The organism is Conyzicola sp. (genome assembly GCF_046714715.1).
Classification (GTDB): domain Bacteria; phylum Actinomycetota; class Actinomycetes; order Actinomycetales; family Microbacteriaceae; genus Conyzicola.
In genome coordinates, this window is the sequence record NZ_JBKKAD010000178.1 from 1 (window position 1) to 55,483 (window position 55,483).

Genomic DNA, 55,483 nt, shown 5'->3' on the forward strand with positions numbered 1-55,483 from the left:
GATCGGATGATTCGGCTGCTGCACTCCGCTAAGGTCGAGGTGCACGTCTGGACCGTCAATGACGCTCCGGCTATGCACCGCCTCCTCGATCTCGGGGTAGACGGCATCGTCACGGATCGCGCCGACATCGCACTCGGCGTCCTGACCACTCGCGCGCAGTAGGGCGAAAAGCGGTGCTTCACGCCCGCTGTCGACCGCTCTGTAAAGCTGTGACGTTCCTGTGAAAGGCCCCCGCTCGGGGTGCTCTTGGAAGGTTACGTACAGCTTGCGGGTTTATTAATTCGTATGTATCGCGAGAGTGCAATTTCGTCTCGTGTGAAGTTTTTTCTAAAGGAGGCCACACAATGGCAGACCGTAGTTTGCGCGGCATGAGGCTCGGAACCCAGAGCCTGCAGAGCGAAGTAGGCGTTGAGTTCTCGCCGCGAAAGAAGAGCGTGTACCGCACCTCCGACGGGGAGACCTTCGAGATGGTGTTCGCCGCCGATGCCGAGGTTCCCGGTGTGTGGGAGTCCGCGAAAAGCGGCATGGAGGGCGTATTGCTCGACGACGACGGTGTAGCTGTTATCTCGGAGGCCGTGGAGACCAAGATTCCGCGTAGTCACTGGGACATGCTGCTCGAGCGTCGCACCCGACCCGAACTCGAGGAGCTGCTCCAGGAGCGCCTCGACTTCCTCCGCGCTCGTCGCGGACAGCAGAAGATCGGCGCCTAAGCGTCGGATCCGCACCACGAACGGCCAGCCCTCGGGCTGGCCGTTCGTTCGTTAAGCGCGCTTGCGGGCTCCGCGGGCGAGCAGACCCCCGAGAACCACGCCGAGCACACCGATGCCGCTCACGAGCCACTCGAACTGGCGGCCGAGAAGCACCGCCGGCGTGGTGACGCTGGAGAGCGGAACGTCGTCGACCATTGCGGCGGCGGTGAAGGTGGGCAGCTGGTCGATGGTCGAGCCGTCGGGAGCGATGATCGCGCTCGTGCCGACGGTCGAGATGTTCACGACGGTGCGCCCCAGCTCGATGGCGCGAACCCGGGCGATTGCGAGCTGCTGCACGCTCTCGTCGCTGCGGCCGAAGTCGGCGGTGTTCGACTGGGCGAAGATGATGCGGGCGCCCTCTTCGACCGAGTCGGTGAGGATCTGGTCGTCGACGATGTCGAAGCAGATGTTGACGGCCGCTATCACCCCGTCGATGTCGAACACCGTGTCGGTGGTGCCCGGCGTGTACTCACGACCGACGAGATCGATCAGGTCGGGGGCGAACGGGCGCCAGAACGCGCGGTCGGGAACGTATTCGCCGAACGGCACGGGATGCTTCTTGTCGTAGTAGTCGAGCTGGCCCCTGCCCGCCTGCCACAGCATAGAGGTGTTGTAGTAGGTGTCGGGAGCACCGTCGTCTCCCGCGCGCGTGGTGACGGCCCAGGAAACGAAGGGCGCATCCATTTCGCGGCTCACGTAATCGAAGACCTTCGCCGTGTAGGCGTCGTCGAGCGGGCTCGAGTCGGAGCCGCCCTCGGGCCAGACCACCACGTCGACCTTCTCGTCGCTCTCGTCGTTCGCCTCGATGACGGGCAGGGTGGCGTCGACCTGGGCGTCGAGCAGGTCGCCCGACTGCCGCTCGTCGAAGTAGCCGGCCTTGCCGTTGCCCTGCACGGCCGCGACGCGCATCGTGCCGTCGGTGGTCACGGGGAAGGCCGGGACGGCGAGGATGGCGGCGGCGAGCCCCACCGCGACGGTGGCTCGCACGAGCCGGTCGGCCGTGCGTAGGCGCAGGCACTCCACCACCACGGCGACGAGGTACACCATGATGAAACTCACGCCGGAGACGCCGACCCAGCCGAAGAGCGCGGCGAACGGGCTCTCGGACTGCGACAGGGCGACGCGGCCCCAGGCGAAACCGCCGTAGGGCCAGACGCTGGCGATCGCCTCCCGCGCGGTCCACAGGCCGGCGACGACGAGCGGGAGGAAGAGCAGGCGCGCCCAGGTGCCGCGCCAGAATCGTGGGATCCAGCGGTAGGCCAGCGTTATGCCGACCGTGCCCACCGCGAAGAAGAGCGACTCGAGGGTCGAGAGCGCGACCATGGGCACGAGGCCGAGGAAGAGCGAGGCCCACTCGATGTGCATGAGATAGAACGACATGCTGGCGACGAAGCCGACGAGGAAGCTGCCCCAGCCGCTGCGGCCGATGGCGGCGGCGAGCACGAGCCCGATGCCGACGAAGGTGGCGGGCCACCAGCCGCGGTCGGGGAAGCCCGCGTCGAGGATCGGACCGGCCGCGAGGGCTACGAGCAGCGCCGCCCACAGGGGTAGCGCTCGTCGGGCTGGTGGATGCACGGATAGAGCCTAGGCGACGGAGCTGTAGGCGACGATTCCGCGCCGGATGGCATCCAGAGCCTTCCGCGCCGTCGAGCCGACGGGCGAATCGGCGACGACCGAGAGCTGGTCGAGGAGGTCGATGGTCTGCTTGGTCCAGCGCACGAAGTCGCCCGCCGCGAGGTCGGTCTCCTTGAGCACGTTGTCGAGACGGCCGCCCTTCGCCCACTGGTACATGCCGAGGCACAGCCCGGTGGCGAGAGGGTTGCTGCCCGGGAGGCGCTTGTCGCGCTCGAGGTCGTCGAGGTTGCTCCACAGGTCGCCGGTGGCGTCGAACGCGGCGCGGAACGGGCCGTGCGGCAGATTGCGTTCGTCGGCCTGGCCCTCGTCGCGACGCGGTTCGTAGATGAGGGCCGCGGCCATGGCGGCGAGCGAGGGCGCGTCGAGGTTGTTCCACAGTCCGAGGCGCAGCGACTCAGCCACCAGCAGGTCGCGTTCACCGTAGATGCGACGCAGCATCCGACCCGCCGGCGCGAGCACGACCCGGCCGTTCGCGTCCGACTCGAGGTAGCCGAGGATCGTCAGCACGTCGGTGACGCGGTCGAACACTTTGGCGACGGCACCCGTGCGGGTGCGGATCTCGGCCGTGATCTGGTCGGTCTGCTTCTTGAGCTTCCAGTAGCGTTCGGCCCAGCGCGCGTGGTTCTCACGGTCGGGGCAGAGGTGGCACGGGTGCAGCTTGAGCCGCTTGCGTAGCGAGTTCAGCTGGTTCTGACGCTTCTCGCGCTCGCCCCGGCTCGAGTATTCGCTGCGCCCCGCGCCCTTCTTCTCGAGGTCGCTCAGCTCGCGGCGGATCGTCGAGTACTCGGCGAAGTCGCCGAGGTGGCACGTCATCGACTTCTGGTAGCCGGCGAGCGACTCCTGCTGGCTGCGCACCTTCTGGGCGAGGTCGACGACGGCACGGTCGGCCTGGAACTGCGCGAAACTCGACTCGAGGATCTCGCGGGTGCGCTGCCGGCCGAACTGGTCGATGAGGTTGACGGCCATGTTGTAGGTCGGCTTGAAACTCGAGTTCAGAGGATAGGTGCGTCTGGATGCGAGAGAGGCCACGGCCTGGGGATCGAGACCGTCGGCCCACTGGATGACCGAGTGGCCCTCGACGTCGATGCCGCGGCGACCGGCGCGCCCGGTGAGCTGCGTGAACTCGCCCGACGTGATCGGCACGCGCGCCTCGCCGTTGAACTTCTCGAGCTTCTCGAGCACCACCGTGCGGGCGGGCATGTTGATGCCGAGCGCGAGCGTCTCGGTGGCGAACACCACCTTCACGAGCTTCTTGCGGAACAGCTCCTCGACCACCTCCTTGAAGGCGGGGAGCATACCGGCGTGGTGGGCGGCGACGCCGCGCTCCAGCCCGTCGAGCCACTCGAAGTAGCCGAGCACGCCGAGGTCTTCGTCGAGCAGGGTGCGGCAGCGTTCCTCCACGATGGCGCGGATCTCGTCGCGCTCGTGCTTCTGGGTGAGGCGCACACCCGAGCGCAGCACCTGCTGCACGGCGGCGTCGCAGCCGACCCGGCTGAAGACGAAGAAGATGGCGGGCAGCAGGTTGCGCGAGTCGAGCAGCTCGACGAGCGCCGCGCGGTCGGTGCGCGCTCCCCCGCCGCTTCCGCCGAAGCCGTTGCCGTTGCCACCGTTTCCGCGGTTCTGCTTGCCGCCGCGACCCTCGTGCCGCTTGCCGCCGCCGTCGAAACCGCCGCGGCCCGCGGGCGTGCGCGGGCCGTGCGAGAGCCGCACGAGCTCGGGGTTCACGCGGGTCGTGGTGAGGCCCGGTAGCGCGGCCGGGGGCTGCTTGGTGCCGCGGTTGCGCGCGGGGCGGTCGCCGTAGGACTCGGTGGGAGCGATCGCGACCGGCTCTGCGACGGTCGTGGTGAGGGCGGCCGGCATCCGCGACCTGGCCTCGTTGGGGCCGCCCGCGGCGTCGAAGAGGTCGAGGAGTTTGCCGCGCACGAGCACGTGCTGCTCGAGCGGCACGGGTCGCTCTTCGGAGACGATCACCTCGGTGTCGCCGCGCACGGCCTGCAGCCAGTCGCCGAACTCCTCCGCGTTGGAGACCGTGGCGCTGAGCGAGACCATGCGCACCGAGCGGGGAAGGTGGATGATCACTTCCTCCCACACGGCGCCACGGAATTTGTCGGCGAGGAAGTGCACCTCGTCCATCACCACGTACGAGAGGTTGGTGAGCAGGTCGGAGCTCGCGTACAGCATGTTGCGCAGCACCTCGGTCGTCATGACGACGATGCGGGCCTGCGAGTTGACGTTGGTATCGCCGGTGAGGAGGCCGACCGACTCCGCGCCGTACTCGGCCACGAGTTCCTGGAACTTCTGGTTGCTCAGCGCCTTCATCGGCGCCGTGTAGAAGACCTTGGCGTGGCTCTCCTGCATGGCCTTGAAGATCGCGAACTCGGCGATGATCGTCTTACCCGCCCCGGTGGGGGCGGCGACGAGCACGCTCTTGCCCTGCTCGACGAGGGCGCACGCCTCGCGCTGGAACGGGTCGAGTGCGATGGGCAGCTTGTCGGTGAACGCGTCGAGGATAGGCAGGCTCTTCTTCGCCTTGGCCTGGGCGAAACGTTCGGAGGGGCTCAGTTCAGTCGTCATGCGAGAAGGCCACCGGTATCCGTTTCGAGTCTGGCGAGACGCTTGGCGACGCCCCGGTCGTGCAACCAGGCCACGCCGGCCGCCAGGTAGTAGAGGCCCACCATGGGGATGGCGAGCATGAACATGGCCAGGATGTCGGCGCTCGGCGTCGCCAACGCCGTGAAGATCACGATGCAGAGCACCGCGATGCGCCAGCCCTTGAGGATCGCCGTCGCCGAGAGGATGCCGACGAAGTTGAACAGCACCAGGAACACCGGCAGCACGAAGGCGATGCCGATGGCGAGCACCAGCTTGATGAAGAAGTCGAGGAAGTAGCGCGCGGTGAGGAAGGTGGAGAAGTCTTCGGGGGCGAAGCTCAGCAGCAGGGTCACCGTTCGCGGGAAGATGATCGCGCCCAGGGCTGCCCCGGCGAGGAAGAGCGGGATGGCACTGCCGACGAACGCGAGCGCGTATCGGCGTTCCTTGCGCAGCAGGGCGGGAACGATGAACGCCCAGATCTGGTAGAGCCAGATCGGGCTGGTGCCGACGATCCCGACGAGGAACGCGATCTGCACGTTCGTGTCGAACGCTTCGGTGATGCCGGTGTAGTTGATCGTGGCTTCGGTCGAATCGGCCAGCGACTTGATCGGCTCGCTCAGCAGCTTCCAGAGCTGAGGCGCGATGATGAAGCCGCCGATGGCACCGAGGAAGATCGCGATGCCGCTGATCGTCAGTCGTTTGCGCAGCTCGATGAGGTGCGCGCCGAGCGACATGCGCCGCTCGTCGACGCGGGGCTTACGTTGAGGCATCAGCCCGTTCCGAAAGGGGGAGATTAGGGCTTCGGTGTGTTGTCGCCGGGAGCGGTCGGCGCGCCGTCGGCGGTCGTCTTCTCCGCGTCTTCGTCTTTGTTGGTCTTGATCTCGCTCTTGAAGATGCGCATCGACTGGCCCATGCTCTTCGCGAGCGCGGGAAGCTTCGGTGCACCGAACAGCAGCACGACGATGATCAGGATGACCCACCAGTGGCTGCCGAGATTAGCGAGGCTCATGTGGCCACTCCTTCAGGTCGATTGTTGCGGTTGTAAGCATTTTACCCCTTCGGATGCGGGCTTGCCTGCGAGCGTGCTTCCGTTCGGCCCGTCGAGCCATACGCGCACCGGTCGTGGCCCGCACCTCGGCGCTCTCGCGGAGAATCGCGTTGACCGGACGGGTCTCGGCCTCCGCCGCCACACCGTCGAGGATCGAGAGCTTCTCGGTCACCGTGAAGACGTCGTCGAGCAGGGTGAAGAAGCGTTTCACGAGGCGCCAGCCGAGCAGCGCGACCATGGCAAGGAGCGCGATGACGAGCCCCGACCAGATGAGCAGCCAGCCCCACCAGGCGATCACGATGCGTCCCCGTCGTAGCGTGCGGCACCCGCGGCGGCCCACTCGGCCACCACTCGCCTGGCCTCGGCGGGTTCGACGACGGTGGCGACGCCCGACATGCCCGCCATGAGCCGCTTGAGCCCGTGATAGTGCGACACGCGCACCGTGGTGCGCACGCGTCCCTCGAGCTGTTCGCGCGCGGCGCCGTCGGGAATGTAGTCGGCGAGCAACGCGGCCGCGGAGTTGAGAACGTCTACCGTCACCACGAGGTCGTCGGCCGAGCTCTCGAACAGGCTGTCGGGCAGGGTCACGTCGCCGGCGCTGTGGCTGATCGGCTGTTCGCTGACCCGAGGGCCCGAGATGCGGTCGAGCCGGAAGGTGCGCACGGCCCCGCGCAGGTGGTCCCAGCCGCGCAGATACCAGTCGGCGTCCATCGACTCGACGCGCAGCGGGTCGACCCGGCGTCGCTCGCGCGTGCCGCGCGCGCCGAGGTAGTCGAACTCGAGCTGCGTGCCGGCGGTGACCGACTCACGGATGAGCGCGAGCGTGGCGTCGCTGCCGGTGTCTTCCACGGCGAGCGGGCTCGGCTGGGCCGAGGCACCGCGCGACAGCTTGGTCATGAGAGAGGCGACGGCCGTGCGGTCGGCATTCTCGGGCAGCGCCGAGAGGTATTGCAGGCCGGCGATGAGGGCCGCGGCCTCGCGCGCCGAGAAGCGCGGCGAGTCGTCGAGGGCCACCTGATTGGTGAGCACGATCTGGTCGTTGTCTTCGAAGTCGTCCCACGCGATGTCGAAGAGGTCTTCGTACTGATAGGTGCTGGTCTCTCCGGGAACCCCGGAGACGGCGATGAGCCGCACCGCCTCGCGGATCTGCTCCGCATCCACCCCGAAATGGTCCGCGACCTCGGCGACACTCACGCGCTCCCGCTCGATCAGGAACGGCACGAGCGAGAGCAGAAACGTCAGCTTCTCCTGCGCGTGCATCGGCTTGGGCTTCTTGACTCTAGCCATGGTCGGCCGCCGTTCGGATCAGTCGCTCGCGCACGGCGCCGCGCAGCTCGGGCGGCGAGATCACAAGCACCTCGGGGCCGAAACCGGCAAGCTCGTCGGCGAGGATGTTGATGTCGGAGAAGTGCAGGTGCAGTTCGGATGCCACGGCCACCGTTCCCCGACGCTTCTGCAGTCGCGTGCTCGCGTCGGATCCCGGCTCGACCTCGACGACGGCGGTGTGCGCGTTCCACACCTCTTCGAGCTCGCGGAGGGCTCGGGCGCTCTGGTCGTCTGCCGGGGCGCGAAAGGTCTTGCCCGTGATCGTGACCCGGCCGACGATGCGGCGCAGCAGGAACGTCTTGCGGGTGCCCGTGCCGTCCTCTTCCGCGGAGAGGTGCCAGCGGCCCTGATGCTGCACGAGGGCGAGCGGGGCGACCGTGCGCACCCGCGCCTCCCCCTCCCCCGGCTTGAGGTAGGCGAACCGCACGTAGGCGTTGCGGCCGAGCGCGGAGTTGAGCGTTTCGAACGCGGCGTCGCGCACGCGAACGCGCGGCGCGTAGCCGAGCACCGGCTCGTCGGCGGTGACGCCCAGCGAACGCAGCTTGAGCAGGGCGCGCCGGGATTCCGCCGAGAGGGACCCCTCGCGCCAGACCATCGCGGCAAGGTTGAGCAGCGTGGTCTCTTCGGCCGAGAAGGCGATGTCGGTGGGCAGCTCGTAGGCGCCGCGCGGGATTCGGTAGCGCAGGTTCTGGTTGTTGCCGGGGTCTCCGGGCGACTGCACGGTCTCGAGCGGAACGCCGAGCTCGCGGATGTCGTCTTTGTCACGCTCGAACTTGCGCTCGAGGTTGGCGTTGTCGCCGGTCTGCGCGAAGTCTTGGCGGTAGCCCTGCACGGTCGACAGGATCTCGGCCTTGGTCAGGCCGTTCTCGGTCGCGAGCAGGGCGAGGACGAGGCTGAACAGCCTCTCCTCGACGGGTACCTTGGCGGAATTCTCGAGCGACACGAATCGATCCTATGGTGAGGACACCCGGCCAGTGTCGATGGTTGCGTGGTGCGAGGGGCGTGCGCCCGCCGCTCTAGTCCTTCTGGATGCCGAGCACGTCGACCACGTACACGAGCGTGTCGGTGGCGGTCGCGCCGGTGGGCAGCGTCGCGCCCTCGGCGAAGCTGTCGTCGCCCGGGGGGACCACGACGAGCAGCTGGCTGCCGACCTTGGCGCCGATGAGCGCGTCGGCGAGGGCGGGGATGACTCCCGAACGGGAGCCGGTGTTGTCTTCGGTCGCGAGCACGGTGGTGGGCACGGCGGGCTTCTCGCCGTCGACCCAGGTGGTCTCGAGCATCGCCCTGGTCTCCCAGGACAGGATCGTCTGGTGCAGCACGACGCCGTCGCCCTCCTCGATAGTCTCGCCGGAGCCGAGGATGGTCGTCGCGGTCTGCGTGTCCTCCGGAGCCTCGGCGCTGGGGATGGTGACGCCGGGCTGGCCGCTCGGCGCGAGGGCGACAGCGGGCATGCCGTTCACTGCGAGCTGGGCGACGCCGTCGGCGCGGCCGGGGAAGGCGCGCACGACGTCGATGATGAGCACGACGGTGGTCGTGTCTTCCGGGTCGCTCGCGAGTCCGATCTCGCCCGCCTCGGCGGTGATGCCCAGTCGGTCGCCGACCGAGGCGCACGCCAGTACGTCGCCGAGGCCCGTGCCGTCGCCGGCGGTGCGTCGAACGATCGATGCGGCGTCGAGACCCTCGAGGGCGATGACCTCGGCCGTCGTGGCGTCGGCGAAGGTGACGTGGAAGTCGGCGATCTCGCCGGGGTAAACGGTGTCGCCGTCGCCGGAGGAGATCGTGGAGACCTCGATGCCGTCGGTGATGAGCGGCGTCGGGAACTCGGGCGTGAGCACGGTGCCGGGCTCGCCGGTCGCGTCGACGAGCGCGGAAGCGTCGCCCGACATGCTCGTCGGCTCACAGGAGCCGGACGATTCGGACGGGCCGACAGTGGCGCAGGCAGACAGTGAAGCCACCAGTCCGACGGTGATGATGGCCGCGGTGAGAGTGCGCACGAATCCTCTTTCTTGGGTGCCCGGGTACCGGACGATCTTACCCTTGTCTATTCTGCCGAGTTTTCGGCGGCGACCGACGCGTCGGCGACGGCCTGGGCGTGCCGGGCGGTCTTGCGCAGGCGCTTGTCGCTCGACGAACGCTCGCCGAGCGAGCCGGGGGTCCAGGCCTCGACGTCCTCGTCGCTGAAGTCGCTCTTCGAGGCGCGGCGCTTGAGCTCGGGCAGAACCGTGCCGGGGGCGAGACGGCGCGCGGTGAGCAGGAAACCGGTGTGTCCGATCATTCGGTGGTCGGGGCGCACGGCGAGTCCCTCGACGTGCCAGCCGCGGATCATCGTCTCGCTCGACTCGGGGTTGGTGAACTGGCCGGTGCGACGCAGGGCCTCGGACACGCGCGACAACTGGGTCACGGTGGCGATGTAGCAGATGATCACGCCACCGGGCGTGAGGGCGTCGGCCGCGACATCCAGGCACTCCCACGTGGCGAGCATGTCGAGCACGATGCGGTCGACGGTGCCCGGCTCGGCCACCTCGGGCAGTGTCTCGGCGAGGTCGCCCAGCGTGATGTCCCAGTTCGACGGAGTCGCGCCGAGGAAGGCGGTGACGTTTGCGCGGGCCACGTCGCTGAACTCCTCGCGGCGCTCGAACGAGTGCAGCGTGCCGGTCGGCCCGATCGCGCGCAGCAGCCAGAGCGAGAGTGCCCCGGAGCCGACGCCGGCCTCTACGACGGTGGCGCCGGGGAAGATGTCGGCCTGGGCCAGGATCTGGGCGGCGTCCTTCGGGTAGATGATCGCGGCGCCGCGCGGCATCGACATTACGAAGTCGGTGAGCAGCGGGCGCATCGCGAGGTACTCGACCTCGTTGGTGGAGAGCACGACAGACGCGTCGGGCTGCCCGATGATCTCGTCGTGCTTGAGCACGCCGCGGTGGGAGTGGAACTCTCCCCCGGTCTCGAGCGTGATGGTGTTCATGCGCCCCTTGGGTCCGGTGAGCTGCACGCGGTCGCCGGCGCGGAACGGGCCGCTCTGGCGGCGGAAGGTGTCGTTGGTCATTTTTCGATTCCCGGTCGTGCGGCGACGTAGACGTCGGTGAGATGGCTGAGGGTGCGGCCGGCGAGGGTCGGCCAGATGGTGTGGGTGTCGGCCTCGTCGATCGGAACCATGTGGGGCACGCCGATCGAGACGGCGCCGGATGCGACTGCCGACGCGAGTCCCGGAAGCGAATCCTCGAGGGCGACGCACTCGGCGATGTCGACGCCGAGCAGTTCGGCGCCGCGCAGGTAGGCCTCGGGGTGCGGTTTGCCGTGGGTCACGTCGTCGCCCGAGACGATGGCCCCGAAAACGGGAACCGGCATGAGCGACACGACGAGTTCGGCGAGGCTGCGCAGCGACATCGTGACGAGTGCGGTCCTCACCCCGGCTTCGTGCAGCTCGGTGAGCAGCTCGAGGGCGCCGGGCCGCCACGGGATCTCAATGCGGATCTGATCCATCACCTTCTCGGTGAGGCCCTGGATGAGTTCGTCCTCCGACAGCTCCACACCCTTGGCGCGCAGCACCCGGGCGGAATGCCACAGGCTCTGGCCGACGAGGGAGAGTGCCTCCTCGTGGCTCCACGTTCCGCCGTACGACTCGACCAGCAGCGTTTCCGCGCGCATCCAGTACGGTTCCGTGTCGACGATCGTGCCGTCCATGTCCCAGAGAACGGCCGCCGGTTGTTGAGAAGTCACAACGGGCGAGTCTACCGACGTTACGCCGAGGGCAGAACGCGGAAGGTTCAGTACGGAGAGACCTATTCTTGTAGACATGGCAGACAACACGGGCTTCGCAAGCGGCCGCCTCTTGGTCGTGGCCTTCGAGGGCTGGAACGACGCCGGAGAAGCGGCGAGCAACGCGGTGCGCACCCTCGAGGAACAGCTCGAACTCTCCCCCATCACCCGCGTCGATCCCGAAGACTACTTCGACTATCAGTTCAACCGGCCCACCATCTCGCTCGACGACGACGGCAACCGCGTGCTCGAGTGGCCGGGGGTCACGATGTACGGGCCGACAGATCCGGATGCCACGGCCTTCGTTCCCCTCGCGGCCGATGCCGAGCTCTCGCTCACCGGAGACAACGGCTCGAACGTCTACCTGCTCATCGGCACAGAGCCCTCGCGCGGCTGGAAGACCTTCGTCGCCGAGATCCTCGAGTCGATCGACGCGCACGGCATCACCTCCATCGTCTTCCTCGGCTCGATGCTCGCCGACGTGCCGCACACGCGGCCCATCTCGGTGTTCGTGAGCAGCGAGAACGCGGGTGTGCGCGACGAGCTCGCGATCGAGCGTTCGACCTACGAGGGTCCGGTCGGCATCCTCTCGGCGCTCGGCGACGCCGCCGACAAGGCGGGCATCCCGACCCTCTCGATCTGGGCGTCCGTTCCTCACTACGTGCACAACGCCCCCAGCCCGAAGGCCACACTCGCGCTCATCGACAAGCTGGAGGAGATCATCGACGTGGTCATCCCGCGCGGAGACCTCGTCGACGAGGCTGCGGCGTGGGAGACGGGCATCGACGCGCTGGCCTCCGACGACGACGACATGACCAGCTACATCGAACAGCTCGAGCAGGCCCGCGACACCGTCGACTCGCCCGAGGCGAGCGGCGAAGCGATCGCCCAGGAGTTCGAGAAGTACCTGCGCCGTGAAGACGGCAAGCCCGACCCCGGCGGCAAGGCAGGCGGTAGCTAGGCTTCGATACGGTCGCTGAGCGACCTACTCAACCCGCAACTTCACACCGAGCAGCGCGTCGATCGCGTCGAGATCGGTGGCGGTAGCGCGGGCGCCGGCGGCGATGCGCGCGTCGACGGCGGCGAGGGCGGCCGGGGTATCGAGGTCGTGCGCGAGCGCTGACCGCAGCGTGTCGAGGAGAGTCGCATCCGCACTCTCCTGCGCCTCCGCGGCCCATGTCTCCCACTCGCCCAGGCGGCACTGCGCCTCGGTGAGCTGCACGCGGGTCCACTCCCAGTCGGCGCGGTAGTGCCGGTCGAGCAAGGCGAGCCGGATGGCACGGGGATCGACGCCGTCGTCGGTGAGGCGCGAGACGAGCACCAGATTGCCGAGCGACTTGCTCATCTTCTCGCCCTCGTAGGCCACCATGCCCGCATGCGCGTAGAGATCGGCGAGCCTACGGCCGGTGAGCGCGGCGGCGTGGCCCGCGCTGAACTCGTGGTGCGGGAACACGAGGTCGGATCCGCCGCCCTGCACGGTGATCGGGGTGTCGAGGTAGCGCTGGGCGATGACCGAGCACTCGATGTGCCAGCCGGGGCGGCCCGGCCCGACGGGCGAGGGCCACGAGGGCTCGCCGTCGCGTTCGCCGCGCCAGAGCAGCGGGTCGAGGGCGTCGCGTTTGCCGAGGCGCTCGGGGTCTCCCCCGCGCTGCGCGCTCAGTGCGAGCATCGTGGCGCGGTCGAATCCGCTCTCGTCGCCGAGAGTCCAGACCGCGGATGCCGCGGCGGCGTTGTCGAAATAGATGTCGTCGTCGAGGCGGTAGGCGACGCCGGCGTCGACCAGCTGGCGCACGCCCTCGGCGACGTCGGCGATCACGTCGGTGACCGCGACGAAATCGGTCGGTGGCACGACGCGCAGGCTCTCCATGTCGCCGCGGAACAGCTCGATCTGCTCGGCGGCGAGGGCCCGCCAGTCGACGCCGGTCGCGTCGGCGCGCTCCAGCAGCGGGTCGTCGATGTCGGTCACGTTCTGCGCGTACCGCACGGTGAAGCCGCCGTCGGTCCAGAGCCGCACGAGCGTGTCGAAGGCGAGGTAGGTATTGGCGTGGCCGAGGTGCGTCGCGTCGTAGGGCGTGATGCCGCAGACGTAGAGACTCGCGGAGTCGGCGGGCGTCGCGGCCCGCACGGTGCGCGTGGACGAATCGAACAGCAGCGGCACCGGTGCGCGGCCGGGCAGCGACGGGATGACGGGTCTGGTCCACGATTTCACTGCGCTAGCTTACGGGGGGCTCGCTGAGTGCCCGCCCCTCTCCTGCCTCAGTCGAGACCGGGGTGTTCGCCGGCTCTCTGAAACGCGCGCAGGTCGTCTTCGGTGAACGGGCGGGCGGTCATCACGATCCGCACCGGGCTCTCGTACAGCCGCGGTTCGCCCAACGACCCGATGTCGGTCTCGAAGATGGACTCGTCAATATCGTTGACCATGATGGACCCCTCGATAGTCTCACTGATGCAGTAAGCCGAGGTCCAGGGCCGTGAATGCACAAGGCTACGCCTGATTACGTAATTGGGAAGGGGGTAGTCACAGGGAGAGCGAGCGGTTAACTACCCGCTCAGCCACGTCGCGCAGGTTCAGATTGTTGCTGCGCGAGTGGTCGCGCAGCGTCTGGAACGCGACATCCATATCGACGTCGCGCATGTAGGCGATCACGCCCTTCGCCTGCTCGATGAGAACCCGGCTGTCGAGCGCGTGTTGCAGTTGTTGCTTTGCAACGTCGGCTTCGCGGATGGCACGTTCCTGCAGGATTCCGATGGTGGCGACGTCGGCGAGCCCCTGGGCTACCGACTTGTCTTCGTCGGACAGCACACCGGTGGTGGGGCGGAACAGGTTGAGCGTTCCGATCATCTTGCCGCGCAGTCGCAGCGGCACGCCGTGCACCGAGCGGAAGCCCTGCTGCACGGCCGCTTCGCTGAACTCGGGCCACCGGTCGCCCAGTTCGGTGACGTCGCTCACTGTGACGACCGCACCCGTGGTGAAGCATTCCACGCAGGGACCCGAGCCGGCGCTCAGCTGGATGGTCTCGACGATGCGACTTTTCTCGCTCGTCGAGGCGACCACGGCCAGCTCGCCCGTGGCGTCGGCGAGCATTATTCCGGCGGCCGACGCGTCGAGCAGGTCGGCGCAGGTGTCGACGAGGGTCTGCAGCAGGTCGACCACATCGTAGCCCGCCACCAAGGTGTCTGCGAGAGTGACGAAGGCCGTGGTCAGCCGTCGTTCTCGCGTATCGCTCGCCATCCTCAGAGTTTACTCTGCGCGGGATTGCGGCGCACGGGTCTTCCCGAGCGATATCTGTCTTACCGAGCGATCACCCTGTGCCCTCGATCGTGAAATCGAGTCGGCGTTCGATCACGTCGTTCGCGACCTCGGCGACGGGTCGGCCGCTCGAGAAGGCGTGTGCCCGCAACAGCAGTGCCGCGTCGGCGGCCGAGATGCCGAGCTGCGCGAGCACCATGCCCGTAGCCTGATGCACCTCGCGGCGGTTGTTGAGGCTCTGCTCCTCGAGGTCTTCGGCCGGCCGGTCGGCGAGGATGCGCCGGAGTACCTGCCACGCGGCGAGAGACGCGAGGTGCGTGGCATCCGTCACCTCGTCCTTTTTCAGCGGTGTCGTCGACGACGAATAGAGGTCGATCGCGCCGATGTCGAGCGACCCGACCACTAGGGGGAAGGCGTAGACGGCTCGCACGCCGGCACCCAGCGCGTCGTCGAACAAGGCGTCGGTGAACAGGGGCCACGTGCGGTGACCCGTCTCGGCGAAGTCGGGGCTGAGCACGGGAAGCCTCGACGACAGGGCGTCCCAGCAGGGGCCCTCGCCGAGATCGAACTGCAGCTCGTCGAGGCGCGCGGCAACACTGTCGCTCGCGCACATCGTCGACTGGCCAGCCGTTCCGGCGAGCACCGAGACGGACGCGCCGGCCACCGGAAACACATCGACGAACGGGGCGCAGAGGCTGCCGTTGCGCTCGTGGGCCGACAGGAGATCGCGTTGTGCTTTTTTGAAAGCATGTCGTGTCGGCATGATGCCTTACCCCCATCGGTCGCGGGGTCAAGGCGATTCAACGAATGTTGCGTGGACCCCAGCGTACCGCTCGGTCTAGGTCGCCTGCAGGATTCCCGTGGAAAGAAGAATAATGAGGGCGACGCCGAGCACCACCCGGTAGACCACGAACGGCAGGAAACTGTGCGTCGAGATATACCTCATCAGGAACGCGATCACGACGTAGCCGACCACGAAGGCGATGGCCGTCGCTACCGCCGTCTCGGCGTAGCCGTAGGCGCCCTCCGGCTCGCCGAAGCTGTGCTGCAGCTCGTACAGCCCGCTGCCGAAGACGGCGGGAATAGCGAGCAAGAACGAGAAGCGGGCGGCGGCGGGGCGCTCGTAGCCGAGGGCGAGACCGGCCGTCGTCGTGGCACCGGAGCGGGAGACGCCCGGGATGAGGGCCAGCATCTGAGCGAATCCGATGGCGATTCCGTGGCCGAAGCTCAGCTCGGTGAGCGGGCGGTTCTTCTTGCCCAGCCAATCGGCTAGGCCGAGGATGATGCCGAAGACGATCAGCACGATGGCCACGATCCAGAGCGAGCGGAACGTCGAGCGAATCGCATCCTGCGCGAAGTACCCGAGCAGCACGATGGGAACGGTGCCGATGATGATGAGCCAGCCGAGGCGCACGTCGGGATCGTTCTTGGCGACGCGGTGCGAGTTCGATCCGCCGCCGTTGCCGAACGACCGGAACCACCGCCCGATGATGCGCGTGATGTCTTTCCAGAAGTAGATGATCACCGCCGCCTCGGTACCGAGCTGTGTGATCGCGGTGAAGGTGGCGCCCGGGTCGGTGTGCGAGGGCAGGAACTCGCCCACGATGCGCAGGTGCGCGCTCGACGAGATCGGGAGGAATTCGGTGAGGCCCTGGACCAGGCCGAGGATGATCGCCTCGATGAAACTCATTGGTTGGTGCTCCGCAAATTAGTAGCTGGACAGCAGGTCCGCGAGAACCCGCCTGCCAAAGACTAATGCGTCGAGCGGAACCCGCTCGTCGACACCGTGGAACATGCCCGGAAAGTCGAGGCCGGCCGGCAGTTTGAGCGGCGCGAAGCCGTAGCCGGTGATTCCGAGCAGGCTGAGTGCCTTGTTGTCGGTGCCCCCGCTGAGCAGGTAGGGCAGCACGGGGACGTCAGGATCGTGTTTGCCGAGCGAGGTGACCATGGCCTCGACGAGGGCGCCCTGGAACGGGTTCTCGAGCCCGATGTCGCGGTGCATCACGACGATCTCGATGTCGGGGCCGACGAGTCGCTGCACCTCGGCGATGACGTCGTCCTCCTCGCCGGCTAGTGTGCGGATGTCGATGAGCGCCTCGGCTGAGTCGGGGATGACGTTGTGCTTGTAGCCGGCTTTCAGCAGCGTGGGGTTGGTGGTGGTGCGCAGCGTGCCCTGGATGAACCCGCCCGCCGAACCGGTCGCGAGCACGATCTCCTCGGGCGTGACCCGCTGCGGGTCGACACCGAGGATGCGGGCGAGTTCACCCACGAGCTGCTCGGTGGTGTCGGTGAGGTGCACGGGCCACTCGCGCCGACCGACCTTGGCGACGGCCTCGGCGAGCTTCGTCACGGCGTTGTCGTGCATGACCCGACTGCCGTGCGAGGCGGTGCCCCGCGCGATGAGCTTGATCCAGACGAGCGCCTTCTCGCCGGTCTGCAACAGGTAGGCGCGCTGCTCGTTGATGGTGACGGAGTAGCCGCCGACCTCGCTGATGGCTTCGGTCGCCCCGGCGAAGAGCTGCGGATGCTGCGTGACGAGGTGATGGGAACCCCGCACTCCCCCGGCCTCCTCGTCGGCGAAGAAGGCGATGACGAGGTCGCGCTTCGGCTGCGCGCCGGAACCCAGGATGTCTTGCAGCGCCGTGACGATCATGGCGTCCATGTTCTTCATGTCGACGGCGCCGCGGCCCCAGAGCATGCCGTCTTGGATTACGCCGCCGAACGGGTCGACGCTCCAGTTGTCGGGATCGGCGGGAACCACGTCGGTGTGGCCGTGCACGACGAGAGCGGGAAGGCTGGGGTCGGACCCCTTCACCCGGGCGACGACGCTCGTTCGACCCGGGTCGGAATCGACGTACGTGGTCGTCAACCCGAGATCCTCGAGCAGCGAACCGAGATACTCGGCGGCGTCCGTTTCGCCGTTGGAGACGCCTTCGCCGTAGTTCGAGGTGTCGAACCGAATGAGTTGCTGGGCAATTGCTGCGGTTGCTTCGAGCTCTGGTTCGGTTGTCATGCGTCCACGCTACCCGTCGGATCGGGCGTGTCGGGTGCTCGTGGCCCCACGTGACAAAAGCACCTCTCAGAGCATGCTATTCTCGTTTCTCGGCGGTCAACGCGGTGTAGAAACTGCAGAGGCTGGCCATGCGCGCGGATGGCGGAATTGGTAGACGCGCTAGCTTGAGGTGCTAGTGCCCGTAAGGGCGTGGGGGTTCAAGTCCCCCTTCGCGCACGCAGAGTCGTTTCGTACGAGATGACGCAGGAAAGGCCCGTCAGACAGCAATGTCTGACGGGCCTTTTTCGTTTCCTCTTCCTTTTCCGTGGGTCTGGAGTGTCCAGACGCGGACTTCGCTATTGGTGGCGCATAGCGGCCTGAAGCCACTCCTCCGGATCTACCATGTGGCTGTGATCATCGAGTCCGAGATCTACCTGAGCCCAGTTGATGGTGCCGGTGAAGACTCCGTGTGATGAGACGTACCCCTCGTATGCTGGCATTCCAGAGTCGATGCCGACATCGAGACCTTCGTCGAAGGAGAAGTACATGGGGTGGGTGCGCACGACATCGGCGCTACCGCTCTCGGCTCCATCGATGTACAGGGTCGCCCTTCCGCCACGACCGATCCCGCCGCCCGCGTAGGCGAACTCGACACGAACCTGATGCTCCCCGCGGCCGATAGGTCTGTCCGAGATAACCGTGCTGCGGATGAGCCCGCAGTAGTTGTAGTGGAATCCGATATTGCCGGCTGCGGCAAAGAAGGACCACCCTCCTGTGCGCCCGCCTTGCGCGAGGATCGCGCCATCGGCGCTCCCGTCGTCTGGGAGTATCAACTCGGCCGATGCCGACCACGATCTGTTCTTGACGTTGATCGCGACGTTCTCGTTCAACCGGGTCATGCCCGGGTATAGCCGCAGGGTGTCGCCTTTGACGAGGGTGGGACGACCGGCAAACTCGGGGTTCATTCGTTGAGCGGCGCGATCGTCGAGGGGTATCACGTTGTATCGCGTCGCCTCGATGAGGAAGAGCTGCTGCAGCTCGGCGAGTTTCCCGGGATTCTCCTTGGAGAGGTCGCGAGACTGGGTCCAGTCGGTCGTCGTGTCGTACAGCTCCCACACGTCGTCGGAGAAGTCGGGAGCGGCGCTCACGACGTCCCAGGGCGTACGGTGGCGGGTTTGGGCGGTCCAGCCGCGGTGGTAGATGCCGCGGTTCCCCATGATCTCGAAGTACTGGGTGTGGTGGCGTTCGTCCGCTTGTTTTTCGTTGAAGCTGTAGGCCATCGATACCCCGTGCATCGGCACCTGAGTGACGCCGTTGACCGTGTGTGGTTGGGCGAGACCGGCGAGTTCGAGAATGGTCGGCGCGATGTCGATCACATGGTGCCACTGGTCGCGCACCTCCCCTTTGGCCGCGATGGAGGCGGGCCAGTGAACGATGGTGCCGTTGCGGGTTCCGCCGTAGTGGCTGGCGACCTGTTTGGTCCATTGGTACGGCGTGCACATAGCGTGGGCCCAGCCCACCGCGTAGTGGTTATAGGCCTCTGGCCCTCCGATCTTGTCGATGTTCGCCTTCCAATAGTCCAGGTCTTCGTACTCGGCGCCGCCGTTTGCTGCCGTTGTCAGCGTGAATGCGCCATTGAGTCCACCCTCGGCCGATGCACCGTTGTCACCGATGATGTAGAGAACGAGGGTATCGTCGAGGATTCCCAACTTTTCCACCGCATCGACGACTCGACCGGTATGGAAATCGGCGTATTCGAGGAACGCCGCGTACACCTCCATCTGATGCGCGAGAATCGGTTTTCGCGCGTCCTCGACCCCGTCCCACGCCGGGATGCCTTCGGAACGTCCGGTGAGCACCGCGTCCTGCGGAACTACGCCGAGTGCCTTCTGGTGCTCGAAGGTCTGCTCGCGAAGAGCGTCCCAGCCCTGGTCGTACTGCCCTTTGTGCTTCGCGATCCATTCCTCCGGGACGTGGTGGGGTGCGTGCGTCGCTCCGGGGGCGAAGTAGATGAAGAAGGGCTTGTCGGGCGTCAGGGCTTTCTGCTGGTTGATGTAGTCGATCGTTTTGTCCGCGAGGTCTGGCATCAGATGATAGTCGGGGTCGTCTGGCGGCGCGATCATGGTGACGCCGTCGATGAGGGCGGGCTGCCACTGGTTTGTCTCGCCGCCGATGAAGCCGTAGAACTTTTCGAAGCCGCTAAAGGCGGGCCAGTGGTCGAATGGCCCGGTCGGACCGCTTTCCCACACCGGTACCTCGTGGCATTTGCCGAACTGTGCGGTGTTGTAGCCAGCCTGTCGAAGGATCTCCGGCAGCGGGACGCACGAATTCGGCCGGGTGGAGTTGTAGCCGGGCGCCGGTGTCGCCGTCTCTGTGATCTGACCCATACCCACCTGATGGTGGTTGCGTCCCGACAACATCGCCGCCCTTGTCGGGGAGCAGATGGCCGTTGTGTGGAATCGGCTGTACCGCAGACCCGCGTCCGCCAGTCTCTCTGCCGTGGGCATGGCCACCGGCCCGCCGAATGCGCTCGAGGCTCCAAACCCCACGTCGTCCAGCATGACCAGCAGCACGTTGGGTGCCTTCTTCGGCGGTCGCTTCAGTTCGATCGGAGAAAGCTTCTCCTCCATCTTCTTGGCATCCATCACCATGGGTCCGGTGAAGACCTGATCGGGGAGGGGAAGCACTTGCCCTGGCAGCAGTTCTGACACGTTGGATCCTTCGACTCGTCGCACACCGATACGCGAGCGACATCGGACGTTCGCGCCTGTTCCCCTCCACTGTCACAGTCCGGAGGGTCGGACCACCCACCTCAACTGGGTGGTCTTGCCTATTGGCCAGGGGCCTTTCGCGGTCTCGGAGCGGGCTCACCCGATCTGGACGAGGTGCCTCCCGATACGGGGTCCCGTCCTGCGGCCGTTGCTAGTTTGGCGTCACGATAATGCGCCTCACCCGGATCGAGACTGTGCCGGCCGGTGCAGACGAGGCAGACGGAAGATACCGTGACGGAAAAGCTCGGGGGCACACGGGGCTTCGCTCTCGCGCCCACGTTGCGGTCGTACGATCGCGCGTGGATTCGACATGACGTGCTCGCCGGGGCGACCGCGGGCGCCGTCGTCATCCCGCAGGCGATGGCCTACGCCACTATCGCGAACCTGCCCGTGCAGGCCGGGCTCTATACCTGCATCGTGCCGATGCTGGTCTACGCCCTGCTCGGCGGTTCCCGCGCGATGAGCGTGTCGACCACGTCGACGATCGCGACCCTGACCGCAACCACGCTCGTCGCCGCGGGCGTAGTGGCCCAGTCCGACAGGATTCCCGCCGACCTGATCACCCTCACGCTCCTCGTTGGCGTCATTCTCCTCGGGGCCCGGCTGCTCAGGCTCGGATCGCTCGTCGAGATCATCAACCGGCCGACGCTGATCGGCATCCAGATCGGTGTCGGTGCCACCGTGGCGGTGGGGCAACTGCCCAAGCTTCTCGGAGAAGATGACCAGCCGACCGGGCAGGGTTTCATCCGATCGCTGATCGCGGTCGTGGACGCGATTCCGCGTGCGAACCCCGCCACGATTCTCTTGGCGGTCGTCTCGATCGCCGCGCTGTTTCTAGCGAAGAGATTCGCCCGCGGGGTACCTGCCCCGCTCGTCGTCGTCGCCGTGGGCATTCTCATCTCGGCTCTCGGCGTGGCCGATGCCGCCGACATCGGCCTCATCCCGCCTGTCGGCCAAGGTCTGCCATTGCCGGCCCTTCCCTCGTTCGAGAACGTCCCCGCTCTCGTTCCCGGAGCTTTTGCGATCGCGGTGATGGCGTTCCTCGAGTCGACGGCGGTGGCTCGAGGCATCCGGGAACCCGGCGAACAAGCAATCGACAGCAATCAGGAACTACTCGCCACCTCGGCGGCAAACCTCGCCGGTTCGTTCTTTCAAGCCCTCCCCGCGGCAGGCGGCTTCTCTCAGAGCGCGGTCAATAAGAACGCGGGCGCACGATCGCAACTCGCGACTCTCGTGACGGTGGCGCTCGCCGTTCTGGTCGGGCTGTTCCTTGCCCCGGTGCTCTCGCTGCTTCCCCAGGCCACCCTGGCCGCGCTCGTCTTTGTGGCCGTGTTCGGTCTGATCGACATCAAGGCCCTCACCCGGCTCTGGCGCATTCGCAAAACGGATTTCTGGATCGCGGTCGTCGTAATGGCGGTCGGCTTGACGGCCGGACTGCTCACCGCCGTGGCGACCGGGGTGGTCGTCACACTCGTGATGGTGCTGCGCGCCCTCAACCAACCGCGCATCCGCGTCGAAGAGACCGATGGAGTTCTGGTGATAACACTGCTCGCGCCGCTCTATACGGCGAACGTACTCGGCACGCAGCAGGCCGTGCTCGCCGCCGTCGGCGATCATCCGGAAACAGAGAGAGTGGTCGTCGACATGACGAGAATCGAGGAGACCTCGGTGACGGTCCTCGACGCGCTCGCCGACCTCGACCGTGAGCTCGCAGGCACGGGCCACTCGCTGCATCTGGCGGGGCTCCCGGATGCGGCGTCCCGCACGGCGGACGGAACGAGCTGGTACCGCGGTCTCCGGGCGCAGGGCAGAACTCACGCGGGAATTGACGAGGCGATCGGAAAGAGCTCATGAACATGGTCCGCCTCCCCGAGGGCTCGTATCGGATGGGCTCGGTCGCGTTCTACGCCGACGAGGGGCCGGTGCACGAGCGGCGCGTGCCGGCGTTCGAAATCGACGAGCATCCGGTGACCAACGAGCAGTTCGCCGAGTTTGTCGAAGCCACCGGCTACACGACGGTGGCCGAGGAGCCCCTCGATGCCGCTCTGTTTCCCGAGCTGACCGCCGATGAGCGTGCACCCGGCGCAATGGTCTTTACCCCCACCTCCGGCCCCGTCGACCTACGGGACTGGCGACAGTGGTGGTCGTGGGTGCAGGGAGCTCGATGGGCCGAGCCGTTCGGACCGGGCAGCACCATCGACGACATACTCGACCACCCGGTGGTTCAGGTGGCGTATCGCGATGCCTCCGCCTACGCGGCGTGGGCCGGCAAGCGGCTACCCACCGAAGCGGAGTGGGAATATGCCGCACGAGGTGGACTCGACGGCGCGAACTTCGCCTGGGGAGACGAGCACGATTCGCCCGCCGACCTGCGGGCCAACCACTGGCAGGGTCGGTTCCCGTACCTCAACACGGGCGCGGCCGGATGGGTCGGTACCAGCCCGGTCGGCACATTCCCGCCGAATGGTTTTGGTCTGTACGACATGACCGGAAATACTTGGGAGTGGACCGAGTCCCCCTACGCGCCCCGCCATATTCTGCCGGGCGCACCTCCTCCCCCACCTCTGGGCGGTCGACTCAACCTCCTTGCCGAACCGGAACCGACGTCGCCGATGCGAGTACTTAAGGGCGGGTCGCATCTGTGCGCGCCCGAGTACTGCCTCCGCTACCGTCCGTCGGCGCGATCTCCCCAGTCCGACGACACCGCGATGACCCACATTGGATTCCGCTGCGCCAGATAGCCGCGGCGATTCACAGATAGCCGCGAAGCCATCTCACCGTCTGCCTTCCCGCCTCGGCGCGCACGTCGGGTTTCGACAGCGACACGTCGTGCAGCGCGTTCTCGATCCGGACCACGGTGACCGTTCGTCCGAGCATGAGCGAACGCTGCGCGACCACCTCGACGTCGAGCGCCGTGTCAGTGTGAAGCATGTCCGCGGTCCAGCGGGGGGAGAGGGTGCTTCGAGTCGACAGCAGCGTGAGTACGGGAGCGTCAATGTGCAGCCCCATCGCGACGCGGGCGTGGCCCGTCAGGACCGCCGAGAGCCAGCCCGGGTGCACCGGGAACCCACGCTCCGGGCGCCATTCGAAGTCATAGTCCCATTCACCGTCGAAGCGGCTCGAGACGCTGCGCGTGTAGAAGCCGAGGTCGACCGCGGGCAGCGTGAATAACGGCTGATATCGAGCTTCCCAGGCGAGAGCGGGCGCTATCGCTTCTCTCACCAACTGCCGCCCTTGAAATTCGAGCCACGGACTGTTGAGCACGAGCGCCGCAACCCGACCCGGGTTGCGGGCAACCCACAGAGCTAGCACGAGTCCCCCGGTCGAGTGACCGACGAGAATGAGCGGCTGCTCATCCCCGATCACCGCGATAGCAGCCTCGATCTCCTCGTCGTAGGCGGCGAGGTCGGAGACGTAGCCGGGAGTCTGTCCGGGGCGGAGGCTGCGCCCGTACCGTCGGAGGTCGAGCGCGTGGAAGCGTGCGCCGTTGTCGTGCCAGAACTGCGCCACGTGACGCTGGAAAAAGTAGTCCGACCAGCCGTGCACGTAGAGAACGTTCGTGTTGCGAGCGACCCCGCGCCCCACGTGCATCCGGGGCGGGGGCGAAAATCGCACGAGCGTGGCGACGACGGGTCCGTCGGGATCCGGCCGCAGCTCGAGGGTGGCGCTCTCGAAGTGGTTTCCGAGCACGTCTGCCTGCCAGGCGGGTCGAACAGTCATGAGATCACACGCGGATCGGCGCCGGATCAGGTATCGAACTCGGCGCGCAGATTCGCTTCGTCGTCGCGGGAGAGGTTGGTCTCTATCAGGTCGCCCCCAAAGCCCTCGAAGGCGTTCGCCACGCGATCAACAACGGCATGGGTGGACAGCACGAACACGGCCGACGTTCCCGGAACGACCTCGGCGCGGATCCTCGCGATGACGTGATCGTCGATGCCGACGTTTCTCAGCGATCCGACGAGGGCGCCGGCGCTCGCGCCCAACGCGGCGCCTGCTATGGGAGCCACGAACAGAAACCCGAGAAACAGGCCGAGCGCGCCGCCGACCGCGCCGCCAGCGCTGACGGTGCTGTTGTATTGCCGCGTGCTCGGTTTTTCCGCCGCCGTCGGCCAACTCACGGCCGCGACATCCTCTAGCTCTATGAACTTTTCCTTTTGCAGGTCGACGAGTATCTGTGCTGCCTCTTCGGCCTTCTCGGCCTCGTCGAACTTCCAGACAGTGAGCGTGTTGTTCATCGTTTCTCGATTCTGTGGTCGGCGCCGAGCAGCTACGAGAGCAGCTTCGTCTTGGCGACAGCGAACTCGCCGTCGGACAGCACACCCTGGGAATGCAGTGCCGCCAGTCTCTCGAGTTCGCCGGTCAGGTCCGGTGCTGCGGCCGCAGAGTTCTGCACCGCGGCGTTTGCGGCAGCGTCGATCTGGGCCTGCTGTTGTTGAGCCGCGTACTGCTCTTGCTCGGCCTGTTCGTTGGCCCGGTCGCGCTGGTGGCGTGCCATTCCGCCGCTCACTGCGCCCGCGGTTCCGGCGACAACCGCGGTGCGTGCGGCGAGCCCGAGCAGTCCGGGGCGGCCGAATCGTCTGAAGAGAGGCATGAGGTGTTCCTTAGCTTTCGGTTTCTAGGGCGGCAAGGGCCGCATTGACGACGGGGGCCGGGATCCGGTCGGAGTGCACGACGAATCCGCCGGCGGCAGTAAGACGAGTGGCGAGCTTCTTAGCCCAGAGCAGTTCGACGACGAGCAGAGCTGCCGAGGTTCCCGGGGGAAGGTCGTCTGCGAGTTCCTGGATGTCTTCGTCGGAGGCGAGGCCGGTCGCCTCGAGCTCGATGGTGCCGAACCCGTACTCGTCTGTCGCGTCTTCGATGTCGACGGACGTGACAGTGCCGTCGGAGCCCTTGGACACGAAGACCAGATCGAGCAGATTGATGGTTTCTGACTCGATGAGTTCGGTTATCGCCTCGAGGATGCCGCCGGACGGCTTGTCGCTATCGAAGGCGATGAGGAGGAACTCGACGGGTCCGTAGGTGAATTCGGTCATGACTTCTTCCTTCTTGATGGTTACTGCGGGCGGGAACGTTAGAAGCTGCCGATGCCTTTTCCGATCGAGGCGACGCCAATCGCCAGCAGCAGGATGCTCATCACGGTGGAATTGTTCTGGACGAGCCATACTCGGAGCGCCTCTAGAGGGGCTCGCATCCGGTCGGACGCGGCCAAGTAGGCGAGAACCGGCACGAGCACCGTGGACACGGCGAGCAGCACGAAGATGGCCACTGTCGCAACCGTCTCGCCGGTGGTGAGTGCGGCGGGCCCGATCACGACCCCCGCCGAAATCGCCATGACCAGGTTTTTCGGGTTCAAGGCGGACAGAAGAAATCCGAGCACCAAGGCCTTCGCCGGCGTCATCGTGTCGATGGCCGACATCCACTTGGGAAGAGCCGCTGTCTCGCCGTGTGCCGGGCGTGACCGCCACTGCTTGGCCGCGAGCAAGAGCAGCACGGCGCCGAGGATAATCTTTATGACGCCCACGACCGGTTTCGCCTCGTCGGGATCCTCAGCAGGGATGAGCGACGAAACGACGGTGAAGACCGTTGTTGCGAGCGCCACTCCGATGACCCATCCGGCGAGGAAGCCGAGGCTCGTTCCCTTTGCTTTTGGGGAGAGCAACATGAGGATGGCGGCGATAACCGGTATCGGGCTGACCGCGATTCCCAGCGCAAGCGGGAGGATGTCGCCAATAGCGGGGCCCATGATCTCGCCTTACTTGTCGTTTGAAGCCGGAAGGTCGGTGCGCAGAGGTGGGGCCTCGGTAGACCCCAGAGCGGCGATTGCGGCTCGGTTCGTTCCGAATACCGTCACGTCGCCCATGAGGTCGAAGTGTCGGAGCTTCTGTTCCAGGTCGGGGCGGACGCGGCTGAGGTGAACAGCGACATGGTGTTCCCCCAGCCACGTGACCACCGCGGCAAAGCTCTCCGCCCCGGTGACATCGATGTCGGTCACCGCCTCGAGATCGAGCACGACGTCGGTCACCGGCACGGACGACGGGGCCCTCACCGCCTTGCGAACCGCGTCTTCGAACACCTGGGCGTTGGCGAAGAACAGTGGAGCCGCAAACCGCAACACGACCAAGCCGGGCACTGTGGCGGTGAACTTCGTGTCGGCGGGCAAGAGCGAATGCGCGGGCGAGTCCGCCACCGTGAGCACGTCGATCGCGGGGTTGGCGGCCCTTCGGGCGAGGTTCACGAGGGCGAGAACAAAGGCGACGACGATGCCGGCGATCGGTCCGAGCAGCACTGCCCCGAGGAAGCACACGGCCCCGATGACAAACTCGAACTTCGCCCGCTTCCACAGCGAGATGAACTCCCGCACACCGAGCAGAGGCAGAATGGCGACCGCGACCACGGCCCCGATGGCGGGTGACGGGATGTCCTCGAGGAGCGCGGTTCCGAAAATGACGAGCAGCAGCGTGCCGACGGCTACGACGAGGGTGGGCAACTGGGTGCGGGAGCCGACCTGATCCATCGCAGCGGTGCGCGAGGTGGAAGAGCCGAGTGTGAACCCACCGCTCACGCCGGCGGCAACGTTTGAGGCACCGAACGCCATCAGATCCCGGTTCGGGCTCGTGCGATAGCCGTTCTTCTCCCCGTAGCTGCGGGCGACGAGAAGACCCTCGGCCATGGTGACCATCGCGAGCGCTATCGCCGACGGAATGAGCTGCAACCAGGAGACCCACGGGATGACCGGCCAGCTAAACGCGGGCGGTCCGGATTCGACCGGTCCGAGAACAGAAACGCCACGCTCGGTGAGACCCCACACCACCACGGCAACGGTAGAGACGACCAACACGACCAGGGCCCACGGCACCGCGCGGGCAAAGCGCCGTCCGGCCACGAGGATAACGACGGCGCTGATCGAAATGACGACGGACCAGCCGTTGACCGTGTTCAGGCCGGTGATCAACCCGACCAGCTTCTCGACGAACTCGGCACCGCTGTCGATCTTCACGCCCAGCATCTTCGCTGTCTGGCTGACGAGTATGTCGAGGGCCAGACCGCCCACGAACCCGATGAGGATCGGCTTGGATAAAAAGGTGGCGAGAAAGCCGAGTTTGAATACCGCACAGAGAGCGAAGACGACGCCGGCGATGATTGCCTGGGCGAACGCCAGCACCAGGTAGCTTTCGCTCCCGGCAACCGCCAATCCGCCCAGCGACGATGCGACCAGCGCAGAAGCGGCGGCGTCTGGTGCGGCGACCACCTGTCTCGACGACACAATCAGGGCGTACACGACGGCCGGAACGATGAGGGAGTAGAGCCCCGCGGTTGGCGGCAGTCCGGCAATCTGCGCGTATCCGATATTCAGCGGCACTGCTATGGCCAGCAATGTCACACCCGCGAAGGTTTCGCGGGGTGCGTTCCGCAGCGTCAGCCCGGGGAGCACTCTCATCGGACCGCCCTCCTCGACGATGTCGCCCTGCACACGGCTGATTCCCACCATCGCTGTATCTCAGCTGTCGCCACAGCGACCTCAAACAATCTCACCCAGTTAGAACGAGCGCGCATGTCAGAACCTGTCGGGCGGAGTGACCGGGGCGGCCGGGAGATCCGACCGAACCGTGGCGGACATGTGGGCGCCTCGCGCTGCGCGGCTGACAGCCTCGACCACGTTCGATGACACGGTCGCGGTGTTTGCGGGATGATGCCAGAAATCAACGACGAAGGTCACCCGTTCGGGTGAAACCGCGATCGTGTGAATCCGCGTGGACTCGCGCTTGTGAACCCCCTCCGCCTCCTGAGCCGCGTTCTGGAAGAACGGCACGAGCTGCTCGAGCCGATCGTCGTCGCCGGTTTCGACCCGAATCTGGATTTCGGAGCGGCGGGCCCCCGCTTCCGAATGGTTGACAACCGGGCTCTGCAGCAGCTGATTGTTGGGCACGTGCACTGTTCGGCCGTCCGACGTGCGGATGACGACGGCGCGGCCGTTCAATTCCCGTACCGAACCGACATACGAGCCAACTTCTATTTCGTCACCGACTTTCACGGGGCGGCGCGTCTGCAGCACCACCCCGGCGGCGAAATTGTCCGCTATACCGCGAAGCGCGAGGAAGACGACCACCGCAACGATGATGGCCGCGGTCAGCAGTGGTTGTAGCGACGCACCTAAGAAGCTCAGGGCGATTCCCACGGACAACAGGATGACCCCGTATTTCACCAAGCGGGCGATGAGTGCTGCCACTTCGGTCGAGATCCCCTGCCACCTGCTTAACAGGGCAACAGTCGCTCGCTTGACAAAGATTGATCCGATCCAGCCGAGCAAAACGATGGCGATCGCCACCGCGACATCCCAACCGCTCACGGTTGCGCTGGCGAGCACGCCCTCCACCGCATCGAGCGGGTCCGTTACTGCGGGCGAGATTCTGCGCATCAGATCAATCCGGTGATGCCCTTGTGAAGCTGAACCACGGCGATGAAGACGAGTAACGCCGCGTTGAGTTGCGTCGTGTGTGCTGCTATCCAGCGACGAAGGCGCTCGAGGGTGGGGGCGGCGCGATCGCCCTTGGCCAGCGTGACGAGTACGGGAACCGCAATCGGAGCGATGGCGAGCGCTACGAAGGCCACGGTGACTATGACCGATTGCGCAGTGGTCGTCGACGCCAACCGGATGTCGAGGGCCGCGAGGATCGCGCACGACAGGTCGACGGGGTTGAGGGCGAAGATGCCGAACCCGAGTATCGCGGACCGCGCGGGGGTGAAGGTGTCCACCGCCCGCAACCAGCCCGGCAGCTGCGGTGCAGCTTGCACGACTTCCTCGGGCGACACGGCCTGAGCCATTTCGACGACGCGACTGCGACCCCGCCGATAGATAAATAGCGCCCCCGCCAGGAGCGTGGCTCCCAGAACGATGCGGACGATAGAGACCCACTGCGGCGGTTCGCCGCGTTCGCTCACACCAACCAGTTCGAAAACAAGAAAACTCAGGCCGAGAGTCACCACAACGGCGGCCGCCCAGCCGAGCAGGAACGCGATTCCATTCCGCCTCGCCTGAGCCGAAAGGAGTACGGCCACCAGTGCCATGATCGCGAGCGGACTCATGACGATCCCGAGTGACAGCGGGATCAGTGCCAGTACGAGATCGAGCACCCGAGTCCTCCCTTCGCGAAGCCCATTACGAGTGCATCGGTTCTTGTCGAACTTCTGTGATCTCCAACCCCATGTCGCCCAGTCGTGCAATAAGCCCGTGCAGCTCTGACTGGTCGCGCAAGTCTCCGATCAGAAGCGTGATGTCCGTGGCGATCTGAACCGCTTTCATCTCGGGAAAGGCGTCTTGAAGGGTCTGGGATGCCGCGTACGGAAGACGTATCTCATACGTGGTCACGACGGGATCCTCCTCAGTTCGGCAGTGACCCGATTATGACGTTCATTGGGAACGCGATTTTCACCCCGCCGAGGTGAATAGCGGTGGCGCGTCCTCGACCGACTTTCCGACCCGGGCGCGTTCGGCCCGTGCCTCCACACGCCGGTCGCGGCGAGTGACTTGCAAACTCGCCCACACCGGGTGGGTGCGGGATGAACGGGCGCGACGACCATGTGAGAGCGGAGTTTTCGCCACACCATTCCATATGAAGGAGATTCACAATGGCAGACCTCATTGTCATCAGTTTCGATACCGAGTCGGAGGCTGAAGGCGCCTACAACCAGGTTTTACAGCTCCAAGAGGACCTCGTCGTCGAACTCGCCGGGTTGGCCCTCGTCAAGGTCGACGGCGAAGGTAAAACCCACGTCGAGACCCCCGGGCCGGTCGGCAAAATCGGGCTTGGCACGGCCAGCGGCGCACTCTTCGGAACGCTTCTCGGCATCCTGTTTTTCATTCCGATCTTCGGCCTGGTCGTCGGTGGTCTGTTCGGCGGACTCTTCGCCGGCCTCGACAAGACCGGGGTGAACGCAGAATTCCGTGAGCGCGTGCGATCGACGGTATCTGCCGGTAAATCAGCGATCGTGCTGTACGCAACGAAGCTCACCGAGGATAAGTTCTCGGCCGCTCTGGCACCGTACAACGGCACAGTCGTGCAGACCTCGTTGTCGGCCGACGACGAGCATGCTCTGGCGCACGACCTCACCGCGAGCAAGTAGACGGTGTCCTGGTTCGGCAGGCGTACTCGAGGATCGGCCACTCCCCCGGCAGATGCGATCCCGCTTGTCGAACCAGGCGCATCCACCACGCGGTACCCGCGCGGCGCGCTCATCCTCGCGGGTCTCGGCGGAGCGACCCTCACCGCTCTCGGTCTATGGGCTCTCCAGTCTTTCTTCGCCCCGTTTTTTCTCGCGCTCGTGCTGACTATCTGCGTGCACCCGCTTCGCGCTCGACTGGAACGCGAGGGTGTCACACGCAGCTTGGCGACCGGCTCGGTGATCGCGGCCGTGTTTCTGCTCCTCGCGGCGTTTGTGACCGCGCTCGTTGTGGCCTTCGCCCAGTTCGCAAACTTGCTGCCACAGTTCGCCCCGCAAATTCGAGAAATCGGACAGGCGGTCTCGGACGCGCTGACTCGGGTTGGATTCGACCAGGACCAGGCGCAATCCATAGTGACCAGCCTCGATCCGGGGCGCATCATGAGTTTCCTCTCCGGCCTGCTTGGGAGCGTCACCACTATCGCTGTGGGGCTCATAGTCGTGCTCACCACGCTGATCCTCATGGCGGTCGATGCGAGTTTCCTTACGACCGTCTTGCGGGAGCTCGCTCCGGCTCGGCCGGGCATGGTCGCGGCGCTTGAGACATTCGCGTCGGGCGTGCGCAAGTACATGATTGCGACGACCGGGTTGGGCGTCGCGCAGGGGGCACTGAACTGGGTGGCCCTGCTCGTGCTCCAGGTTCCCGGGGCCTTCCTATGGGGGCTTCTCGCATTTCTTTGCAGCTTTATTCCCAATATCGGCTATTTCATCGCGATCGTTCCGCCGCTGGTATTCGGATACTTTGTCGGGGGTTGGCCGACCGTTGTAGCCGTGGTGGTCGTCTACGGTGTGGTGAACGCCGTCGTCCAGTCGCTCATACAACCGAGGATCGTGGGTAACGCCGTCGCGCTGAGTCAGACGATCACGTTCGTTTCTGTCCTATTTTGGGCCACCGTCATCGGCCCCATCGGCGCGATTCTGGCAATCCCCCTCACGTTGCTCGTGCGCGCGATTCTCGTCGATTCCGACCCGGAGACGCGATGGTGGCGACCCGTGCTCGGCGATCTCGCCGAGACCAAAATCCATATGAAAAACGACGACGAGGCCGCGAAGAGCAAGCGGCGCTCTACAACCGACGCACACGATGAGAGACGGCAGGGGTGATGAAGAACGGGCAAGACGCTTTGGCGCGGCGCAGCGGATGGTGGGGCGCGTTCGCCGGATTGATCATCGCTGTGCTCATTGCCTATCCGCTATCGGTGACTTTTGCACTAGCAACGCACCCCGCCTCGCAGCGGCTGTTGGGCGGTCCGCTCGATGACCCCTCACGCGCCGGCTACGCGGCGTTCTGGTGGCTGCTGACCCTCCTCATCGCAGCCCTGCCCTTCGTGGTGGGTTTCGGCATCGCGAAACTCTCGACCAAGGGCCTCCGTATCCTGGCGTCGATCGTGGCGATATTTGTGATCGCGATCGTGGTCCTCGGCCAGCTCTTCGTGTTCTAGGAGCGGCGTGTGTTCGAAGCGATCGGCACGCTCCTCCCCCTCGCGCTGGCGGTCGCGTTGAGTTCCGTCCCGATCACTGCCACGACGTTCATCCTTCTCTCTGCGAATCGCGATCGCACATCTCTGCCCTTCCTCGCCGGCTGGATTCTCGGGATCTTCGGCGTCGCCTTTGGTTTTGCCCTCGGGTTCAGCGCTCTGCCGCAGGTCGCGGGGCCGCGGGAACAACCGATTATCGGCATCATCGAGATCGTTATCGGCGTGGCCCTTATCGGGTACGCGGTGAGCGCGTGGCGTCGAGTCGCGAGTCGCGGCCCGCGCCCGACGCCCAAATGGTTGACCGCGGTTGGCCGACTGGGACCGGTCGAGGCGTTCGGGCTTGCCGTCGGGATGAACTTTCGCCCGAAAGCGCTGCTATTGAGCGCGGCCGTCGGAGTTGGGCTGAACGGAGCGACTGTCGGTTTCCTCGGGTCGATCCTGAGCCTCGCGATCTACACGCTGATCGGTGCTTCCACGGTGATCGTGCCGGTGGTCTTCACCTACGTTTCGCCGGCAAGAGCTGAGCTCGCGTTGGTGCGTGTCCGCGGCTGGTTTTCGGTCAATAGTGCCATCGTGACGGTGATCGTCGTCGCGATGACCGGAGTCGTGATCGCGGGAAACGGCCTGACCAGGCTCTGAGCTTTTCACCCGATACGGGCTAGTTTCCGGTCTTAAGTGAGGAAAGCTGGCCTGACGGGGTTTCACCTACTAGCCTCCGACGTGAGGGGTGGCAGTGCCCCTCGTTCTGGGGAGGAAGCTCGCCATATGCCAAGCATGTCGATTGACCAGCAGGGATCAGTATTCATAGCTCCTCGCCCTTCCGAAGCGCTCCTGCGGAGGAAGCGATTGGGATCTGTTCTCGATGCCGCCGGTCAGGCCGAGCTGATCACCGTGTGGGCCACAGCGGGTGCCGGCAAGACCACCCTTCTCTCGTCGTGGGCTGATGATCTCCGTCATCGGGGCGAGGCTGTGGCCTGGCTGAACATGTCGGGCACGCGCTCGGACGATAAGTCGCTGGAGGCCCTCGTCGAGCAGGCCTTCGCGGATGTCCCGGACGGGGCGGGCCAGAGGGCGATCTTCATCGACGACGCTCATCTGGTGAGCGGCCACGGCGACCGGTTGTGGCTCTCGCAGCTTGCGAGCGATCCGGCACCCGGTGTGCGGGCGATAGTTGCCGGACGTTACCAGCCGGTCCCGATGCCTCAGCTGCCGAACGGGCATCGATTGATCGAACTGCGGTCGGGGGACCTAGCGTTCACCGCGTCGGAAGCAGCTTCGTTTTTCGACCAACGCGGAATCCGGTTGTCATCCGGTCAACTCCGAAAAATTCTCGAGCGCACAGACGGTTGGGCCGTGGCGCTGGCGATGATGGCCGATCGGCTGGAGAGCACCGCGGACGTCGACACATTCATCGACGAATTTTCTGCCGACCACCGCAGTGTGGCCGACTACCTCGTGACCGAGGTTATGGCCCGGCAACCCGATGCGCGCAAGCGGTTCTTGATGCAAACCAGCGTGGTCGATCAGCTATCCGTTCCGCTCGCGGTTCACCTCACGGGCCGGTCGAACGCGGGAGAGCTGCTGGAGGAGTTGGAGCAGGAGAACACGCTCGTGCGAAAAGACGACGGACCGTCGCCGACATTTCACTATCACGCGCTTCTCCGAAGCCATCTTCAGGCGCAATTGCTGCGCCATGACTATGCGGATGCCACGGAAATGCACAGGTCTGCCGCGGAGTGGTTCACAACCCACGGCAGGCCCGATCTCGCTTTGGAGCAGGCGCTCTGCACTGACGATCCCACCGCTGTTTCCCAAATCCTTGAGATGTCTGGAACGAACCTCGTTTTCGCCGGGAAGACGGCGCTCGTGCGTCGAGCATTGCGCGCTGCAGAACAAGCTGGCGCGAGCTCCGCGACGACGGATGTTCTGGAAGTTATGCTCGCGGCTCCCAACTTCTTCGACCGGCTGGCGGCAAACCACCATCTAGCGCTCGCCAACGAGCGCAAGTCGACCCTGCCGCCCCATCTGCACACCATCTACGCCGCACTCGTGGCGATGCGTGTTTCAGGGGCCAAGAACATCGACGTCGCGCTCGCGCAGCTCGATCTCGCCGAGTCAGCGATGGACTTCTCGCCCGCGGACCCGTTGACGGACGAGGCCGCGCTCGACGCGAAGATTTTCGCCGAAGCGGCGAGAGGGTGCGCAGAGCTGGAAAGGGGCAACGGAGCAAACGCCTCGCTTCTCTTGCAGGCGGCAGCTCAGAGCGCGGGAATGGACCAGCGACCGTGGCTCGCTCTGCTCTTGCTCGACATGGCGGCTAAGTCAGCGGCAAGCGCTGGTAGGTGGCCGGAGGTATCCGCCGTCGAATCGCTCATGACGTCGACCGTGCGGCAGATCGGGAAACCGGGAGACCTCGTGTCGGCCCTGGCACAGGTGACGGTCGCTGCGGCGAACTACGCCAGTTGTGAAGAGGTGTCGCCGGCGCGCCTCTCCGAGGTCGTCGACGCCGGCGAGCGGACGCTTGATGCGGGTCTAATCGTGCCCGGTCGAGTTCTCGCGACCCTTATGGCGGTCGATGGAAATCCGAATCCTCGTTCTGCCTTCGACAACCTCGACCGGATCCTGCAGGGAGCCGCTCAACTCCATCCGCGCATGCTGGCAACGAGCGCCTACCGATACGTCGATCTGACATTCCGATTCCGGGGCAAACAACGAGCTCGCGAGGTCGTGCGCCTCGTGGGCTCGGTGCTCGGCGTCGACAGCACCGACTACAGACTGGTTACCGCGCTGCTTCAGGGCGGTACGTCGCACGAAAGCACCGAATCGCTCGAGCTGGAATCGGCTCTCGAAAACGGTGCTCGCGTCTGGTATCCCTCGAACCTCGTGCTCGGCTGGCTGACTCTCGGCCACTGGGCAGAAGCGAGCGGACGCTCCGCTGTTGCCGACGCGCGCCTCCACCGAGCACTGGAGCTTGCCGAGCAGATGCAGTCGCGTCGCCCCTTCATGGCATCCGCCGGAATGGGGGCTCGGCTCATCGAGCAGCGGCTGGGCCGGCTGGGCACGCACGAGGTCTTCGCTCAGACCGTAACGGCGGCGTACGCCCGCATCTACCCCGTCTGTCTGAGTCGGGCCAGCGACGCAGCGATTCTCACGCGCAAGGAGCACGAGATCCTGCGTGAACTCCCCCACCACCAAAGCATTTCCGACATCGCGGGCAAGCAACAGTTAAGCGCGAACACCATCAAGACGCACCTCCGCTCCATCTATCAGAAGTTCGGTGTGAGCGGACGTTCGGAAGCTGTGAACTATGCGATGCAGGCGGGGCTCATCTAGCCGTATCGCGGCGGTCCCCGGTGATCCAGGACCACCACTCGGCGCTCCGGCTCCCGCGCCGAATCAGCGACGCCCTCGCGGTCAGGGTGAGCGGCACTGCAAGAATCGCGCCAGGGGGGCCGATCACTATGGTCCAAAAAATCACAGATCCGAACGCTAGCGTCTGCGAGAGACGCACGGCCTCGCCCACGAACCGCGGCTGAATAAACGTCTGAAGCACGACGTTGATGAGACAGTACGTCGTGAAGACGATAAGGGCGGTCACCCACCCGCCGGATAGAAAAGCGAACGTGACCGCGGGTATCAACCCGAGCACGAAGCCGATATTGGGGATGAAGTTCGTGACGAACGCGAGGATACCCCAGACGAGCGCGCCCGGTACGTTGAGAATGAGAAGCAGAACCGTGTCGAGCGTGGCGACGATCGCCCCGAAGACCGAACTGACGGCGAAATAGCGCCGCACGGCGGCGGTCAGGCCGACGAGCGTATCCAGCTGCGATCTCCTCACTTCGGCGAAGTGAGCGCGGATATCGTTAAAACGTGCGGAGTCCACGCTGAGGAAGAAGATGTACACCACCACGAGCGCCAAAGCCGTGGCCTGACTCACCAGGTAGGCGACTAGCGACTCAGCCGCCGCGAGCATGACTTCGGGCTGCAACCAGTCGCCGGCGCTCTCGGCGCCTCGCCGAGTAAGACCCATCGCTCGTGAAAATTCGACTACGGCCACGGAAGCCGAATCGAGAGCAGCGGAGAACTGCGGAAGCAGCCGCACGAACTGCGCTGCGGCGGCGAATATGAGCGCCGCTATACCCAGCAGAATTGCGTACGCGACTGCCATCAGAGCTGCGGTGGCGACCCATCGACTTCCCGTCTTCCGCCGCACTAGGGCGCGAACAGGAAAAGCGATCACCACGATCACAGCGGCCATCAGAATCGGCGCAAAAAAGTCGCGTCCCCAGGCGAGCCCCACGACCAGCACGACAGCGGCGGCGGCGTTCACGAGCCAGCTCCCCCGGACACGGGAGGAGTCCGACCCTTCACGACCCCCGTTTTCTGCCGCCATGGCCTCAGTCTGTCCGGATGGCCGTCTCCGCATGTCACGCCAATAAGGTGACATTCGGGCAGGACGGACAATGTCCTCCGTGCAGCGAAGCGACTATTGCTTGAGCATGGCGACGGCGAGCTTGTGTTCGTCGTCGATGAGATGGGAGTGGTCGTCGTCGCCGAGGTCGATGCGCACCCAGTCGACGGTCCCGGTGAAGCAGTTATCGGTGGCCCCGTAATCCGGTGAGACGGGCGAGGCGAGGTCGGCTCCGACGTCGACGGTCTCGTCGAAACTGAATTGGAATGGGATTGTCTTCTCGATGCGGCCTTCGCCGAGTTGCTGATCGTCTGCGAACAGGGTGACCAAGCCGCCCTTCGCGACTCCCCCGCCGTCGTAGGCGAAGTGGGCGCGCAACTCGTGGTCGCCGGCCGGCACGTCGACGTCCGAATGGATGACCGTCACCTGTATCCCCAGAAGGCTGTAGGCGAAGGCCAGCTTGCCCTCGTGAGCGTAGAACGACCAGCCGCCGTATGCACCGCCTTGCGCGATGAGCACACCATCGGCGCCCGCCTCCGGCACGGTGGTCTTCGCGGTGACCGTCCACGACTTGTTCTTAATGTTGATCGTGGTGTTCTCACTGAGGCGTTTCATGCCGGGATAGAACTTCTGGCTGTCGCTGACGATGAGTTGTGGCCGCCCGGCGATGTCCGGGTTCATCCGCTCCGCGGAACGGATATCGAGCGGCAACACGTTGAAGCGGGCCGCCTGAATGAGGAACAGCTGCTGCAAGTGTGCGAGTTTTTCCGGTTCCGCGGCGGCGAGGTCGTTGGACTGCGTCCAGTCTTCGTCGACGTTGTAGAGCTCCCACACGTCGTCGTCGAGCCCGTGAGTGGAACCCTCCCACGGGTTCTTGTGTTTGGCGACGGCCGTCCAGCCCTTGTGGAAGATCGCGCGGTTGCCGAGCATCTCGAAGTACTGGGTGGTGTGTCGCTCGTCCGCGTCGGCCTCAGCGAACGTGTAGTTCATCGCGGTGCCCTCGTAGGGACGCTGGGTGACGCCATTCACCGTGGTGGGCTCCGGTATCCCCGCCGCTTCGAGCACCGTAGGTGCGACGTCGATGACGTGGCTGAACTGGTTGCGGATGCCGCCCTTTTCCACGCCGCCGTTCGGCCAGCTGACGATGGTGCCGTTGCGTGTGCCGCCCCAGTGGCTGGCGACCTGTTTGGTCCACTGGTAGGGGGTATCCATTGCGTGAGCCCAGCCGACCGCGTAGTGGTTGTACGAGAGAGGTGTGCCGATGTCGTCGATGTGGTCGGCCACGTACTGCTCGGTCTCGATGTCGTTCATGTGGTTGATCGTGAAGCCCTCGTTCGTCGTGCCGTGCATCGAGCCCTCGGCACTTGCGCCGTTGTCGCCGATGATCACATAGACGAGGGTGTCGTCGAGGATGCCGAGCTCTTCGTACGCGTCGAGCAGGCGTCCGACGTGGTGGTCGGCGTACGCCAAGAACCCGGCGTAGACCTCCATCTGGCGGGCCAGGGCGGGCTTGATCACGTCGCCCATCTCGTCCCACGATGGAATACCGGCGCTGCGCTCGGTGAGTACCGACTCGGGCGGGATCACGCCGAGATCGAGCTGTCGGGCGAAGGTCTCTTTGCGGATCTCGTCCCAGCCCATGTCGAACTGACCCTTGTACTTGTCGGCCCACTCCGTCGGCACATGGTGCGGCGCGTGCGTGGCGCCCGGCGCGAAGTAGGTGAAGAACGGAACATCCGGCACGAGCGATTTCTGCGCCCGCGTCCATGCGATCGCCTTGTCGGTCATGTCGCCCATGAAGTGGTAGCCCTCCTCGGGCGTTCCCCACGGCTCGACCGGCACCGTGTTCTCGTACAGCGCGGGGTACCACTGGTTGGTCTCGCCGCCGATGAAGCCGTAGAAGTATTCGAATCCGTTGCCGGGGCTCGGCCAACCACCGAACGGACCGACTTCGCTCGCCTGCCAGACGGGGACTTCATGGCATTTGCCGAACTGCGACGTGTTGTACCCGTTGAGCTTCAGCGTCTCCGCGAGCGGAGCGCAGCTGTTCGGTCGCAGCGAGTTGTACCCGGGAGCAGAGGTCGCGATCTCGGTGATTCCGCCCATGCCGACCGTGTGGTGGTTGCGGCCGCTCAGCAGCGCCGCCCGCGTCGGCGAGCACAGCGCTGTGGTGTGGAAGCGCGTGTACTTGAGTCCCGCGGCCGCGACGCGCTCGAAGTTCGGCGTCTGCACTGGCCCGCCGAAAGCGCTCGAGGCGCCGAAGCCGGTGTCATCGATCAGGACCACGAGCACATTGGGCGAGCCCGCGGGCGGCCGAATCGGCTGGATCGGCGGGTAGTGGGTGTCGGGATCGGTGGCGTCGTACGTGACGGTTCCCGTGTATGCGAGGTCGGGGACGGGAAGGCTGGAACGCCGGGAATCTATAGACATGACACTCCCAAATTCGTGGCGGCCACGTCAGCTCGCCTGTTGGGACGAGCGTAAACGGATCGATTGCCGGCGATCTCACCTCATCAGAATGACTTACGTTCCGGTGACAATGCCGTTTAGTTTGGATCACGCCCAGCCTCCGCGTACCGTTCACGGATGGTAATCCGAGAAAGCCGCCCCGCCCGACGTTGGCTCGTGGCCACCACCGAGTACGCCGGACTCACGGCGTACACGGGCGGCATCGGCAGCCATTACGCGGCGCTATTGCCTGCGATCGTCGAATCGGGCACCGCCGTCGACCTGATGGTGTTCTCGACCGGTCCGCTCAAGGCGAGCGCCGACCTGCGCGGCGTGCGGCTCGCGCGTCACGTCGATCTCGGGCGGATGCCGCGCGTGTTCGCGCTGCCGCTGCGCGCCCTGCTCGTGCGCGCGGCGGCGGCCCGTTCCGACTACGACCGCATCTTCCTCGCCGAGTGGGGCGGCCTCGGTGCGGCGCTCCCCCGGCGGGCGCCGCTCGTCACGAACCTCGCGACGAGCATGCGGCTCGCGAACGAGATCTCCGGCCTCACCCCCGAAATGCTCCCTCGCGCCACCCGAGCCGCCGTGGCGGTGCAGAACGCGCTGGAAGGCCGGCAGATCACCCGGTCGCACGGAGTGGTGCCGATCTCGCGCGCCATGCTGCTCTGGGCAGAGTGCCAATACCCCGACCTCCCTCCCGCTGTGGTCGTGCGCAACTGCATCGACGTGGCCGCCGTCGTCGACGCGGCTTCGACGGCGGGACTGCCCGTCGGCTGGCCGGAGGGAGACGCTCCCGTCGTGCTCTTCCTCGGGCGCCTGGAACGCAGAAAGGGGGTGACGGATGCCGTGCGCGCGTTCGCCGAGGTCGCGTCGCGTCACCCGGAGGCCCGGTTGGTGCTCGCCGGTGCGAGCGGCGACAGTCGTTTCGAGCCGACCAAGGAGGCCTTGCTCGAGCTGCTGCCCGCGCAGGCGCGGGAGCGTGTCTTCTGGCTCGGACACGTGGCGGACGCCTCGCTGTACCGCGGCATCCGCGAGGCGACCGTCGCCATCTGCCCGTCGCCGTGGGAGGGCTTCGGCAACGTGGCCCTAGAGATCAAAGCGGCGGGCTGCCCGCTGGTCTGCACGACCGGCAGCGGATTCGACGATTTCTGCGTGGACGGCGAAGACAGTCTTATGGTGCCGCCCGCGGATGCCGCGGCCCTGGCAGGCGCAATCATCCGCTTCCTCGGTGACAGCCATCTGCGCGACCGCCTTACCCGCACCGCCTCGCAGCGTGTGTGGCAGTTCGCGCCGGGCGTAGTGGCTGCCGCCCTGGTGTCCGCGGCCGATCAGTTGGTCGCGAGCAGCCGCCGGTAGAGGTCGGCGTGTGTTGTGGCGACGGCGAGGTCGTCGACCGCGCGCAGACCACGCCGCCGCGCCAGCTGCTCGAACCGAGCAGTCGTGCCCGCGAGCGTGGACCCCGGTGCCTCGGCGAGTTGACGCAGGGAGACCGCCAGCGCCTCGCCGCCCGGATCGGGGGTGAACGACGCCACCGAAGGAAAGGGGTGTTGATCGGCGTAGTAGCCCGTCGCCGGCGCGGCCACCGGAACGCCGAGGTCCCAGCAGAGTTCGAGCCAGCCGGAATGGGTGCCGTAGCCGTAGGGCAGGACACACGCGTCGAGGGCGGCGAGAGCCTCGGCGAGGTCGTCGTCGCCGAGCCGGTCGTGTTCCACGAGCGCGATCCGTGCCGACCCGCGGCAGATCTCCCGCACGCGATCGCGCACACGGGGATCGCGCACCCTCCGGTGCATCCGGATCTCGCCGACCGCGTCGAGTCCGTCGGCCGCCAGCGAATCGAGGGCGGCGACCAACGCGACCACCATCTGCTCGGCGGCAATGTTCGACCGCAGGTCTTTGAGGTGCATCCCCACCCGGAGCGTCTCGTCGCCCCGCGCCCGCTCGACCGCGCGCGGCGGGGTCGTGAGCAGGGCGGGATGCGCGACCACTTGAGCGCGCCGGCCCCACCGACGGGCGATCTCGGCGGCGGCCCCGGGCGTCAGGGTGAGCAGCGCGTCGGCGCTCGGCACGAGCACGTCGAGCTGGCGCTCGTAGACGCTCTGATCGACCAGCTGCGGGTGCACGAGGTCGTGCACGGTGAAGACGACGGGCCAGTTCGCGTCGTGCGCCGCATCCAGGGTCGCCTGCAACCGTTCGGGAGAGAACGACTCGGTGCCGAAGTGGATGTGGAGGATGTGGGCGTCGGCGGCGTGGTCGTCGATCCAGCGGGGATCGAGCGCGACGGGCGGCCACCACTGACCGAGGGGTGCGCCATCGGGACGGGGATCGTCGAGCACGTCGATTTCGGATGACGCGGACACACTGCGCACGTAGGGGTGCCCGGCGGGAATGGACACCACCCGCACGGTGGCCGAGGGCTCGCGGGGTCCGTCGGCGCCCGCGGTCCACTCGGGCGCGATGAGCTGTGACACGTCGTTCCTCCCAAAGCGGGGCGAACTGCTCCACGCCTCCCGTCAACTTACGCCGAACGTGCCGAACGGCAGAACCGACGGTATCGCCTTGACATCGGCCGCGCCGGTCGTCACCATTGCCCAGATGCCGACCCCAGAAACGCCGTACCTGCTCGTGGTCGGACCCGCACACCACGGGGTGACCCGCTACGCCGGCGACCTCGCCGCGGCGATAGGCGGCGAGTCCGGCGCGACACCCGCGGTCATGCCCGCGCGCACGCACGCACACGTCACCGACCGCATCTTCGGCTCGTCTCCCGAGGAGGCCGCCGAACGCATCGAGACTCTGGGGGCGTCGACGCGACTCAGCATCACCCTGCACGATGTGCCGCAGGAATCCGACGGCAGCAACCTCGGTCGCCGGATCGACGCGTACCGCCGGTTCATGGGGGCCGCGAACGGCGTGGCCGTGAACAGTAGGCACGAGGCGATGCTGCTCGACGAGCACCTCGGCAACGCCGCGCGAGACGTGCGCGTCATCCCGCTCGGAGCGCGCACGGCGCGGCCGGCCGCCCGGCCCGAGGCTGGCGAGCCCCGGGCTAATACCGTGCTCATCAGCGGTTTCGTCTACCCCGGCAAGGGGCACCTCGAGGCGATCCAGGCCGCAGCCGCGGTCGGCGCGGCGGGCCCCGGGACCGCGACCGTCGTCGCGGTCGGAGCACCGTCGGCTGGCCACGAGCGCGATGCCGGCGAGCTGCGGCGCAGGGCATCCGAGCTGGGTGTCGACTTCCGCGTGACGGGGTTCCTCGACGATGAGGAATACCAGAGCGAGCTGCTGTCCGGCGGCGTCCCCCTCGCGGCGCACCAGCACGTGTCCGCGTCGCGGTCCATCCTCGACTGGGCGGAACTGGGGCGCCGCGCGCTCGTCATCGACTCGCGGTATTCGCGTGAGATGGAAGCGTTGCGACCCGGCTCGATCGACGTGTTCCGGCCGGATCAACTCGCCGAAAAGCTGGAGGCGGCGTGGCGCGACCCGCAGTCGACCTGGCTCGCGCCGTCGACGACCCTGTCGCCAACCCTCGACGACGTGGCCGGCGAGTACCGCGCCTGGTGGCGGGGGCTCGAATGAGCGACGGTGGGCCTACAGAAACCCTGCGCAGAGCCGGCGGCTGGGCGCTCCCCCACAACCGGTGGGATCTGATCGCCGACGAGCGGCCCGCCGCCCTTCCGACGGTGTCGGTGGTGATCGCCCACTACGCGCAGCCGCGCGAACTGGCCCGCACCCTGCTGGCGCTCGAGCGCCAGGACTATCCGCGCGAGCTGGTCGAGATCGTCGTCGCCGACGACGGCTCGCCCGAGCCCCCTCGGGTCGCCGGGAACGTGCGGGTGGTCACTCAACCGGACCGGGGATTCCGGGTGGCTGCCGCGCGCAACCGCGGGGTCGAGGCCACCCACAACGAGGTGCTTGTGTTCCTCGATGCCGACACGTCGCCGGAGCCCGACTACCTTCGCCACATCGTGCGGCTGCCGTCACTTACCTGGGACGCGGTGACCGTCGGTCGGCGCCGTCACGCCGATTTCGCGTCGGTCTCGCCCTCGGCAGCGATACCCGACGCCGGCCGTGCGCACGAAGTCGACGAACCGGCCTGGTTGCGCGAGGCTTACGCGGGCACGAATAATCTGCTCGACGCCGACCACCGCGTCTACCGGTTCGTTATCGGCGCGGTCGTCGCCTGCACCCGACGGTTCTTCGACGAGGTCGGCGGGTTCGACGAGTCGTTCAGCAGGTACGGCGGCGAAGACTGGGAGTGGGCCTACCGCGCCTGGCTGCGCGGTGCCGTGCTGGCTCACGTGCCCGAGGCGGTCGCGTGGCACGACGGTCCCGATCGGGCGGTGCGGGAGCCCGGAGCGCTGGGCGCCAAGAACGCCGAGGTACTGGCGCTGGCCGACCTGATCCCGGTCGACGGTTCCCGTCCGCGGGCAATGACCGCCGCGAAGGCCGACATCGTGATCACGGGGCCACGGGCATCCGGAACCGAGGGACAGCTGTTCGTCAGCCGGGACTCGGCGCTGGCCGAACTGCCCTCGGCGGAGATCGCAAGCGACAGGTGGAACACGCACGGCCGCTTCGACCGGGTACGCATCCGCGTCGAGCTCGACCGCCCGGTTCGCGTCGCGCCGGGCGGCCTGGCCGATGCGCTGGCCGCCGTCGAGAGTGGCGAGTACGCGCGGGTCGTGCTGCGACAGTCCGACGGCACTCGCCTGCTGCGCCTCGTCAGCACGCGCGCCGAGGCGCGCCAGAACCGCTGGGGCGGTGACCCGCTGTTGCCGGACCTCGAGCTCGTCGACCCCGGTGTCATCGCGCTCGACGCCGAGGTCGACCTGGAGGGCTACCTCGGCGGCTGGGCCTAGTACTTCTTCGGCACGGTCCAGTGGCTTCCGAACTCGGCGTCGAAACCCGCCGGTTCGAACGGGCTGTAGCCTCCGGCCGGATAGCTCGTGAGTTCGCCGAAGACGATGCGCCCGTCGAGGTGGTACAGGTCGACCCGCACGAAGTCGGTGTCGGCGCCGAGCGTCTCGGCGATGCGGATCATCTGCGCCAGCCCGCTCGGCGGCTCGTGAGGCGGATCGGCCCACGGTGGTCCCCCGCTGAGCGGGAGGTGGCTCCAGTCGGGGAGGTAGAAATCCTGCGTGCGCCGGTCGAAGCGGCCGTCGTCGACCTGGATGTAGCGGCACACACCGTGGAAGACGAAGAACTTGAAGTCGTCGGGGATGCCGCCGTCGGGCCCGACCAGCAGTTCTTCGAGGATGAGCTGCCGCGGCACCCCGCCGTAGGCCCACTCGCGATTCGGCCCCTGCCCGAACAGCTGCTCGAGCCAGCGGGCGCCCAATCGCGCCATGGCCGCCCGGTCGGCGTGGGCGGGCAGCACGTGGCGGTACACCCAGCTCGCATCCTCGGTGGGCAGTCGCGTGGCAGGCGACGCCCGGTGTGACACGACGAACGCCGCGCCGCTGCCGTGGGTCGGCTTGAGCACGAACTCGTCGGGCAGGTCGGTGTCGAGCAGGATCCGCGGGTCGGGGCTGATCGCGTAGGCCACGGGCAGGTAGCCCTCCCCAATGCGGTCGGCGACGTAGTTTCGCACCGCCGCCTTGTCGGCGAAGGTCGTGATGAGGGGGCGGTGGTCGCGCAGCATCTTGTAGCGCACCTTCTCGGTGAACGTGACGGGGCGGCGGGAGGCCCAGAGCCGCCACGCGCGCACGAGCCGGCTGCGTTCGCGCGGCCGCGCACCCCCGGAACGCTGGCGCCGCCGGTGGGCGACGAACGCGAGGCGTCGACGCCAGCGCCGCAGCGGATTCGCTTCCGCGAGCAGGGCGGCGACCCCGTGCCATCCGTCTCCCCCGCGCCGAGTCGATGCCGCGCGCATAAGCGGGTCGAAGCGGATGCGGCGTTCCGGCCCCAGATGGATCGCGGCGGCAATCCCGAACCCGAGTTCGGGGCTGTCGCGCGCCACGAGCGCGCTGACCGATCGCCAGTCGGAGGCGCGAACCGCCCAGTTGGTCGAGGATAGCGGCGGACGCGCCAGCAGCACGCTCACCAGCAGCCGACGCGCGCCGTCGACAACGGCGCCGAGCGGGCCGGGGCGGCTGATCGGTCCCGTGAGCGCAGCCAGGTCGGGATCGAGCTGGAACGACCGGGCGACGAACCCGGCCCAGTGTGGCCCGACCACGCAGTGCGCACCCACGAAGGCGATCACACCGTCATGCGGAGACGAGTCGGCGACGCCCTCGCCGACAACCACGACCGTCACGGTCGGCAGCGGCCTGACCTCGACGGCGAGCCTGTCGTCGGCGGGTATGTCGCGGGCGCGTGACGTCATCGGCCCACGCTAACCGCAATCCCCTCGTGCGCGCGGCCGGCGCTGCCGGCTGGTAGGCTGGGTGTTCTGCAAATGAGACAGCAGGACCCGACAGTGTCGGGGCAATATGACTCCGGGTGAATCATCCGGGGTCATTTTTGTATCCGGGGTCGAGTGTTCAGGGAATCGTCGCGACAGCCTCGATTTCTACCAGGGCACCCGCTCGCGCCGGCGCGAGCGCCAGCACCGTGACCGCGGTGCGTGCGGTCCACACCGCGCGGCTCGCCTCGTAGGCCGGGTCGGGGTCGACGCCCGGGTCGAGGTAGATCGTGAGCTTGGCGGTGTGCGCGGCATCGGTGCCGGCCGCGGCGAGCACGGCCAGCACGTTGCGCAGCGCCTGCTCGGTCTGCGCCTGCAACCCCTCGAGCAACACGCCCTCGGCGTCGACGCCGTTCTGGCCGCCGACATAGAGCGTCGGGGCGACCGGCAGGATCATGCCGTGCGCGAAGGCCGGATTGCTCGGCAGCCCGGGCGGGTCGACGGGAGTAATGGCGTCGGTCATGTCGGCTCGCCGAACGCCACCCGGAACCCGACGTGGCTCATACCCGTGTCGATCGCCTGGCCGCGGCGTGCCGCCGGACGGTAGCGCTGGCAGTAGCTGTCGGCGCAGAGGAACGATCCGCCTTTCACGACCTTGCGGGGAACCTCGAAGGCGCTGCCGGGTTCGATACTCGAGACCTCCGGCACGCAGCATCCGGGCGCCTCATTGTGCGCGGCGTACCAGTCTGACGTCCACTCCCAGACGTTGCCGGCCATGTCGTAGAGGCCGAAGTCGTTGGGCGGGAACGACCCGACCGGCGTCGTCGAGCCGTAGCCCGGCCGCGCCCGCCACGGAAAGTCGCCGTGCCAGAAGTTGGCGAGGTGGGCGTCGGCCGGTTCTGGGTCGTCGCCCCAGGTGAAGGATGCCGCGTGCCTGCCGCCGCGAGCCGCGAGCTCCCACTCCGCCTCTGTCGGCAACCTGCCGCCGACCCATTCCGCGTAGGCGGCGGCGTCTTCGTGGGCGACGTGAACCACGGGGTGGTCGGCACGGTCGGCGATCGTGGATCCGGGCCCGACCGGGCGGCGCCAGTTCGCGCCGGGAACCCACGCCCACCACTGGCTGAGGTGACGCAGGTCGGCCGGTCCGGGCGTGCCGGTGAACACCATCGACCCCGGTTGCAGGTTCTCGGCCGGGGCGCCAGGGAAGGCCTCAGGGTCCAGTGGCCTTTCGGCCACGGAACGGTACCCGGTCGCCCGGGCGAACGCCGCGAACTCGCGGTTGGTGACCGGGGTGCGGCTCATCCGGAAGCTCTCGACCCGCGCCGGGTGCGCGGGCGCCTCCTCCGGGTAGTGACGGTCGGAACCCATGCTGAATTCCGCGCCCTCGATCACCACCAGCTCGGCCGCGGGCGCGATGACCCCCATTAGTCACCGCCCGCGAGGAACGATTGCAGTTTCTCGACGGCCTGGGAGATGTTGAAGCTCGCGGCCTTCTGGCGGGGCGGGAACTCGTGGAAGGTGGCGAGGAACTCGCCCATCAGGCTTTGGGCGGCGAGCACGAGATAGGCATTGTTCAGCAGCCAGTCGTAATAGGTGTTCGACGTGACATCCGCTCGCTCGAACGGGTCGGTGCGCAGGTTGTACAGCTTGGGAACGCGCAGCTCGACGAACGGATCGGCCCAGACGGCGAGGGTGCCCTGGGTGCGCTGCTCCATGAACACGGCCTTCCAGTTATCGAAGCGCAGCGCGAGAACGTCGCCATCGTCGGAGAAATATACGAGTCCCTTACGCGGGCTCCTCTCCTCCTCCCCCGTGAGGTACGGCAACAGGTTGTACCCGTCGATGTGCGCCTTGAACTCGGTGTCACCCACCGTCGTCGACGCTTTGAGGCGCTCGACGACGTCGAGGTCACCCGCCGCGGCGAGCAGGGTAGGGAGCCAGTCGTGATGCTGGACGATCTCGTTCGAGACGACGCCGGCGGCGATGTGACCCGGCCAGCGGACCATCTCGGGAACCCGGAACGCACCCTCCCAGTTGGTGTTCTTCTCGCTGCGGAAGGGGGTCATGCCGCCGTCGGGCCAGGTGTTCATGTGCGGACCGTTGTCGGTGGAGTAGATCACTATGGTGTCGTCGGCGATTCCCAGCTCGTCGAGCTGGTCGAGCAGCTCGCCGACGAGCAGGTCGTGGTCGATCATCGTGTCGTGGTACTCCGACTGCCAGCGGCCGGCCTGTCCGACGCTCTGGGGCTTCGGGTGGGTGCGGAAGTGCATGTGGGTGGTGTTCATCCAGACGAAGAAAGGCGTCTGCGTATCGCTGGCCCGCGCGATGAAGTCCTTCGCGGCAGCGGCGAATTCGTCGTCGACGTCTTCCATCCGCTTCTTCGTCAACGGCCCGGTGTCTTCGATGCGCTGGCGGCCGCGTCGACCGAACCGGCCGTCGTCGGTGTCGTCGTCGACGTCGCTCGCCCACGAGTGAATGACGCCACGCGGTCGCGCCCGCTCGTTGAATACCGGGAAGTCTTCCGCGGACGGCCAGTTCGGCAGCTCCGGCTCCTCCTCCGCGTTGAGGTGGTAGAGGTTGCCGAAGAACTCGTCGAAGCCGTGCACCGTCGGCAAGAACTCGTTCTTGTCGCCGAGGTGGTTCTTGCCGAACTGTCCCGTCGTGTAGCCGAGAGGCTTCAGCAACTGCGCTATCGTCGGGTCTTCGGCCTGCAGCCCGAGGGGCGAACCGGGCATTCCGACTTTGCTGAGCCCGGTGCGGAACACGCTCTGACCGGTGATGAACGACGAGCGGCCCGCCGTGCAGCTCTGTTCGCCGTACGAGTCGGTGAAGCGCATGCCCTCCTCCGCGATGCGGTCGATGTTGGGGGTGCGATACCCCATAAGACCGTCGCTGTAGGCGCTCAGGTTGGTGATGCCAATGTCGTCACCCCAGATGACCAGGATGTTCGGCTTTCCGTCGGGCATGGTTTCTCCTTCGTTAGGTCGGCATCAGATGCCGAGTAGTTTCGCTTTCGCCGCGGTGAACTCCGTGTCGTCGAGAATTCCCGCCTGACGCAGCTCGCCGAGCTTCGAGAGCTGGGCGATGGTGTCGTCGGTGGGCGGTGGTGCTGCGGGCGGCGCTGCGGCTGGCGGCGCTGCGGCTGGCGGCACTGCGGCTGGCGGCACCGCGACAGGTGGCGCGGCCGCCGCCTGTGCGCGCTCTTGCTGACCACGCTGGATGCCACCCGAGACGGCCGTAGCCGTACCCGCAATAACGGCGGTGCGTGCCATTGTTCCCAGCAGACCCGGTCTGCCCACTCTGCGTCGGATCATCGTGTCTCCTCCTTGTCGAAATCGGCGAGCACCGCGAGCACGTCGTCGACGACAGGCCCAGGAATCCGGACGCTGTCGAGCAGCACCCCGCCCGAGCCCACGATCGCGTCACGCAGCGGCTTCAGCCAGGTGTGTTCGAAGACGAGAATGGCCGCAGAACTGTTCGGCTCGAGTCCTGCCGCGATCTCCTGCACATCCTCTGCCGAGATCAACTCGTCGAAACGGTCGACGAGTTCGGTCAACGCAGCCGCCTCTTCGCCGACGCCGAGTTCGTCTAATTCCGTGAACATGATGTCGCCGTCAGCGGCGACGCTGACGAACAGGCCGTCGATGATCGTGATGGTGCCGTCTTCGACGAGTTTCCCGAGCTCCGGCAGTATCTGACCGTCGAACCGGTTACCCGGGAACGCGAGGGTGAGAATCTCGATCTGGGCGAGTGGCATGAGGGCCTCCAAAGTGTGTCGACTGCCACCACTCTCCGGTGTCGGCACTGCGTGCCGACAGACCCGAAACGGGCGAGAGCCCGGTGCCGGTCAGTCGGGGAAGACCCTCGACCAGTCGTTCTTCACGCTCACGACCGTGTAGCCGTTCTGGCGGGCGGCGGCGAGGGCGGCCTCGGCGCCCTTGTCGTAGGGGACGTCGCCGCGCCCGGTGTCGTCGTCGTGGTGGATGAGCAGTCGCAACCCGCTCGTGTAGTCGAGCATCGGCACGTCGCCGTTAGAGTTGCCGCCGGCCAGCATCGGCCGTCTGCCGATGCGCGTCCAGATCCGCACCGGCTTTTCGGGCCCGTCGTCGAGAAACGCCAACTCCGAGCCGTAACGCACGGTCCCGTCATCCGTATATTGGAGTCCCAACGCCGAGCCGACCACGCGCTCCGGCGGGATGCCGTAGTACTCCATCGTCATCGGGCGCATGAAGTCGCGCTCGCCGCCCGAGACGATGTAACAGGTGAAGCCGTTCGCCTCCAGATAGCGCAGCAGCTCGATCATCGGCTGGTAGACCGCGCCGCTGTACGGCTTTTTCAGCGTCAGGTGGTGAGCCTTGGCATAGAAGTCGGAGACGGATGCCTCGTAGTCTTCGACGCTCATGCCGTCGGTGGTGCGCACGATCGCCCGCACGACCGCGTGCAGGTCGGAGTCGTCTCCGGCATAGTGCTTGTCGATTGCGCCGCCGAGCCAGGCGAAATCGCCGGACACCGCTGCCGCGTACGGCTGGGCCTGCGCCAGGCTGGGGTCGGCGCTCGCCGCGGCCGCCCACTGCTGCAACAGATAGTGCAGTTGGGTCGGCATCGGCTTCTCGGCCCAGAGCGTCCCGTCGTTGTCGAAGACGGCCACGCGTTGCTCACGCGGAACCGCGCGTTCGTCCAATCCGGCGACGAACGCCTCGATTGCCTGCTTGGTCGGTCCGTCGCGCCATGAAGTCAGTTCGCCCATACCGCAACGGTGCCGCGCGGCTGCGTGCGGGTCACCATCTCGTTCGGGTGAGGGTGACCAGAGGGGTTACGCCGCCTGCTCCTTGGCGGTCGACGAGGCGGTCACCAGGATCGGCAGGTGGTCGGATGCACCGATCGGAAGCGTCTCGACGTTGTCGATCACCATTCCGACGCTCGTCACGAAGTCGAAGTGGCCCGTGAAGATCTTGTAGCGCGTGTAGGTGCGGCGGTCGCTCAGCGAGAGGTCGTAGCCGGTCTTGCCGATGCGCTTGCCGAGGCCCTTCTGGAACAGCGGGTAGTTGTAGTCGCCCACCATCACGTGCGGCAGGTCGCCCATCGCCTTGAGCGCCTCGTGGGCCGCCTTGATCTGGTTGCGGCGCAGCGAATTGAGGGCCGTGAGAGGCGACGCGTGGAACGACGCGGCGATGAACTCGTGCCCGGTCTCGTTGTCGAGAAATCTGGTGCCGATCAAGCGCTCGTGCGTCGGCGAGGCGATGATGTCGTGCAGCGACTTCTTGAGCTCGAAGGTCTTGGTCTCGAGGGCGGTGAACCGCTCGGCGCGGTAGTAGATGGCGAGGCCGAGACGGTTGAGCTTGGTGGCGTCCGCGAGCTTCATCGGGCCGAGCTCGGCCGGAAGCAGTTTGGTGTCGCACTCCTGCAGGCACAGTAGGTCGAGATCGTAGGTGTCGACGAGTCCGGCCAGTTCGGCGCTGGCCATGTTTTTGCGAAGGTTGTAGCTTGCGATTTTAATGGTGACTACCTGCTCTGCCGGGAAACGAATCTGCACGATTGACTCGCAAAGTCTACGACGGCCGCCTGCACGCCCGGCTGAACGACAGGTAAAGCGGCGTGGCGACTCTGGCGCGTTCGCGCTACCGTGGCGGCATGACTGCAGACGTGCGTCGCCGCGCCATTGTCAGCGGCCTGGTTCAGGGTGTCGGCTTCCGCTGGAGTGCCCGTTCGGTCGCCCAGGAACTGGGTGTCTCGGGCTTCGCGCGCAACAGGCCGGATGACACGGTGGAGGTCGAAGCGGAGGGGGCGCCTGTCTCGGTCGACCGGTTTCTCGACTGGCTGAGGCACGGCCCGCCGAGCGCCTCGGTGAGCGGGGTCGAGATCACCGACGTGGCCACGACCGGCTCCACCCGGTTCGATGTCGGCTAGCGAGCCGTTCCGCTATTCGACGAAGCGGATGCCGGCCAGCAGGCGGGTGCGCACGTCGAAGACCTCGTTGCCGCCGCTGAGGGCGGAACCGGGCAGTCCTTCCCGCAGTAGAGCGGGCAGGTAGGAGAGCCGCACGACGGCGGCCGACGCGCCCTTCACCTTGCCCAGGTCGACGACGGGTTCGGCGAGGTCGTCGTCGGGCACCACGATCACGAGGCCGGTGAACTTGAGCCGCAGGCTGCGCTGCAGCGCTTTGGCGCGGTGACCGAGTTCGTTCATGGGGCGGTCGCCGTTCACGGCTTCGCCGATGAGTTCGCCGCCCTTGACCCGGACGGTGCCGCCGAAGTCTTCGGAGAGCACGGCGAACAGGCCGGTGGCGCCGAGGACGACGTGATCGATCTTCTCGTCGGGGTAGCCGGTGGCCACGTCATGCCACACCGTGTAGCCGATGCCGAGGGCCGAGATCGTGCGGGCCGTGGCTTCTTCGGCGAGGGCGTCCGCGAGCAGGTGGCGGATCTCGCGCGGGGCGCTGCGCACCAGCGCGGGGTCGTAGGGGTCGGGCAGTGGGGCGCCGAGGCCGACCCACTCGCGCATGAGCCCGAGGAAGCGTTCGCGTCGCCAGCCGCCCGGGTGGCCGTAGGCGCGGGCCGGGGGCCGAGTGTCCTGTGCCGGCGCGCGGCCGCTCGGCGCCGCCCAGCTCTCGTGCGGTTCGCTGAGGTTGGCGCGCGAACTCGGTCGACCACGGTCGTAGGCGGCGCGGTCTTCCGGGGTGCCGATGCGCTCCCACGCCAGCTGCACCGCCACGAAGCGCGCCGAGCTGCCGCCGGTGTCGGGGTGGGTTTCGCGGGCGAGCTTGCGGTAGGCGCGGCGCAGTTCGTCGTGGCTCGCCGAGGAGCTCACGCCGAGCACCTCGTAGGGCGTCGCCGAGATCGGGCTGTCGGGCATCGGCTCGCTTTCGTGGAAACTGAACCGTTCTAGAGACGATTCTGTTCTAGAGACGATACCGAACGGATGCTGGTGGCCTGCTCGGCGTGTCCTCCACAGCGTCTGCGGGTGGCCGATCCGTCCCTGGCACGGCGGGCGTCGGCGGCACCTGTCAGGCTGTACCGATGACTGACACTGCAGCCCCGCCCACGAACACGCGCGAATCCGCCCTCACCGTGCTGCGCACGCTCGTGGGCCGCGACGACGCCGACTTCCACGACGGCCAGTTCGAGGCGATCGCCGCCCTCGTCGACGACCGTCGGCGCGCGCTCGTCGTGCAGCGCACCGGGTGGGGAAAGTCGGCGGTCTACTTCGTCGCGACTCTTCTGCTGCGCCAGCGCGGGTCGGGTCCGACGATCCTGGTATCCCCGCTGCTCGCCCTGATGCGCGACCAGGTGGCCGCCGCCGCGCGAGCCGGCGTACGTGCCGTCTCGATCAATTCGTCGAACGCCCACGAGTGGGCCGACGTGCTGCAGAAGCTGCGCGACGACGAGGTCGACGTGCTGCTCGTCTCCCCCGAGCGCCTCAACAACCCGTCGTTCCGCGACGAGCAGCTGCCCGCGCTCGTGTCGCGCGCCGGGCTGCTCGTGGTCGACGAGGCACACTGCATCTCCGACTGGGGGCACGACTTCCGGCCCGACTACCGGCGGCTGCGCGATCTCATCGCCGAACTGCCCGACGGCATACCCGTGCTGGCCACCACCGCCACCGCGAACAGCCGCGTGGTCGCCGACGTCGCCGAACAGCTCTCCGGGCACACGTCCGACGTGCTCACCATCCGCGGCCCGCTCGCCCGCGCGTCGCTGCGCCTCGGGGTGCTGCGTCTCCCCACCGCGCAGGCCCGGCTCGCCTGGTTGCTCACGCACCTCGCCGAGCTCCCCGGCAGCGGCATCATCTACGCGCTCACGGTCTCCGCGGCAGAAGACACCGCGCGCCTGCTGCGCGACGCCGGTCACGAGGTGCACGCCTACACCGGCCGCACCGACACGTCCGAGCGGGAGCAGCTCGAGGGGCGGCTCAAGGTCAACGACGTCAAGGCCCTCGTCGCCACGAGCGCGCTCGGAATGGGCTTCGACAAGCCCGACCTCGGGTTCGTGCTGCACCTCGGTGCGCCCTCCTCCCCCGTCGCCTACTACCAGCAGGTCGGTCGTGCCGGCCGCGCCACCGACAACGCCGACGTGCTGCTGCTGCCCGGCAGTGAAGACGAGGCGATCTGGAACTACTTCGCCACGTCGTCGATGCCGAACAAACACAAGGCGCTCGCGGTGATCGCCGAGCTCGACTCGTCCCCGACCTCGACGCCCGCCCTCGAGGCGCGCGTCGACCTCAAGCGCTCCCCGCTCGAACTGCTGCTCAAGGTGCTCGACGTCGACGGTGCCGTGCGCAAGGTGCAGGGCGGCTGGGTGTCGACGGGTGAACCATGGGCCTACGACGCCGAACGCTACGAGCGCATCGCCGCGGCCCGCGAGGCGGAACAGCAGTCGATGCTCGACTACGAGCGCCTTCCCGCCGGCACCGAGGGGTGCCGCATGCAGTTTCTGCAGCGCGCCCTCGACGACACGACGGCCGTTCCCTGCGGACGCTGCGACAACTGTGCGGGGGTCTGGTACCCGACAGACATCGAGACGGATGCCACGGCCACCGCCGCCCAATCGCTCGACCGTGTCGGCGTCGCCATCGAACCGCGCGCCCAGTGGCCGAACGCGATGGCCAACCTCGGCGTTCCGGTGAAGGGCAATATCGCCGTGGGCGAGCGTCTCGAGTCGGGGCGCGCGCTGGCCCGGCTCACCGACCTCGGCTGGGGCGGCGCCCTGCGCGACGCCTTCGCCCCCGGTGCGGTCGACGCGCCCGCCCCACCCGCCATGATCGCCGCCTGCGTGCGCGTGCTCGCCGGCTGGGGCTGGGGCGAACGCCCGGTCGCGATCGTCTCCGTGCCGTCTCGTCGGCATCCGCTGCTCGTCGACTCCGTCGCGCGCGGACTGAGCGCCGCGGGCCGCCTCCCCTACCTCGGCGAACTCGCCCCCCAGAATGGCGGGCCGAGCGGCGAAGCCGGCGGCAACAGCGCGTACCGGCTCGCGAGCGTCTGGGAACGGTTCGGCACGAGCGGGCTCGACGTTCCCGTCGGGCAGCCGGTGCTGCTCGTCGACGACCTGGTCGACAGCCGCTGGACCCTCACCGTCGCCGGCAGGGCGTTGCGGCAGGCCGGCGCCTCGGCCGTACTGCCGTTCGCTCTCGCCGTGCGCGGCTGACGTTCGTGCACGGCTGACGTTCGTGCACGGCTGACGTACAGGGCAACAGGGCGTATCGTCACATTTATGACGATCTCCGATACCCCGATCTCTGACATCCCGCTGACGACTATCCGAGGCGAGCAGACCACCCTCGGCGCATTCGACGACAAGGTGCTGCTCATCGTGAACGTCGCCTCCCGCTGCGGCCTCGCGCCCCAGTACGAGAAGCTCGAAGAGCTGCAGAAGACCTACGGCGATCGCGGATTCTCGGTGCTCGGATTTCCGAGCAACCAGTTTCTGCAGGAGCTCGGCACCGAAGAGAAGATCGCGGAGTACTGCTCGGCCACGTGGGGCGTGACCTTCCCGATGTTCGAGAAGATCCGGGTGAACGGCAAGCAGCAGCACCCCCTCTACGCCGAGCTCACGAAGACCCCCGACGCCGACGGCAAGGCGGGCAAGGTGAGCTGGAACTTCGAGAAGTTCGTCATCACCCCCGCCGGCGAGGTGCACCGGTTCCGGCCGCGCACCGAGCCCGACGCCCCCGAGATCGTCGAGCTCATCGAATCGTCGCTGCCGGCGGCATCGGCGTAACGACCTCCTCGCCTACGCGTAGTCTTCGGCGGCGAGCAGCCGCACGCCGTTGCGGTGGCTCAGAACGACCGCGCGCAGGGTGACACCGGCCACGCGGCATCCGTCTCTCAGCATTCTGGCCCACGCGCGGTCGGCGTCGGTGAGCCGCTCTGTCGCATAACGCTCGACGACCACGATGACGTCTGCGGAGTCGACGGCCGCCGTGGTGCCGCGCAGCAGCTCGCTCCAGTTGTCGAGATCGTCGTCGGGCGGCGCGACGGGAATGTCGGAGACGGGCAGCACCAGCGGCGACTGCACGTCGTTGCGGTCGAGAAACAGCAGCCAGATCTGGCGGTTCTGCGCCCGGCCGATGAGGGATTCGACGCGACTCTCGATGAGGGCGTCGGTCGTGAGCGGTTCGAGGTCGGCTTCTTGGCGTTCGATCATGTATCGAGAGTGCGGCCGGGTCGGCACCGCCGGCACGCACGGCGGCGGATCTGTGCATAACCGGCCGACCCGGGTCGTTGTGGAGAACTCGTCGCGGGTATTGACTGGAGAGACGATCAGTTCGAACCATTCCAGGAGGTTCCCCATGAGCAGCATCTTCCCGATCGGGCTCCCGTCGAGCGGCGATCCCTTCAGCGACATGCCGATAGTCGACGAGCAGCTCATCACCGATCGCGACGAGCTCGTCGACGAGGACTTCGCGGGCGACGACGAATTCATCGACGATGCCGACAAACTCGACGATTCGGGCATCGACGTCGCGCG

Annotated in this window: 56 protein-coding genes and 1 tRNA gene (1 of these 57 cut by a window edge); 18 read left to right on the plus strand and 39 right to left on the minus strand. The window is 66.8% G+C overall.

Annotated features, from left to right (window positions below):
* Positions 1–6 precede the first annotated feature (6 nt).
* Together ACLQ6X_RS14160 and ACLQ6X_RS14165 are read left to right on the plus strand one after the other, a co-directional pair.
* Positions 7–162, plus strand: a complete 156-nt coding sequence (locus ACLQ6X_RS14160; protein WP_411700882.1) for a glycerophosphodiester phosphodiesterase family protein — start codon at positions 7–9, stop codon at positions 160–162.
* Positions 163–344: 182 nt separating this feature from the next.
* Positions 345–710 (plus strand): RNA polymerase-binding protein RbpA, encoded by a 366-nt coding sequence (locus ACLQ6X_RS14165; RefSeq protein ID WP_411700801.1) that lies wholly within the window; start codon positions 345–347, stop codon positions 708–710.
* Positions 711–761: 51 nt separating this feature from the next.
* Here the strand turns inward: ACLQ6X_RS14165 and lnt are convergent, their stop codons facing one another.
* The 10 genes from lnt to ACLQ6X_RS14215 all read right to left on the minus strand — a co-directional run bounded on the left by lnt (position 762) and on the right by ACLQ6X_RS14215 (position 11,067).
* Entirely contained in the window at positions 762–2,324 is a 1,563-nt protein-coding gene (lnt, locus tag ACLQ6X_RS14170; RefSeq protein ID WP_411700802.1) for an apolipoprotein N-acyltransferase, read from the minus strand.
* Positions 2,325–2,333: 9 nt separating this feature from the next.
* Positions 2,334–4,958, minus strand: coding sequence for a DEAD/DEAH box helicase (locus ACLQ6X_RS14175; RefSeq protein WP_411700803.1), 2,625 nt, complete (start codon positions 4,956–4,958; stop codon positions 2,334–2,336).
* Positions 4,955–5,746, minus strand: a complete 792-nt coding sequence (tatC, locus tag ACLQ6X_RS14180; RefSeq protein ID WP_411700804.1) for a twin-arginine translocase subunit TatC — start codon at positions 5,744–5,746, stop codon at positions 4,955–4,957. Before tatC ends, ACLQ6X_RS14175 begins: the two co-directional genes overlap by 4 nt.
* Positions 5,747–5,769: 23 nt before the next feature.
* Positions 5,770–5,985 (minus strand): twin-arginine translocase TatA/TatE family subunit, encoded by a 216-nt coding sequence (gene tatA, locus ACLQ6X_RS14185; RefSeq protein ID WP_411700805.1) that lies wholly within the window; start codon positions 5,983–5,985, stop codon positions 5,770–5,772.
* A complete protein-coding gene (locus tag ACLQ6X_RS14190; protein WP_411700806.1) occupies positions 5,972–6,322 on the minus strand; it encodes a hypothetical protein in 351 nt (116 codons plus the stop codon). Before ACLQ6X_RS14190 ends, tatA begins: the two co-directional genes overlap by 14 nt.
* Entirely contained in the window at positions 6,319–7,311 is a 993-nt protein-coding gene (locus ACLQ6X_RS14195) for a helix-turn-helix transcriptional regulator (protein ID WP_411700807.1), read from the minus strand. Before ACLQ6X_RS14195 ends, ACLQ6X_RS14190 begins: the two co-directional genes overlap by 4 nt.
* Positions 7,304–8,293 (minus strand): helix-turn-helix transcriptional regulator, encoded by a 990-nt coding sequence (locus ACLQ6X_RS14200; RefSeq protein WP_411700808.1) that lies wholly within the window; start codon positions 8,291–8,293, stop codon positions 7,304–7,306. Before ACLQ6X_RS14200 ends, ACLQ6X_RS14195 begins: the two co-directional genes overlap by 8 nt.
* A 73-nt stretch (positions 8,294–8,366) precedes the next feature.
* The gene (locus ACLQ6X_RS14205; protein ID WP_411700809.1) at positions 8,367–9,344 is read right to left on the minus strand and encodes an FKBP-type peptidyl-prolyl cis-trans isomerase; all 978 of its coding nucleotides are present in this window, start codon (positions 9,342–9,344) and stop codon (positions 8,367–8,369) included.
* 47 nt (positions 9,345–9,391) lie between these two features.
* Positions 9,392–10,393, minus strand: coding sequence for a tRNA (adenine-N1)-methyltransferase (locus tag ACLQ6X_RS14210; protein ID WP_411700810.1), 1,002 nt, complete (start codon positions 10,391–10,393; stop codon positions 9,392–9,394).
* A complete protein-coding gene (locus tag ACLQ6X_RS14215) occupies positions 10,390–11,067 on the minus strand; it encodes an HAD family hydrolase (protein WP_411700811.1) in 678 nt (225 codons plus the stop codon). The genes ACLQ6X_RS14210 and ACLQ6X_RS14215 overlap by 4 nt, the downstream gene beginning before the upstream one ends.
* A 76-nt stretch (positions 11,068–11,143) precedes the next feature.
* Between ACLQ6X_RS14215 and ACLQ6X_RS14220 the strand changes: the two genes are divergently transcribed.
* Positions 11,144–12,067, plus strand: a complete 924-nt coding sequence (locus tag ACLQ6X_RS14220; RefSeq protein WP_411700812.1) for a PAC2 family protein — start codon at positions 11,144–11,146, stop codon at positions 12,065–12,067.
* A 24-nt stretch (positions 12,068–12,091) separates the two neighbouring features.
* On the opposite strand, the gene mshC is transcribed toward ACLQ6X_RS14220, so the two are convergent.
* The 6 genes from mshC to ACLQ6X_RS14250 form a co-directional block, all read right to left on the minus strand.
* Positions 12,092–13,315 (minus strand): cysteine--1-D-myo-inosityl 2-amino-2-deoxy-alpha-D-glucopyranoside ligase, encoded by a 1,224-nt coding sequence (mshC, locus tag ACLQ6X_RS14225; protein ID WP_411700813.1) that lies wholly within the window; start codon positions 13,313–13,315, stop codon positions 12,092–12,094.
* Between the two features lie 47 nt (positions 13,316–13,362).
* Complete coding sequence (locus ACLQ6X_RS14230; protein WP_411700814.1) at positions 13,363–13,527, minus strand: hypothetical protein; 165 nt, start codon at positions 13,525–13,527, stop codon at positions 13,363–13,365.
* Between the two features lie 97 nt (positions 13,528–13,624).
* A complete protein-coding gene (locus tag ACLQ6X_RS14235) occupies positions 13,625–14,338 on the minus strand; it encodes an ANTAR domain-containing protein (protein WP_411700815.1) in 714 nt (237 codons plus the stop codon).
* A gap of 70 nt (positions 14,339–14,408) precedes the next feature.
* A complete protein-coding gene (locus ACLQ6X_RS14240; RefSeq protein WP_411700816.1) occupies positions 14,409–15,119 on the minus strand; it encodes a GAF domain-containing protein in 711 nt (236 codons plus the stop codon).
* 75 nt (positions 15,120–15,194) lie between these two features.
* Positions 15,195–16,046, minus strand: a complete 852-nt coding sequence (locus tag ACLQ6X_RS14245) for an undecaprenyl-diphosphate phosphatase (RefSeq protein WP_411700817.1) — start codon at positions 16,044–16,046, stop codon at positions 15,195–15,197.
* Positions 16,047–16,064: 18 nt separating this feature from the next.
* Entirely contained in the window at positions 16,065–17,369 is a 1,305-nt protein-coding gene (locus ACLQ6X_RS14250) for a M20/M25/M40 family metallo-hydrolase (RefSeq protein ID WP_411700818.1), read from the minus strand.
* Between the two features lie 132 nt (positions 17,370–17,501).
* On the opposite strand from ACLQ6X_RS14250, the gene ACLQ6X_RS14255 reads away from it, so the two are divergent.
* Positions 17,502–17,585, plus strand: a tRNA-Leu gene (locus tag ACLQ6X_RS14255).
* A gap of 119 nt (positions 17,586–17,704) precedes the next feature.
* Here ACLQ6X_RS14255 and ACLQ6X_RS14260 read toward each other — a convergent pair.
* Positions 17,705–20,059: an arylsulfatase gene (locus tag ACLQ6X_RS14260; protein WP_411700819.1), complete on the minus strand. Its 2,355-nt coding sequence runs from the start codon at positions 20,057–20,059 to the stop codon at positions 17,705–17,707.
* Between the two features lie 291 nt (positions 20,060–20,350).
* Here ACLQ6X_RS14260 and ACLQ6X_RS14265 point away from each other — a divergent pair, with 291 nt between their 5' ends.
* Positions 20,351–21,973, plus strand: coding sequence for a SulP family inorganic anion transporter (locus ACLQ6X_RS14265; RefSeq protein ID WP_411700820.1), 1,623 nt, complete (start codon positions 20,351–20,353; stop codon positions 21,971–21,973).
* A 2-nt stretch (positions 21,974–21,975) separates the two neighbouring features.
* Entirely contained in the window at positions 21,976–22,860 is an 885-nt protein-coding gene (locus tag ACLQ6X_RS14270; protein ID WP_411700883.1) for a formylglycine-generating enzyme family protein, read from the plus strand.
* Between the two features lie 10 nt (positions 22,861–22,870).
* Here the strand turns inward: ACLQ6X_RS14270 and ACLQ6X_RS14275 are convergent, their stop codons facing one another.
* The 9 genes from ACLQ6X_RS14275 to ACLQ6X_RS14315 all read right to left on the minus strand — a co-directional run bounded on the left by ACLQ6X_RS14275 (position 22,871) and on the right by ACLQ6X_RS14315 (position 29,486).
* Positions 22,871–23,839, minus strand: a complete 969-nt coding sequence (locus ACLQ6X_RS14275; RefSeq protein ID WP_411700821.1) for an alpha/beta hydrolase — start codon at positions 23,837–23,839, stop codon at positions 22,871–22,873.
* Between the two features lie 26 nt (positions 23,840–23,865).
* Positions 23,866–24,354 (minus strand): DUF1269 domain-containing protein, encoded by a 489-nt coding sequence (locus ACLQ6X_RS14280; RefSeq protein ID WP_411700822.1) that lies wholly within the window; start codon positions 24,352–24,354, stop codon positions 23,866–23,868.
* 32 nt (positions 24,355–24,386) lie between these two features.
* Positions 24,387–24,710: an SHOCT domain-containing protein gene (locus ACLQ6X_RS14285; RefSeq protein ID WP_411700823.1), complete on the minus strand. Its 324-nt coding sequence runs from the start codon at positions 24,708–24,710 to the stop codon at positions 24,387–24,389.
* Between the two features lie 10 nt (positions 24,711–24,720).
* Positions 24,721–25,152: a DUF6325 family protein gene (locus ACLQ6X_RS14290; protein WP_411700824.1), complete on the minus strand. Its 432-nt coding sequence runs from the start codon at positions 25,150–25,152 to the stop codon at positions 24,721–24,723.
* Between the two features lie 38 nt (positions 25,153–25,190).
* Positions 25,191–25,862 (minus strand): GAP family protein, encoded by a 672-nt coding sequence (locus ACLQ6X_RS14295; protein ID WP_411700825.1) that lies wholly within the window; start codon positions 25,860–25,862, stop codon positions 25,191–25,193.
* 9 nt (positions 25,863–25,871) lie between these two features.
* Complete coding sequence (locus tag ACLQ6X_RS14300) at positions 25,872–27,608, minus strand: SulP family inorganic anion transporter (RefSeq protein ID WP_411700826.1); 1,737 nt, start codon at positions 27,606–27,608, stop codon at positions 25,872–25,874.
* Positions 27,609–27,674: 66 nt separating this feature from the next.
* Complete coding sequence (locus ACLQ6X_RS14305; RefSeq protein WP_411700827.1) at positions 27,675–28,535, minus strand: mechanosensitive ion channel family protein; 861 nt, start codon at positions 28,533–28,535, stop codon at positions 27,675–27,677.
* Complete coding sequence (locus ACLQ6X_RS14310) at positions 28,535–29,251, minus strand: GAP family protein (RefSeq protein ID WP_411700828.1); 717 nt, start codon at positions 29,249–29,251, stop codon at positions 28,535–28,537. Before ACLQ6X_RS14310 ends, ACLQ6X_RS14305 begins: the two co-directional genes overlap by 1 nt.
* A 25-nt stretch (positions 29,252–29,276) precedes the next feature.
* On the minus strand, positions 29,277–29,486 hold the full coding sequence (locus ACLQ6X_RS14315; RefSeq protein WP_411700829.1) for a hypothetical protein: 210 nt from the start codon (positions 29,484–29,486) through the stop codon (positions 29,277–29,279).
* Between the two features lie 260 nt (positions 29,487–29,746).
* On the opposite strand from ACLQ6X_RS14315, the gene ACLQ6X_RS14320 reads away from it, so the two are divergent.
* The 5 genes from ACLQ6X_RS14320 to ACLQ6X_RS14340 all read left to right on the plus strand — a co-directional run bounded on the left by ACLQ6X_RS14320 (position 29,747) and on the right by ACLQ6X_RS14340 (position 35,148).
* Positions 29,747–30,241 (plus strand): DUF1269 domain-containing protein, encoded by a 495-nt coding sequence (locus ACLQ6X_RS14320; RefSeq protein WP_411700830.1) that lies wholly within the window; start codon positions 29,747–29,749, stop codon positions 30,239–30,241.
* Positions 30,242–30,244: 3 nt separating this feature from the next.
* A complete protein-coding gene (locus ACLQ6X_RS14325; protein ID WP_411700831.1) occupies positions 30,245–31,441 on the plus strand; it encodes an AI-2E family transporter in 1,197 nt (398 codons plus the stop codon).
* Positions 31,441–31,779, plus strand: coding sequence for a hypothetical protein (locus tag ACLQ6X_RS14330; RefSeq protein WP_411700884.1), 339 nt, complete (start codon positions 31,441–31,443; stop codon positions 31,777–31,779). The genes ACLQ6X_RS14325 and ACLQ6X_RS14330 overlap by 1 nt, the downstream gene beginning before the upstream one ends.
* A gap of 9 nt (positions 31,780–31,788) precedes the next feature.
* Complete coding sequence (locus ACLQ6X_RS14335; protein WP_411700832.1) at positions 31,789–32,454, plus strand: GAP family protein; 666 nt, start codon at positions 31,789–31,791, stop codon at positions 32,452–32,454.
* A gap of 207 nt (positions 32,455–32,661) precedes the next feature.
* Entirely contained in the window at positions 32,662–35,148 is a 2,487-nt protein-coding gene (locus tag ACLQ6X_RS14340; RefSeq protein WP_411700833.1) for a LuxR C-terminal-related transcriptional regulator, read from the plus strand.
* Here ACLQ6X_RS14340 and ACLQ6X_RS14345 read toward each other — a convergent pair.
* Both ACLQ6X_RS14345 and ACLQ6X_RS14350 read right to left on the minus strand, forming a co-directional pair.
* Entirely contained in the window at positions 35,141–36,148 is a 1,008-nt protein-coding gene (locus ACLQ6X_RS14345) for an AI-2E family transporter (RefSeq protein WP_411700834.1), read from the minus strand. The genes ACLQ6X_RS14340 and ACLQ6X_RS14345 overlap by 8 nt on opposite strands.
* Before the next feature lie 156 nt (positions 36,149–36,304).
* Positions 36,305–38,659 carry an arylsulfatase gene (locus ACLQ6X_RS14350; RefSeq protein WP_411700835.1) on the minus strand — a complete coding sequence of 785 codons (2,355 nt, stop codon included), beginning with the start codon at positions 38,657–38,659 and terminating at the stop codon, positions 36,305–36,307.
* A gap of 156 nt (positions 38,660–38,815) precedes the next feature.
* Between ACLQ6X_RS14350 and ACLQ6X_RS14355 the strand changes: the two genes are divergently transcribed.
* Entirely contained in the window at positions 38,816–40,033 is a 1,218-nt protein-coding gene (locus tag ACLQ6X_RS14355) for a glycosyltransferase family 4 protein (protein WP_411700836.1), read from the plus strand.
* On the opposite strand, the gene ACLQ6X_RS14360 is transcribed toward ACLQ6X_RS14355, so the two are convergent.
* Entirely contained in the window at positions 40,006–41,145 is a 1,140-nt protein-coding gene (locus tag ACLQ6X_RS14360; protein WP_411700837.1) for a glycosyltransferase, read from the minus strand. The two genes, ACLQ6X_RS14355 and ACLQ6X_RS14360, sit on opposite strands and share 28 nt — an antisense overlap.
* A 124-nt stretch (positions 41,146–41,269) precedes the next feature.
* Here ACLQ6X_RS14360 and ACLQ6X_RS14365 point away from each other — a divergent pair, with 124 nt between their 5' ends.
* Together ACLQ6X_RS14365 and ACLQ6X_RS14370 are read left to right on the plus strand one after the other, a co-directional pair.
* Positions 41,270–42,253 carry a hypothetical protein gene (locus ACLQ6X_RS14365; protein WP_411700838.1) on the plus strand — a complete coding sequence of 328 codons (984 nt, stop codon included), beginning with the start codon at positions 41,270–41,272 and terminating at the stop codon, positions 42,251–42,253.
* Complete coding sequence (locus ACLQ6X_RS14370) at positions 42,250–43,536, plus strand: glycosyltransferase (RefSeq protein ID WP_411700839.1); 1,287 nt, start codon at positions 42,250–42,252, stop codon at positions 43,534–43,536. Before ACLQ6X_RS14365 ends, ACLQ6X_RS14370 begins: the two co-directional genes overlap by 4 nt.
* Here the strand turns inward: ACLQ6X_RS14370 and ACLQ6X_RS14375 are convergent.
* The 8 genes from ACLQ6X_RS14375 to ACLQ6X_RS14410 all read right to left on the minus strand — a co-directional run bounded on the left by ACLQ6X_RS14375 (position 43,533) and on the right by ACLQ6X_RS14410 (position 50,517).
* Positions 43,533–45,002, minus strand: coding sequence for an ATP-grasp fold amidoligase family protein (locus ACLQ6X_RS14375; protein ID WP_411700840.1), 1,470 nt, complete (start codon positions 45,000–45,002; stop codon positions 43,533–43,535). The two genes, ACLQ6X_RS14370 and ACLQ6X_RS14375, sit on opposite strands and share 4 nt — an antisense overlap.
* Before the next feature lie 157 nt (positions 45,003–45,159).
* Positions 45,160–45,543, minus strand: coding sequence for a RidA family protein (locus ACLQ6X_RS14380; RefSeq protein WP_411700841.1), 384 nt, complete (start codon positions 45,541–45,543; stop codon positions 45,160–45,162).
* Complete coding sequence (locus ACLQ6X_RS14385) at positions 45,540–46,445, minus strand: formylglycine-generating enzyme family protein (RefSeq protein WP_411700842.1); 906 nt, start codon at positions 46,443–46,445, stop codon at positions 45,540–45,542. Before ACLQ6X_RS14385 ends, ACLQ6X_RS14380 begins: the two co-directional genes overlap by 4 nt.
* Positions 46,445–47,986 carry an arylsulfatase gene (locus ACLQ6X_RS14390; protein ID WP_411700843.1) on the minus strand — a complete coding sequence of 514 codons (1,542 nt, stop codon included), beginning with the start codon at positions 47,984–47,986 and terminating at the stop codon, positions 46,445–46,447. Before ACLQ6X_RS14390 ends, ACLQ6X_RS14385 begins: the two co-directional genes overlap by 1 nt.
* A gap of 24 nt (positions 47,987–48,010) precedes the next feature.
* Positions 48,011–48,334, minus strand: coding sequence for an SHOCT domain-containing protein (locus tag ACLQ6X_RS14395; RefSeq protein ID WP_411700844.1), 324 nt, complete (start codon positions 48,332–48,334; stop codon positions 48,011–48,013).
* The gene (locus ACLQ6X_RS14400) at positions 48,331–48,777 is read right to left on the minus strand and encodes a DUF6325 family protein (protein ID WP_411700845.1); all 447 of its coding nucleotides are present in this window, start codon (positions 48,775–48,777) and stop codon (positions 48,331–48,333) included. Before ACLQ6X_RS14400 ends, ACLQ6X_RS14395 begins: the two co-directional genes overlap by 4 nt.
* Positions 48,778–48,867: 90 nt before the next feature.
* Positions 48,868–49,767: an HAD family hydrolase gene (locus ACLQ6X_RS14405; RefSeq protein WP_411700846.1), complete on the minus strand. Its 900-nt coding sequence runs from the start codon at positions 49,765–49,767 to the stop codon at positions 48,868–48,870.
* Positions 49,768–49,833: 66 nt separating this feature from the next.
* Positions 49,834–50,517 carry an endonuclease/exonuclease/phosphatase family protein gene (locus tag ACLQ6X_RS14410; protein WP_411700885.1) on the minus strand — a complete coding sequence of 228 codons (684 nt, stop codon included), beginning with the start codon at positions 50,515–50,517 and terminating at the stop codon, positions 49,834–49,836.
* Positions 50,518–50,651: 134 nt separating this feature from the next.
* On the opposite strand from ACLQ6X_RS14410, the gene ACLQ6X_RS14415 reads away from it, so the two are divergent.
* Positions 50,652–50,927 carry an acylphosphatase gene (locus tag ACLQ6X_RS14415; RefSeq protein ID WP_411700847.1) on the plus strand — a complete coding sequence of 92 codons (276 nt, stop codon included), beginning with the start codon at positions 50,652–50,654 and terminating at the stop codon, positions 50,925–50,927.
* 12 nt (positions 50,928–50,939) lie between these two features.
* On the opposite strand, the gene ACLQ6X_RS14420 is transcribed toward ACLQ6X_RS14415, so the two are convergent.
* Complete coding sequence (locus tag ACLQ6X_RS14420) at positions 50,940–51,872, minus strand: J domain-containing protein (RefSeq protein ID WP_411700848.1); 933 nt, start codon at positions 51,870–51,872, stop codon at positions 50,940–50,942.
* Positions 51,873–52,036: 164 nt separating this feature from the next.
* Between ACLQ6X_RS14420 and ACLQ6X_RS14425 the strand changes: the two genes are divergently transcribed.
* Both ACLQ6X_RS14425 and ACLQ6X_RS14430 read left to right on the plus strand, forming a co-directional pair.
* Positions 52,037–54,160, plus strand: a complete 2,124-nt coding sequence (locus ACLQ6X_RS14425) for a RecQ family ATP-dependent DNA helicase (RefSeq protein ID WP_411700849.1) — start codon at positions 52,037–52,039, stop codon at positions 54,158–54,160.
* A gap of 66 nt (positions 54,161–54,226) precedes the next feature.
* The gene (locus tag ACLQ6X_RS14430) at positions 54,227–54,733 is read left to right on the plus strand and encodes a glutathione peroxidase (protein ID WP_411700850.1); all 507 of its coding nucleotides are present in this window, start codon (positions 54,227–54,229) and stop codon (positions 54,731–54,733) included.
* A 12-nt stretch (positions 54,734–54,745) separates the two neighbouring features.
* Here the strand turns inward: ACLQ6X_RS14430 and ACLQ6X_RS14435 are convergent, their stop codons facing one another.
* Entirely contained in the window at positions 54,746–55,159 is a 414-nt protein-coding gene (locus ACLQ6X_RS14435; protein ID WP_411700851.1) for a hypothetical protein, read from the minus strand.
* A 145-nt stretch (positions 55,160–55,304) separates the two neighbouring features.
* Between ACLQ6X_RS14435 and ACLQ6X_RS14440 the strand changes: the two genes are divergently transcribed.
* Positions 55,305–55,483 carry the 5' portion of a hypothetical protein gene (locus ACLQ6X_RS14440; RefSeq protein ID WP_411700852.1) on the plus strand. Its footprint extends 28 nt past the window's final position, so only the first 179 of its 207 coding nucleotides appear in the window; its start codon is at positions 55,305–55,307; the stop codon falls past the right edge of the window.

What these genes read in the sequence shown, in the direction of transcription:
- ACLQ6X_RS14245 (WP_411700817.1), bottom strand. Translation starts at nt 16,046, where the DNA reads ATGAGTTTCATCGAGGCGATCATCCTCGGCCTGGTCCAGGGCCTCACC.
- ACLQ6X_RS14320 (WP_411700830.1), top strand. Translation starts at nt 29,747, where the DNA reads ATGGCAGACCTCATTGTCATCAGTTTCGATACCGAGTCGGAGGCTGAA.
- ACLQ6X_RS14230 (WP_411700814.1), bottom strand. Translation starts at nt 13,527, where the DNA reads ATGGTCAACGATATTGACGAGTCCATCTTCGAGACCGACATCGGGTCG.
- ACLQ6X_RS14175 (WP_411700803.1), bottom strand. Translation starts at nt 4,958, where the DNA reads ATGACGACTGAACTGAGCCCCTCCGAACGTTTCGCCCAGGCCAAGGCG.
- ACLQ6X_RS14195 (WP_411700807.1), bottom strand. Translation starts at nt 7,311, where the DNA reads ATGGCTAGAGTCAAGAAGCCCAAGCCGATGCACGCGCAGGAGAAGCTG.
- ACLQ6X_RS14375 (WP_411700840.1), bottom strand. Translation starts at nt 45,002, where the DNA reads ATGACGTCACGCGCCCGCGACATACCCGCCGACGACAGGCTCGCCGTC.
- ACLQ6X_RS14300 (WP_411700826.1), bottom strand. Translation starts at nt 27,608, where the DNA reads ATGGTGGGAATCAGCCGTGTGCAGGGCGACATCGTCGAGGAGGGCGGT.
- ACLQ6X_RS14385 (WP_411700842.1), bottom strand. Translation starts at nt 46,445, where the DNA reads ATGGGGGTCATCGCGCCCGCGGCCGAGCTGGTGGTGATCGAGGGCGCG.
- ACLQ6X_RS14355 (WP_411700836.1), top strand. Translation starts at nt 38,816, where the DNA reads ATGGTAATCCGAGAAAGCCGCCCCGCCCGACGTTGGCTCGTGGCCACC.
- ACLQ6X_RS14390 (WP_411700843.1), bottom strand. Translation starts at nt 47,986, where the DNA reads ATGCCCGACGGAAAGCCGAACATCCTGGTCATCTGGGGTGACGACATT.
- ACLQ6X_RS14210 (WP_411700810.1), bottom strand. Translation starts at nt 10,393, where the DNA reads ATGACCAACGACACCTTCCGCCGCCAGAGCGGCCCGTTCCGCGCCGGC.
- ACLQ6X_RS14400 (WP_411700845.1), bottom strand. Translation starts at nt 48,777, where the DNA reads ATGCCACTCGCCCAGATCGAGATTCTCACCCTCGCGTTCCCGGGTAAC.
- ACLQ6X_RS14395 (WP_411700844.1), bottom strand. Translation starts at nt 48,334, where the DNA reads ATGATCCGACGCAGAGTGGGCAGACCGGGTCTGCTGGGAACAATGGCA.
- ACLQ6X_RS14295 (WP_411700825.1), bottom strand. Translation starts at nt 25,862, where the DNA reads ATGGGCCCCGCTATTGGCGACATCCTCCCGCTTGCGCTGGGAATCGCG.
- ACLQ6X_RS14160 (WP_411700882.1), top strand. Translation starts at nt 7, where the DNA reads ATGATTCGGCTGCTGCACTCCGCTAAGGTCGAGGTGCACGTCTGGACC.
- ACLQ6X_RS14370 (WP_411700839.1), top strand. Translation starts at nt 42,250, where the DNA reads ATGAGCGACGGTGGGCCTACAGAAACCCTGCGCAGAGCCGGCGGCTGG.
- ACLQ6X_RS14430 (WP_411700850.1), top strand. Translation starts at nt 54,227, where the DNA reads ATGACGATCTCCGATACCCCGATCTCTGACATCCCGCTGACGACTATC.
- ACLQ6X_RS14290 (WP_411700824.1), bottom strand. Translation starts at nt 25,152, where the DNA reads ATGACCGAATTCACCTACGGACCCGTCGAGTTCCTCCTCATCGCCTTC.
- ACLQ6X_RS14420 (WP_411700848.1), bottom strand. Translation starts at nt 51,872, where the DNA reads ATGCCCGACAGCCCGATCTCGGCGACGCCCTACGAGGTGCTCGGCGTG.
- ACLQ6X_RS14350 (WP_411700835.1), bottom strand. Translation starts at nt 38,659, where the DNA reads ATGTCTATAGATTCCCGGCGTTCCAGCCTTCCCGTCCCCGACCTCGCA.
- ACLQ6X_RS14330 (WP_411700884.1), top strand. Translation starts at nt 31,441, where the DNA reads ATGAAGAACGGGCAAGACGCTTTGGCGCGGCGCAGCGGATGGTGGGGC.
- ACLQ6X_RS14380 (WP_411700841.1), bottom strand. Translation starts at nt 45,543, where the DNA reads ATGACCGACGCCATTACTCCCGTCGACCCGCCCGGGCTGCCGAGCAAT.
- ACLQ6X_RS14280 (WP_411700822.1), bottom strand. Translation starts at nt 24,354, where the DNA reads ATGAACAACACGCTCACTGTCTGGAAGTTCGACGAGGCCGAGAAGGCC.
- ACLQ6X_RS14235 (WP_411700815.1), bottom strand. Translation starts at nt 14,338, where the DNA reads ATGGCGAGCGATACGCGAGAACGACGGCTGACCACGGCCTTCGTCACT.
- ACLQ6X_RS14165 (WP_411700801.1), top strand. Translation starts at nt 345, where the DNA reads ATGGCAGACCGTAGTTTGCGCGGCATGAGGCTCGGAACCCAGAGCCTG.
- ACLQ6X_RS14415 (WP_411700847.1), top strand. Translation starts at nt 50,652, where the DNA reads ATGACTGCAGACGTGCGTCGCCGCGCCATTGTCAGCGGCCTGGTTCAG.
- tatC (WP_411700804.1), bottom strand. Translation starts at nt 5,746, where the DNA reads ATGCCTCAACGTAAGCCCCGCGTCGACGAGCGGCGCATGTCGCTCGGC.
- ACLQ6X_RS14435 (WP_411700851.1), bottom strand. Translation starts at nt 55,159, where the DNA reads ATGATCGAACGCCAAGAAGCCGACCTCGAACCGCTCACGACCGACGCC.
- ACLQ6X_RS14425 (WP_411700849.1), top strand. Translation starts at nt 52,037, where the DNA reads ATGACTGACACTGCAGCCCCGCCCACGAACACGCGCGAATCCGCCCTC.
- ACLQ6X_RS14220 (WP_411700812.1), top strand. Translation starts at nt 11,144, where the DNA reads ATGGCAGACAACACGGGCTTCGCAAGCGGCCGCCTCTTGGTCGTGGCC.
- ACLQ6X_RS14240 (WP_411700816.1), bottom strand. Translation starts at nt 15,119, where the DNA reads ATGCCGACACGACATGCTTTCAAAAAAGCACAACGCGATCTCCTGTCG.
- ACLQ6X_RS14275 (WP_411700821.1), bottom strand. Translation starts at nt 23,839, where the DNA reads ATGACTGTTCGACCCGCCTGGCAGGCAGACGTGCTCGGAAACCACTTC.
- ACLQ6X_RS14405 (WP_411700846.1), bottom strand. Translation starts at nt 49,767, where the DNA reads ATGGGCGAACTGACTTCATGGCGCGACGGACCGACCAAGCAGGCAATC.
- ACLQ6X_RS14285 (WP_411700823.1), bottom strand. Translation starts at nt 24,710, where the DNA reads ATGCCTCTCTTCAGACGATTCGGCCGCCCCGGACTGCTCGGGCTCGCC.
- ACLQ6X_RS14270 (WP_411700883.1), top strand. Translation starts at nt 21,976, where the DNA reads ATGGTCCGCCTCCCCGAGGGCTCGTATCGGATGGGCTCGGTCGCGTTC.
- tatA (WP_411700805.1), bottom strand. Translation starts at nt 5,985, where the DNA reads ATGAGCCTCGCTAATCTCGGCAGCCACTGGTGGGTCATCCTGATCATC.
- ACLQ6X_RS14305 (WP_411700827.1), bottom strand. Translation starts at nt 28,535, where the DNA reads ATGCGCAGAATCTCGCCCGCAGTAACGGACCCGCTCGATGCGGTGGAG.
- ACLQ6X_RS14365 (WP_411700838.1), top strand. Translation starts at nt 41,270, where the DNA reads ATGCCGACCCCAGAAACGCCGTACCTGCTCGTGGTCGGACCCGCACAC.
- ACLQ6X_RS14250 (WP_411700818.1), bottom strand. Translation starts at nt 17,369, where the DNA reads ATGACAACCGAACCAGAGCTCGAAGCAACCGCAGCAATTGCCCAGCAA.